Consider the following 56534-nt stretch of genomic DNA (forward strand, 5'->3'; position numbering starts at 1 on the left):
AACAGACCACGAAAATCTCTTGGCTTTAAAACTCCTGCTCAAGTTTTTTATGCTACAGTTTCAAAAGTAATGGCTGCATAATTAAGAGGTGGAAATTGCATTTATTGGTTGAATGGGCGCATTTATTGGTTGAATGGGCGGAAGATTAACCAAAGTTGTATAACTGTTGTATATTTTTGAAGTTTTTTTTTGAAAGTCCGTATTTTATGGGGTTTATAGATGGTGGACCCTCTGGGATTCGAACCCAGGGAGGTATGACCCTCGCCGGTTTTCAAGACCGGTGCTTTCGACCAACTCAGCCAAAGATCCACGCTGTAAAAAAAATGTTGATTATAAAACTGGAGGTGCCACCCAGATTTGAACTGGGGATAGCAGCTTTGCAGGCTGCGGCCTTACCACTTGGCGATGGCACCAGTTTCAGTTTTTTCATCATGGTGCCCGGGGCCGGACTTGAACCGGCACAGTATTGCTACCGGGGGATTTTAAGTCCCCTGCGTCTACCAATTTCGCCACCCGGGCATCGGGTGTCTCTGCATTTTATAATTCGTAATAAATGGAGCGGGAAACGAGGTTCGAACTCGCGACCCCAACCTTGGCAAGGTTGTGCTCTACCACTGAGCTATTCCCGCATTGTCGCTTACAATTTGTAAGTGAGCCGGAATTATAGCGATTTTATTTTCATTTGTAAAGAGTTTTTAGCTAAAAATAGCAAAAAAATGCTATAATCCCATCAAAATTATTATATTGATATTTACTTTAGCTCTTAAGAGCTTAGCTTTAGTGACCTAAGTGGTCTTAGCGTAGATGAGGGGGATTACTCCTAACATCGTAATTCATAGATGAAGGTCTCCTTCATTTTATGAAATAAAATTAAGGATATTTATGAGAAGTGATATTATTAAAAAAGGTTTTGATAAGGCACCGCATCGTTCACTGCTTCGTGCTACAGGACTTAAAGACGAAGATTTTGACAAACCGTTTATCGGGATCGCAAACTCTTATATAGACATTATTCCAGGACACTTTTTTCTTCATGAGTATGGAGAGATAGTCAAAGAGGCTATCCGTGAGGCTGGTGGCGTTCCTTTTGTATTTAACACGATTGGTGTTGATGACGGGATTGCTATGGGGCATGACGGTATGCTTTATTCTCTCCCTTCACGTGAGATTATTGCGGACTCGATTGAGACCGTGATGAATGCACACAAACTTGATGCGATGATCTGTATTCCTAACTGTGACAAGATTGTACCGGGAATGATTATGGGTGCACTTCGCGTAAATGTTCCTACTATCTTTGTATCAGGTGGTCCAATGCCAGCTGGTCATACAAAAGATGGTACACCAATTGACCTTGCAACGGCATTTGAGGCAGTTGGTCAGTTTAATGATGGGAAAATGAGTGAAGAAGAGCTTAAAGATATCGAATGTAATGCTTGTCCTTCAGGTGGAAGTTGTTCAGGTATGTTTACAGCTAACTCTATGAATACTTTGTGTGAAGCGATGGGAATCGCACTTCCGGGTAACGGAACTGTACTTGCGATGACACCTGAGCGTATTGAGATGGTAAAAAAAGCGGCTAAGAGAATTGTTGAACTTGCGAAGATGGAAAACAACGAGAAGTATAATTTCAAAAATATTTTAAATGAAAAAGCAATTCACAATGCCTTTGTAGTAGATATGGCAATGGGTGGAAGCTCAAACACAGTTTTACATATGCTTGCAATTGCACGTGAGGCTGATGTAGAGTATAAGATAGAAAACATCAATAAAATCGCTGAAAAAGTCGCGCATATCGCAAAAATCTCTCCATCGTTAACAACTGTTCATATGAAAGATATCGATGATGCAGGTGGTGTAAATGCTGTAATGAAAGAGGTAAGCCGTAGAGGTGAAGATATCTTACATCTTGATGCACTTACAATTACCGGTGAGACTCTTGGTGAGCGTATCAAAGATGCATACATCAAAGATACTTCAATTATTCATACAAATGAGAATGCCTACTCTCCTGTTGGTGGTCTCTCAATTTTATTTGGAAACTTAGCCGAAGAGGGAGCCGTTATTAAAGCTGCCGGTATAGTGGATAGTATGCGTCACTTTAAAGGTACGGCCATCTGCTTTAACTCACAACCAGAAGCGATTGCTGGTATCATGGGTAAAAAAGTAAAACCTGGTAATGTTGTCGTTATTCGTTATGAAGGACCTAAAGGTGGTCCGGGTATGCAAGAGATGTTAGCACCTACCGCACTTATTCAGGGTATGGGACTCGGTGAGACAGTTGCACTCATTACTGATGGACGTTTCTCTGGTGCGACAAAAGGGGCTTCTATCGGGCATATTTCGCCTGAAGCTGCAGAGGGTGGACTTATTGCATTAATTGAAGATGGTGATGAGATAGAGCTTGATGTTGATAAGCATATTTTACGTCTGAATGTAGATGATGAGACTATCGCAAAAAGAAGAGCTGCATATAAACCATATAAAAATGAAGTGAAATCAAAATGGTTGAAACGTTATCAACTGCTTGTATCAAATGCATCAAATGGTGCAGTATTAAAAACTGAATTATAGGAAAGATTTTGAGTGCAATAGCAATAAAATATAATGAAAAAATAGTAGATCTACAAACTGCAGAGGAGTTAGGTCTGAGTGGTGAAGAGATAGAGTTAGATAATTCACCTGAAGCTTTAGAGGTACTGCGTCACTCAACAGCACACCTTATGGCTCAAGCGATTAAGTCACTTTATCCTGACGCTGAGTTTTATGTAGGGCCTGTTGTAAAAGAGGGATTTTACTATGACTTTAAAACAGATGCTGAGATTGGTGAAGCAGACCTTAAAAAGATAGAGAAGCAGATGCTCTCGTTTGCAAAGAAAAAGTTTCCTATTGAGCGTTATGTAATCTCTAAAGAAGAAGCGCGTAAAAAGTTTGCAGATGATCATCTGAAGCAAGCTGTTCTTGATATGATTCCTGATGAAGATGTAAGTATCTATAAACAGGGCGAGTTTGAAGACCTTTGTCGTGGACCGCATCTTCCAAATATCGGCCTTATCCGCTACTTTAAGCTAACAAAAATTTCTGGTGCATATCTTGGAGGAGACTCTAAGAACGAGATGCTTACGCGTATATATGGTATAGCTTTTGCAACAAAAGATGCGCTCAAAGCCCATATGGATATGTTACGTGAGGCAGAAAAACGTGATCACCGTAAGCTTGGAAATGAGATGAAACTCTTTACTTTCCGTGAAGAAGTTGGTGCGGGCTTTCCTATCTGGTTACCTGCGGGTGGAAGATTGCGAGCTCGTTTAGAATCACTTCTCTTTAAAGCTCACCGTAAGCGTGGATATGAGCCGGTTCGTGGTCCCGAGATGCTTCGTTCAGACCTCTGGATGACATCAGGGCACTATCAGAATTATGGTGAAAATATGTACTTCACAAAGATTGATGATATCGAGTTTGGTGTAAAGCCGATGAACTGTGTAGGGCATATTAAAGTCTATGAGGATGAGTTGCATTCATACCGTGATTTGCCGATTAAGTACTTTGAGTATGGTGTTGTGCATCGTCATGAGATGACAGGTGCACTACACGGACTTTTCCGTGTACGTGAGTTTACACAAGATGATGCGCATATTTTCTGTCGTGCTGATCAAATTGAAGAACAGATCATTGAAGTTGTGGACTTTGTAGATAAAATCATGTCCACATTTGAGTTTGATTATAAAATGATGATCTCAACGCGTCCTGATAAAGCAGTTGGAAGTGATGAAGTGTGGGAAATCTCTACAAACGCACTCAAATCTGCAATGGAAAAACATGATCTTCCTTATGAGATAGATGAGGGTGGTGGAGCTTTTTACGGTCCAAAGATTGATATCAAAATTACAGATGCAATCGGTCGTGAGTGGCAGTGTGGAACAATTCAGTTAGACTTTAATCTTCCCAAACGTTTTAAGCTTGAGTATAATGGTGAGGGCAATGATAAGATTCAGCCGGTAATGATTCACCGCGCAATTTTGGGCTCTTTTGAACGTTTTATCGGAATTTTGACAGAGCATTATGCGGGAGAATTCCCAATGTTTATCGCCCCTACACAGGTGGCAATCGTTCCTGTTGCAGAGAGTCATAAAGAATATGCTAAGCTTTTATCAGATAAACTTATCGATATTAATGCCGATAGTGAAATCTATGCGAGGAACGATTCTTTAAACAAAAGAATCAGGACTGCAGAAAAAACTCGTGTTCCTATGATAGTAGTCATTGGGGATGAAGAGATAGAAAATAAGACAGTCGCAATTCGTGACAGACGTACTAGAGAGCAGTACAACATGAGTGAGGAAGATTTCCTTCAACTTATACAAACTAAAATAAATGAGGTAAATTTTTGAGTAAAAACAAAGACCGCGTCATCATGAATGATGACATCCGTGTTCCTGAGGTAAGATGTAATGTTGATGGTGGAGAGAGCTTAGGCATCATCTCTACTGATGAGGCTATGACAAAAGCAAATGAGTTAGGGCTTGATTTAGTCCTCATTGCACCAAATGCAAAACCACCTGTTGCTAAGATCATGGATTATGGTAAGTTTAAATACCAAGAAGAGAAAAAACTCAAAGAGCAGAGAAAAAATCAAGTTAAAATTGATGTAAAAGAGATTAAACTCTCTGTGAAAATTGCAGAGAATGATATCGCTTACAAAGTAAAACATGCACGTGAATTCCTAGAAAAAGGAAAACATGTAAAATTCAGAGTATTTTTACGTGGTCGTGAGATGGCTCATCCTGAAGCTGCCCGTGAGGTTTTAGAACGTGTTTGGCCGATGGTTGAAGATATTGCGACGATGGAGAAGCCTCCAAAATTTGAAGGGCGCTACTACAATATGTATGTGGTTCCCAAAAAGTAATACTTGATAAATATCATTTTTTAATATTTCTCAATAATGTATAATGTCCTTTTCAAGAGAGAAAGGGCATTATGAAAAAATCTTTTGTACTACTTCTATTATTAGGAATTTTTCTACAGCTATTTGCTACTGATTCTAAAAAACTTACAACACAAGAGTTTCCACAAACTGAACTTAAAAAGCAAAAAATGCAAATTGCTTCTATGGTTGCCAAAGAGCTTTCAAAAAATCTTCCACAAAAAATTGATACATATACAAGTTTAATTTCCATTACAAATGAAGATGCAACACTTGTTTATACTTTTGAGATTAACAGTGGTGCCAAGAGTGATGCAGCAATCATAAAAGAAGATCACTCACGCATGCAAAGAGCAGTGACAAAAGGTGTATGCCGATCCTCAAGCAGGTTTTTAGAAGCCGGTATCAACACACGTTATATCTACAGAAGTGCAAAAAGTAAAAAAAGGCTCTTCGTCTTTAACATTACGCAGGCCCAATGTGAGAAATCCCAATTATGACAGGTGTAGAGTGTCTTTAAAAGAGATAATTCAGTCACAGGATTTTTTTAATTCTTTAAATGAGACGGAAATTGATCTGCTTTGTGAGATGACAACACTGCACTGTTATGGTGAGAATTTTATTCTCCATTATGAGAACAACCATACGAAAGAGTTACTTTTTTTAGTTTCAGGACAAGCGCGTGCCTATAAGATAGATAAACATGATAATGAGATATTTTTATACTATATATATGAAAATTCGATGATATCAGAGATATCTGACCTGAAAGCTACAACATTATATGCTTACTCAAATGTAGAACTTGTTGAAGAGTCACAGATATTAAAAATCAACTATAAAAGATTTAAAGAGAAGTTTTTGGATGAAAATATACTCTGTCAAGCGCTCACGCAAGAAATCGTAAAACGCTCTTCCCAATTGCAGTCGCTGATCAATCGAGAGTTCATTTTTGATGCAGTCTCAAAAGTAAGTATGATGCTCTATGATGATTTGGAGATGTTTAACAAACTTAAACGTCATGACATATCTTTAATGCTGCATATTCAGCCTGCGACACTTTCACGAGTACTCAGCAGACTCAAACGTAATGGTATTATTGATATAATACACGGTAGGGTTGCCATAAAAGATGAAGGGGCACTCTGTGAAATTTACAAGGATAAGATAGATGACTAAGATAAAACTACTCGGTGCTTTGATTTTTGTTTTATCACTTGTACTTGCTTACTATTCCAAATATGTTTCTGCACAAAATGAAGTAAATTTACGACTTTTAAAAACGATAAATGAACAAAAGGCTTTTACGCAGGAGATTTCTAAAAATATATTTTATATTTACAATAATAGAGATGCTTCAACTGCGCAGCTTGATGAGTCTATAAAACGATTTGTTGAGAATATGAATCATAGAGAAGAGATTTTAGATGAGGTTTTATCTGAAGAGATACAAAACCAAACAGATAAAATAATCAAAGAATGGAATCATTTTTATCTTCTCGTACAACAGTTTCGAGACGCTAGTAAAGTACAACATAATGCATATACAAACATTCTTTTAGAGAAGCTTGTCAAAGATATATATGCGGCGAATTTAACGCTTGTCGTGGAATTTAATAAATTGATCGAAATGCATAAAAAATATTTTGACAACTTTATGTATATCAGTAAGTTTGTTCAGATTTTCCTGTTTTTACTACTTATTATCGTACTTATCTATTTCTTTACACAATTAAAAGATGTTATAGGATTTATCCAAAAATTTTTAAATACCTCTAAGAATATTGTACGAAAATCAACGGTCAAAGAGGTTAAGCCCATAGATACGAAGAGCAGTGTTGCAGATATCTCAAAAGCCACTGATAATTTCAACTATCTTGTTCAAAAGATTGATGATTCCATAGAGTATTCAAGTGCTTCTATTGAAAACGCTTCTAACTCTTTAGAGACAATAGAGAAAAATATTGAAGATCTGCTTGATCTTGTCAGTACAATGGATACTCAAAACTCCTATGACAAAGAGATGATTACAAAAGAGGATATTCTTATTGAAGCACTTGAAGAGTTAACGACTTCATTGCAAAAGCTACAAAAACTTAAACAAAGCCTTCAAAACTTTAAAAAATAAAATTAGTTTTATATTTTGACCTGAGTCAAATTTTTAGACCTTTTATTGTATTACTATTTTCTTATCATTTGGGGAAAACTCTAAAATGAAAAAGAAGGAGAATAAAATGTCTAGTCATTTAAGTAAGCTGGCTTCGCTTATTGTTGGGACATCTCTAGCAGCAACAGTTGCATCTGCTGCTATTGGGGGAGAACTGCAAAAAGTGATGAAAGCAAGAGGACTTACAGAGAACGATGTAATTCGTGCTGCAAAAACTTATACGCCATCAGGTGGGAGAGATGAGTTTATTGTATTTAGTTCTGGTGGGCAAAGTGGACAGATAATTGTTTACGGTGTTCCAACTATGAGAATTTTAAAGTATATCGCTGTATTTACGCCAGAACCATGGCAAGGATATGGATATGATGAAGATTCTAAAAAGATTTTACGTCAGGGTAACATTCGTGGACGTGAAATAAACTGGGGAGATACACACCACCCTGGTCTATCTGAGAAAGATGGAAAATATGACGGGAAATGGTTAGCGATCAATGATAAAGCCAATCCTCGTATTGCTATTATCGATTTGCATGACTTTGAAACAAAACAGATTGTTGTCAATCCGGTTTTTAAATCAGAACATGGTGGTTCATTCTTTACTCCTAACTCTGAGTATATCATTGAAGCATGTCAATATGCTGCGCCGTTTGACAACAATTACCATCCAATCGAAGAGTATAAAGAGACCTACCGTGGGGGTGTAACTCTTTGGAAATTTGATAGTAAAAAAGGACGTATTAAGCCAAAAGATTCTTTTGTACTTGAACTTCCTCCATATATGCAGGATTTAAGTGATGCAGGTAAAGGTGTCTCTTATGGTTGGGGCTTTACAAACTCATTTAACTCGGAAATGTATACAGGTGGTATCGAAGTTGGTATGCCTCCATTTGAAGCGGGTATGTCAAGAAATGATACTGATTTCTTACATGTGTATAACTGGAAAAAATTAGCGCAGCTTGCTAAAAATAAAAAGAACTATAAAATGATCAATGGAATTAAAGTAATTCCAATGGATGTGGCAGTAAAAAATAACTGTCTTTTCTTGATTCCAGAGCCAAAGTCACCGCACGGTGTTGATGTTTCACCAGATGGTGAGTATATTACAGTTTGTGGTAAGCTAGATACACATGCTTCAGTTTATAAATGGAGCAAAATCAAAAAGCTTATTAAAAGCAAAGAGTATGCTGGTAAAGATCCATATGGAATTCCAATTCTTGATATGAAAAAATCACTTCATGGTCAAGTAGAGTTGGGACTTGGGCCACTACATAACCAGTACTCAAATGTTGATGGTGAGATTTATACTTCACTTTACGTTGATTCACAAATCGTAAAATGGAACTATAAAACACTCAAAGTTTTAGATAAAGAGAATGTTCACTATAACGTTGGACACCTTTGTGGAATGGAAGGAAAATCTGCTGACCCACAAGGTAAATATATTATCTCTTTAAATAAACTTGCAATTGACAGATTTGATCCTGTTGGACCACTGCATCCACAAAATCACCAGTTGATTGATGTAAGTGGTAAAAAAATGGATTTACTTGTTGATATGCCATTACCATTAGGTGAACCACACCAGGCAGTAGCTATTCGTGCAAGCAAACTCCATCCTGCAGTTCGCTATAAAATGGGTACAAATACAAAAACTGGTAAGCCACATGTTGGTAAAACATTAGCAGGTCAAGAGAGAATTGTTAGAAAAGGTAACAAAGTAACTGTTTATGCAACACTTGTAAGATCTCATATTAATCCTGAGAGAATTACAGTAAATAAAGGTGATATTGTAACTATTTATTTAACGAATCTTGAACGTGCACAAGATGAGACACATGGTTTTACAGTTGATAACTTTGATGTTCACGCATCACTTGAACCAGGGGAGACTGCTGAGTTAAAATTTAAAGCAGATATAGAAGGTGTATTCCCTTATTACTGTACAGAGTTCTGTTCTGCACTTCACTTAGAGATGATGGGTTACCTTATGGTTAAAGACCCTAATAAAAAATATGTAAGTGCACAAAAATTGAAAATGAAAAAAATGTCAAAAGCTGAGTTAAAAGCTGAGTATGACAAAACAGTTGCGGTAAATGATGCGACAGATGCGGTTATTCAGTCTGTTGTGAAATTTTTAAAAGAGAATCATTATGAAAAATACCCAACAGTAAAAGCACTGGTAGAAGATGCACTTGATCAATATGGGAAAATTCCAGGTCAGAAGAAAAAATCTGATGCAGCTGTAAAAGCTGGTGATTATGAAAAAGCTGTTCTGTTTGAAAATATGATCTGGCAATATATGGTTAAAACTGCGGATGTTGGTATTCGTGCTAAAGACCTTCTTGTAAGAAAAGTTGCAACACCTCAATCTCCTGCAGCAGCAGCTGGTGAGAGAGCATTTGGTGAAGGTGGATGTGGTGGATGTCACGTAATCGGTAAAGTGTCATCAGGTCCTGACTTAACAGGTGTTCTTATGAGACATGAAAATGCAGAAAAATGGGTAAAAGATTTTATTATGAACCCAGCATCTAAATATAAAGATCCATATGTTAAAAGCATGATTGATTACTTTAATCTAAAAATGCCTAATCAACATATGAGTGAAGAAGAGACGAAAAATATCATCGAATACCTCAAATGGGTCGATGAAAATGCTAACTTATTCTAAAAAGAGTAAGGTTCTACTTTTACAGAGGGAGGGGCTCCTCCCTCCTTCCCCATTATATATTGACATATATCATTAATTTTCATACAGACTTTCGATACAATAAGTTTAGTCTATAATTAACTTTACAATTAATTATAAAAATAGATTTTTATTAGAATTCATATAAGGAAACACTATGCACCCTAGTTTAATCAAAGCTAAAATTTTTGCTACTTTAGCTCTGCTCATTTTAACATTTTCGTTTACACTGCCTATGATCGCATTTCATGGAACGTTAAATAAAATAGATGCAGGGAAAGCTGATGAAATCTCATCATTTAGCAAAACAATTTGGAATCTTTATAATCAAGGAAGATATAAGAGTGTCACTACACTAAAAGAGGCTCATAATAATTTAGAAAAGATGATAGAGAGTGCCTCTGAGATTGGTGTAGCATCACTGCCGATTTGGGCTGTATCACTTGAAGCACCAAACTATCCAAAAGAGGCTTTTCCACAGGGAATTCCTGTTTATTTTCATTTTGACGGTTACAGCGGAGAAGTTCATGAGATGAATACAATCAACCACTATGTTGGAATGGACCCAATGTGGGTTGGTGGTCATTTTGAGCGTGCTATTGGTATCTATGCACTTCTGTTTCTCTCTTTAGGAATTATTCTATTCATTGCATATGATAAAAAATATTTGAACTATATTATGCTTATTCCTGCTGCACTACCACTTATCTTTATAGCCGATTACTCCTATTGGCTCTATTGGTTTGGACATAATTTGCATGATTGGGGAGCCTTTAAAATAAAACCTTTTATGCCTACTGTTTTTGGAGATGGGAAAATCGCACAGTTTACAACGCACTCCTATCCAACAATTGGTTTTTATATGCTTGTAGCGGTCAGTTTGCTCAGTATTCTTGCATTTTTCGCAAAACAAAAAGCATTTAAAGAGATAGAAGCAGAGAAATAAGATGAAATTTTTAGCACTTGCATTTTTACTTCTTAGTGTTACAACATTAAGTGCAAAGAATGTACTGCAAGATGCTATTTACAGAGCACCGGAAGGCTCTATTTTAAAACTGCCTGCCGGAGTCTATAAAGGTTCTGTAGTTATAGATAAACCACTCTCTATTATTGGTGAGGGTGAGGGAGTCATCATTGATGGTGAGGATAAGGGCACGGTTATAAAAGTGACAAGTTCTTATGTGACGTTAAAGAACTTAAAGATCATAAACAGTGGTAACAGACATGAGAAAGTTGATGCGGCAATCTCTGTCAGTGATGCTTCACAATGTGAGATAAGTCATTGTACTATCGATGATTGTCTTTTTGGTATTGATATGCAGATGGTGCATAACTCTTTAATTGCTGATAATTATATCAGCTCAAAAGATGTAGCCCTTGGTCTACGTGGAGATGGCCTTCGTTTATGGTACTCCAATGATAATATTATCAGAGCTAACTCGTTAGTGAAATCACGTGATATGGTTGTTTGGTATTCACATGGCAACGAGATAGTGGATAATTATGGCAAAAACAACAGATACTCTTTGCATTTTATGTATGCAGGAAAAAACCTGATAAAAAATAACAAGTATGAGCTAAACTCCGTCGGTATCTTCTTTATGTACTCACAAGACTCCATTGCAATTGGCAATGTCGTTAAAAGTTCTCAGGGTGCAACGGGAATGGGCATAGGTCTAAAAGATGTCTCAAACTTTACGATCAAAGACAACACGGTTTTATACTGTGCACAGGGGATCTATATCGACAGAAGTCCCTTTGAGCCGGGTACTCACAACTGGATAGAGAACAATAAGATTTTATATAATTCAGAAGCGATGCATTTTCACTCACTGAGTGAAAATAATATTATAAAGAACAATATCATTGCAGGAAATATTGAAGATATTGTCAATGACAGTAGAGGTTCAAAAACAAATGAGAACGAGATAGCTTTCAATTACTGGGATAATTATGAGGGCTTCGATAGAAACAATGACGGTATCGGTGATACACCACATAAGGTCTATCAGTACGCAGACCAGTTATGGATGTATGATTCGGATGTAAAGTTTTTTTATGGTTCACCGGTGATTTCTCTGCTTAATTTTTTAGCAAAACTGGCACCGTTTACAAAACCGCTCTTTTTGATGGAAGATGATAAACCACGTGTGAGTAAAATATTTTAGAGAAGGGAAAATAGTATGGCAAAAAAAGTACAAACTGATAGAAGAGAGTTTATCAAGTACTCTACTTTGGGAATACTGGGACTTGTATTAGGAGGTGGTGTTGTATTTAGCCCCTATGCACTTCATGCTGAAAATAGATTGCGACCGCCTGGAGCAGTACCTGAAAAAGAGTTTTTAGCACTCTGTATCAAGTGTGGACAATGCCTTCAGGTGTGCCCTTATCACTCCATTGAACTTGCAGATATTGCACAGGGCCATGGCGTTGGAACACCTTATATTGATGCAACAAAGCGAGGATGCTATGCATGTAATGCCGTACCATGTGTTTTAGCATGTCCTAGTGGAGCTTTGGATCATAGCTGTGAAAAAGCAGAAGATATTCAGATGGGTATAGCTGTTTTAGAGTTCCCTGATAAATGTTTAGCAATGAGCAATATGCCTGTTCCGGATAACTATCTTGAGCCGATGAAGGAGTTTACAGAGTCTGTCAATAATGTAACAGAGTTGGAGCTGCAACTGCTTGATAGAATGAGTGGATATGAGGGAAAAGCGTGTACGCTTTGTGCTGATATCTGTCCTGTTCCAAATCCTCTGAGTGCTATCTCTATGGTTAGAGATAGTGGTGGTGGAAACAAACCAGAGATTTATGATGGTTGTATTGGTTGTGGAGCATGTGAAGAGATATGTCCGACACAGACACCGTCAATTGTTGTAAAACCACGAGTAACATATGAAGAGTATTATAATAAAGCATAGGAAATGAAAATGAAGAGTTTATATTTAGCATCGTCTTTTATATTGATTGTAGGTTTTAGTGCGTGTAGTGATAACTCGCAGGAGAAGTCACAAAAGCAAAAGGCAACACAAACTGCGTCAGTTACACCAAAGATAGAGATTGTGCAAAATAGTGATGCACATGCGATAAAAGTAGAACAAAAGAGCAGAGATAAAACAAAAGGAAGCTCATACTATTATGACTACGGTGAGAAGAGCGAGTATGACCAAAATGCACAGCCGGCAAATAAAGATGCTTCTGTCAGAGTACGTCCAAGAACAGCCATCGATGCAAATATGAATGTACGTTCTCCCTATGAAGAGGTACAAGTTTCTATGCTTGTGAAAAAACTAAGCAAAAATTTTATAGTGCGATGTTCTCCTTGTCATAATGATTATGCAAACGGGATTATCGGACCATCTCTTTTAGAGAGAGATGCTGACTTTATCTATGGGAGGATTCAGGATTTTAAGACCGGTAAAAAGTCAAATCCTTTGATGAATGACCTTATCAATATGATGAGTGACGAAGAGATAAAAAGTATGGCAAATGAGATATACAACTTTAACAAAGAAATTAAACAGATGAGGAACAAATAATGAAAAATATAATTGTAGGAATTTTGACACTGATTATTTTTGGTCTGATGGCATGGACAGCCATGCATGGCGGTGCATATAATGGTGGAGAGCATGGTAAAGTTATTGCAGACCTTGGTAATAGAACAGCTGCGCAAACAGTTACAGCAGTTGAAGAAAAAAGTGATAGAGAAAAAGAGGCTGAGGAGCTGAGTGCCCTACGTGAGAAGGCCGGAAATATCGGAGGCTTTAAAGTAAGTGATGCATATAAAAGTAAATGTGCTTCATGTCATGGTGTTGATGGTAGCGGAATGCAGTATGGGAAAAAACTTATGGGACCGAAACTCTTTGGACAAAGTGCGGACATGCTTTATAAAAAGCTGGATGATTTTAAATCAGGTCGTAAAGAAAATATGGTTATGAAGGGATTGTTACTGCATATGTCCAAAGATGATTTGAGAAAGTTTGCTGATGAGATAGGAGAGTTTCCGGCTCGTGCAGAGGCACTGAAAAACGAACAATAAAAGAGATTATAGGATAAAACGATGGATAAGTATAACAATAGAGAAACGATAAAAAGAACTACATTCTGGTCAACTTTTTTCAACAAAACAAGAGATGGGAAAACAGTTTTCAGTTATCGTATGAAGCGGTGGATACTTGTTATTGCAATCCATCTGCTTTTCTTTTTATCGTTTGCTATTGATATACAGACATTGGAAGGAACCCTTAACGGCTCACGTTTTCTAGGTTTCCACCTGATTGACCCTTTTACGACCTTAGAGATGTTGATGGCTGAGCATTATCTCCATATAAACATCATTATCGGAGTCAGTACGATAGTTATATTTTATCTGCTTATTGGTGGAAGAACTTACTGTGCATGGGTATGTCCATATGGCATTCTCTCCGAGATTGGAGAGAAGTGGCACAATACACTTGTCAATAAAAAAATAATAAAGGACAGAAAGTTCGACCATCGTATCCGTTATGCATTTTGGACAATTTTCCTTGTGTTGTCTGCAACAAGCGGTTATCTTGTTTTTGAGACATTTAATGTTGTAGGTATTATGAGCCGTGCGATTACCTATGGCTGGAGTTTGGCACTTATCTGGGTCCTTGTAGTACTGGCTTTTGAGGTCTTTTTCTCACGTCGTGCTTGGTGTACTTATATCTGTCCTATTGGAACGACTTATGGTATGATAGGAAAAATCTCAGCTCTGCGAGTTGAATGGAATGATAATTGTGACCACTGTATGGTCTGCCATGATGTCTGTTTTGAGAATCAGGTGTTAGAGATTACAAAAGCAAAATATGATAAACAAAGAGAAGAAAAAGGGATAACAAGAGAGTATATCACAGGTGCAGATTGTACACTTTGTGGTCGCTGTATCGATGTTTGTCATGAAGATGCTCTCAATTTTGACTTTAGACTCAAAAGTTTGGTGTAGATATGATAAAAGTAAATAATATAACAAAGAAATTTGGTTCACATATCTCACTTGAGAATATCAATTGTGAGTTCAATAAAAATGAATCAATCGCTTTAATGGGTGCAAATGGAGCTGGAAAAACTACGCTTATCCGCTCTATCATGGGCTACTATCATCCAGATGCAGGAGAGGTGCTTATCAATGGAAAGAGTCCTATAAAACAGCGTGTTGAGGTACTTAAACATATCAGTTTTGTCCCTCAGCTTCCACCTCCAATCAAACTCAGTATCGAAGAGTTGATGCAGTATATCTCCGTGAGTGCAAATGTCGATAAGGAGCTCATTAAACACTACGCCAATGAGATGAAACTTGATATCAATGCAAACCTAAACAAGTCCTTCTTTAAACTCAGTGGGGGGATGAAGCAAAAGCTGCTTATTGCCATCTCTTTGGCAAAAGAGAGTGATATCATCATTTATGATGAGCCTACGGCAAACCTTGATCCAAAAGCACGAGATGATTTTTACAGACTTTTGAAGCAGAATGAAAAAGAGAAGGTACTACTCTTTGTAACACACAGGCTTGAAGAGGTAAAAGATTTGGTAAACCGTCAAATCTATATGGATTTGGGAAAAATAGTTTCGGATGAGAGATTTTAGATGAAAAATTTATATTTAATAGCCTATCTTGATTTAAAAGAGTCGATTCGGGCAAAATGGTTTCTGGTTTACTCCTTGGTTTTTGGCGGACTGATTGCTCTGTTTTTTATAGCAGGAGTAACTGAGTCACAAGTGATGGGTTTTAGTGGTTTGAGCCGACTGCTTTTGATGTATATTCAGATTACGATAGTAATTTTGCCTATATTTATCCTGATAACAACGGTACGTTCAATATCAGGAGACAGAGACAGCCACATTTTAGAGTATATGCTCTCTTTTCCAATTTCACTCAAGCAGTACTATTGGGGGAAAATCATAGGTCGTTTTATCACAGTCTATCTGCCGGTGATTTTTGCGATGATAATCGCTGTCATTTATGGAGCTTTTAAGGGTGCTGATATTCCATGGAATATTTTCTTCTTATATACAGGACTTCTTTTTGCGATGAGTGCAACATTTTTAGGAATTGCTTTTTTTATCTCTTCATTTGTCAAATCATCTGAAGTAGCACTGGGGATTGCTTTTTTTATCTGGATATTTTTGCTTGCTTTTATTGATATTGCACTCATTTCATTGATGATGCAGCAGCGTGTTGATGAAGGGCTTATCATCTTTATCAGTTTGATTAACCCTATGGAGATTTTCCGTGTTGCTGCTATTTCACTTTTTGATCCGGAACTAACAGTTATGGGACCTGTGGCATTTTATATTTTGGATTCGGTATCGCAAAGTACCTTTGTGCTGCTCTCTATAGGGTATCCACTTCTACTTGGTTTGCTTTTTGCCTTTTTTGGGTACAAAATTTTTGAGAAAAAAGATTTGGTTTAGGAGATGAATATGAAAAAAATAACTACTTTGCTGTTACTTGTTGTCAGTCTGCTTTTTTCTTCTGAAATGAACTATGATAAAAACACAACGGGGCTTGTACGGCATATGAAGGTCTACAAGTATCCAAAATGGGCTGCAAAGATAGAGCTTGCAAGTGGAGAAGATATATATTTTATATCACCTAAGTCCATGTTTGAGTTCTATTTTAGACCGGGGAAATGGCCTGAGTTTAACATCAAGAGTGAGAGTGACTTTAAAAACATCTATGTAACGGACTATGCTACTGCAAAAACAGTCAAGGCAAAGGGTGCTTTTTATGTCTATGGAAGTAATGTTACATCACCTGCAGGTGATGATTTAGTACCGTTTGATTCTTATAAGCGGGCTGAAGAGTTTTCAAAGCTACATAACGGAAAGCGAATTTTTGGCTTTAGAGAAATAAGCCGAGGGCTTATTAACTGGCTAAATGACAGCCTATAGGAGAATGAGATGATAAAACCGACACCGATAGATGAAGAGATAGTGTTAGACCCAAAGCGTTACATCGTAAGTGAAACGGATGAAAAAGGCAAGATTACCTATGCCAATGACTATTTTCAGGAAGTTTCCGGCTACAGTGAGGAAGAACTCATTGGCAAGCCTCACTCCATTGTACGTCATCCTGATATGCCAAAGGTTGTTTTCAAGCTTCTGTGGGAGACGATAGGGGCTGGAAAAAACATCAATGCTGTTGTTAAAAATCTGGCAAAAGATGGAAGGTACTACTGGATATTTACAGAGTTTGAGATCCGTAAAGATACTGATACAGGGAAAATTATAGGCTATCATGCTTCACGGAAGAAAATCTCACGCCATGTTATTGAAATCATTGCAGATCTCTATGCAAAACTTCTTGAGATTGAGAAAAAAGAGGGTGTAGAAGCGAGTGAGAAGTACCTTGTTGCGTTTTTAAAAGAGAAGGGTGATGATATGGAGTTTGCAGATATCATGGAAGAGATTCATAAATTTTACTAAAACTTCAAAAGTGATAAAAGATGAGAATACTTCTGCTGCTTTTTCCCCTTCTCTCATCTTTAAGTGCCAATCCATTGCAAGAGGCAATAGAGAAGGCCAACCCACACGCAACCATTAAACTTCAAAGTGGACATTATAAAGGCAACATTACTATCAACAAGCCTTTAACTATTCTAGGAATGGGTGAGGATGTTATAATCGAAGGGGACGGTAAAGGTAGTGTTATTACCATTACAAGCGCTTTTGTCCATCTGAAAAATCTTACAATTAAAAGTAGTGGAGAGCGTATGCATATGCTTGATGCTGCCATCTCAATGCATAAGGTACATAAATGCAGTATAGTTGCTTGCAGACTTGAGGATGTGCTTTATGGTATTGATATGGATATGGTCAGTGATTCTCGTTTTGAAGATAACTATATTACATCAAAGAGTTATGATATACCGCTTCGTGGTGATGGACTGAAGATGTATTACAGCAGTAAAAATCTCATTAGAAACAATACTATCGAGAAAGTCAGAGATATAACGCTTAACTATTCACACAATAATAGCTTCATAGAAAATAAGTTTACTGCAAATCGTTTTGCAACACATCTCTCCATGAGTAACGGGAATATTTTTAAAGGCAACAGCTATAGATATAACTCTGTAGGTATTATGCTTATGGGGGCAAAGGATACAAAAGTCATTGGCAATAGTATAACGAGCTCAAATGGTGCGGCAGGTATTGCTGTGATGATAGGTGCAGTTGCCAACTTTTTATTTCAGGATAATGTAGTGCGTTATAATGCCAAAGCACTCTATATAGATGGCAAAGAGAAAGAAAGAGGCATGAAAAGATTTATTATCAATAATGAGATAGCTTACAATGGTGAAGCTTTTCATTTTCATGCTACGATAAAAGATAACAAGATAACAAGAAACAGAGTTTTTGGAAATATTGATGATGTTGTCAAAGATATCAGTGGGAGTTTTGCAGATTCAAACATCGTAGAGTATAACTACTGGGATAGATATGCTGGGTTTGACAGAGACAAAGACGGTGTTGGAGATACACCCTATAAAGTCTATCAATATGCAGATGCACTCTGGCATTACAACAAAAAAGTGAAGTTTTTTTATGCAAGTCCAATTATGACACTGCTAAATTTTCTCTCACAACTAGCGCCTTTTATAGAGCCAAATTTGATTTTAGTAGATAAAAAACCTATCTACCAATCTCTTTGACTCTTCTAACAACTTCTTTGTAGTCAATAATTTCCTGGCCCTCTTTAATAGCATCTTTTGATTTGTGTGCTGAGAACCCATAGGCCATAGGAGTAATGTTCTCTGTATCATAGAAGGCTTTGCGTGCATCTATCCACTCTCCAGTGTCAAGATCTGTAATCCAGATGACTGCCTGACCTGCCCACTCAATATGTTCTTCATCAAACCAGAGTACCATACAGCCGATATCATCAAACATATAGACTTTGTTTGTTTGCGGATTAATGACCTGTGTAGTATTGTGTCTATCGCTGACAACCATGGCACAGCGTGCACACATATCTCTGTCATAGTGAACTTGACGGGCATGGGTATCTGCTTCTTGTTCACATCCTGTAAAGGTAAAAATGGTAAATGAGAGGCTTAATAATAAGATAAACAGTTTCATAATTAAATCTTTTTTTATGTATTTTATCTTATTATATATTTTTAGGTGATGATTTAAATCAAGAAAAAGATGTGAAAAAAGGAGAGATTATATTAAAATCTTTCCTTTTAAATCATCCTCATTCAGTTTTTCACTTACATATTTGATAACGACAACTTTTTCTGTCTCATTGATAAACCACTCTGCGATATGTTCACTCTCTAAAGTATTAAGCTTGTCAAAATCAACTTCATTTTCAGGGATAATAAGATGAGAATGGCGAATAGGGTTTTTCATCTTTACAGCTGTAAAGATAAGCCAAGCAAGAGCAATGCCCCCGATAGTAAGACCAAGTGTCTCACGTGAGCTAATATCAAGGTAAAGCCCTGCAAATGTACCACCGATAAATGTAAAGAAGTATGCAGCAGAGTTCGCGATACCAAGTGCTGCCCCTTTCTGGTGTACTTTTGCAAATTTAGAGATCATTGATTGAACGAGTGGCTCCATCATATTAAAAGCGACAAAGAAAAAGATAACCGCTGTAATGAAAACTCCACTGGAGCTTGTAAGTCCCATCATTACAAAAGATGCAGTAAAGAGAACAATTGAGACCATAAATATCTGTTTAGGGATATTACGTTTTTCTCCAAACACTGCAGCTGGCCCCATTGCAATAAGTCCAGCTATCATTGCCGGTACATAGACCATCCACAGCTCACTCTTTTCCCAGTTAAATCCATACTCAGGCTGTGTTAAAAATACAGGGATGATAACAAATGCAGCTGTCATAAGCCCTTTTTGCATTGCATTGATGATAATCATACCTAAAAGATTTGGGTCTTTTATGATATCTTTTGTACTAGTTTTACCATGATAGATATGTTTGATTTTCGGTGGAGTTGGTACTTTGACAAATAAAATAACAATCGCAATAAGTGCCAAAACTGCAGTGATGACAAAGATAGAACTGATACCGTAGTGTGCTGCGATAACAGGACCAAGAGCCATAGCAAGAGCAAAACTCATCGCGATAAATCCACCCATGATCGCCATTGCATGACCACGAGTTTTCTCTTCAACAAGGTCCGCTATCATTGCAGTAACAACAGATCCAATCGCTCCAGCCCCCTGTAAGAAACGACCAAGCATCAATGTATAGATATCCGTTGAATATGCACAGATAAGAGAACCGACTAAAAAGACTAAAAGACCAAAGAGAATTGTTGGTTTTCTTCCTACCTTATCACTCATACTTCCGAAAGGAACTTGAAAAATAGCCTGCGTGAGGGCATAACCACCAACAATCACACCGACCAAGAAAGGTGTTGCACCCTTTAGGTCAAGCGCATAAACAGAAAGAACAGGTAAAACTAAAAAGAGCCCTAAAAATCTCAAAAAGAGAATCGAGGATAGGGGAAGAACTTTTTTAAACATAGCAAAAGCCTTTTTGAAGTGAATTAGTATATAATTTTGAAATTATAGAGCAACTATTATTTATAATTGATTTGCAAAATACAAAAGTAGTAATTTAAAAGATAATTTAAGGAAGTGGCGTGAAAAAGTTAGTTTTAGCAACATCGAACAAGGGAAAAGTAAGAGAGATTAAAGAGCTTTGCCAACATTATGAAGTAGTTCCCTATACAGAGATTATTGATGCTTTTGAGATTATTGAAGATGCAGATACCTTTAAAGAAAATGCTTTAATCAAAGCTAGAGCTGTCTATAAGGCACTTGGTGATGAAGATGCAGTTGTTTTGGCAGATGACAGTGGCATAAGCGTTGATATACTTGATGGTACTCCGGGAATCTACAGTGCCCGTTATGCAGGTGTTGATGCAAATGACAAGGATAATCTTTACAAGCTCATTGATGCTATAAAAGCAAAAGGCGTAGAGATCTCACCGGCACACTATACAGCGGCAATAGCCATTGTGACAAAAGATAAAGAGCGAACTGTTCATGGATGGATGTATGGAACAGCTTTAACGGAGGCAAGAGGAGAAGGTGGTTTTGGATATGATCCGATGTTTATCCCAAGTGGGTTTGACAAAACACTTGGAGAGTTGGATGATGCAATAAAGAGAAAATTATCGCATCGTTCAAAAGCCTTGAGTTTAGCTTCTAAAGTATTGAAAGTATTATAAAAACTTACGACTCAATTCATAAAAAGAGCGTTCAAGTTTTTCTAAAACTAAATGTAAGTGGGCGTTATATCTGCGTAAATTCTGCATGACATCTCCTTTAACATTTATGGTATGCTAAAAATAAAGCATATCGTGTTCCAAATGTTAAAAATTATTCTAGTTAAATAATGTTAAAAGAAGGATGCCAAAAAGAATTCTATAGATTCCAAAAGTGACAAAGGTGAACTTTTCGAGGAATTTTAAAAAGAGTTTGATAGTCAAATAAGCAACCACAAAAGCAACTACAAACCCGAGTACGAGTGTTACTAAGTTTGCATCAGAAAACTCATGATAGTGTTTGAGCAGGTCATAGCCTGTAACGGCACACATTACAGGAAAAGCAAGTAAAAAAGAGAACTCTGCACTTGCTTTACGTGAAAGATCTACAAGTAGCGCACCAATGATGCTCGAACCCGCTCGAGAGGTTCCCGGAACGAGTGCAAAAATCTGTGCTATACCAATGAGGAGAGCTTGTTTGTAAGAGACTTGCTCTACATCATCAAGAAGAGTACGCTCTTTAGGGATATAGAGCTTTTCAACAAGTAAAAAGATGATACCTCCTACAATGAACATAATGGCTACAACATTGATACTAAAGAGCTCTTTTATCTGATGCGAGAAGATAAAGCCAACAGCACCGATAGGAATGAATGCAAGGATAAGTTTCTTCCACAGCTCTATCTTTTGGAGAGTAAATTTTTCTCTGTAATTGAGTACGACGGCTAAAATGGCTGCAAATTGGATGATGACTTCATAAGCTTTGGTAACACTTGTCTGATCAATGCCTAAAAATTTTGAAGCAACGATAAGGTGTCCGGTGGAAGAGATTGGCAAAAACTCTGTAAAACCTTCAATAATTCCCAAAACAGTTGAATCAAATAGTGTCATTTTGTGCCTTAAAACTAAAATTTAAACATATTTCGATATAATACGAGGTTTTTTTAAAATTAAACATTAAACCAAGTAGGAAAAACTCAATGTTACTATTTACTCCTGGTCCAACTCCAGTACCACAAAACGTTAGAAATGCAATGGCTGATGAGACTATGCATCACCGTACACCTGAATTTGAAGCGATTTTTGAAAAGACGCGTGAGCATCTTTTTGAACTTTTTACTACGGATGAAGTGGTTATGATAGCTTCAAGTGGAACTGGTGCTATGGAAGCAGCGGTTATCAACCTCTGCCATAACACACTTCTCAATGTCAATTCTGGAAAATTCGGTGAGCGTTTTGGAAAGATTGCAAAAGCGCATGGACTGGGTTCAGTTGAGATTAAAAACGAATGGGATACTCCTGTAAGTGTTGAAGCAGTAGTAGAGGCTGTAAAAGCAAACGCTGATATTGATGCTATTGCCGTACAGATCTCTGAGAGTGCGGGTGGTCTTCGTCATCCAGTTGAGGAGTTAGCAAAAGCGATAAAAGAGATCAATCCTGAGATTATGATTATCGCTGATGGTATCACTGCTGTTGGTGTTGAGAGAATTGATGTGACACATATTGACTGTCTTATTGCCGGTAGTCAAAAGGCATTGATGTTGCCACCGGGACTTGCAATTTTAGGTCTTTCAAATGTTGCGATTGAAAAAATAGGTGAGGGGCGTGGTTATTATCTTAATTTAGCGAGCGAGATTAAAAAACAGCGTCAAAATACTACCGCCTATACAGCAGCTACAACGCTTATTATTGGTCTTTTAGAAGTTTTAGAGACAATTAAAAATGAGGGTGGCTTTGGTGTGCTTTACTGTAATACTGCCAGACGTGCAAAAGCAACAAGAGCGGCACTCGAAGCAATTGGTCTGCACTCTTATCCAAAAGCACCTGCAAAGAGTATGACGACAATCGATGATAAAGATGCATCTAAAATCCGCTCAGCTTTAAAAGAGGAGTATGGTGTGAATGTTGCAGGTGGACAAGACCATCTCAAAGGAAAAATCTTCCGTATTAACCAGATGGGACTCATTGCTCCGTATGAGTCTATCTGGGTTGTGAATGCAATAGAGTTGATACTCCACCGTATGGGACGTTTGGAGTATACAGGTCTTGCATCAAAAGTATACAATGAGACCTACTTTAAAACTGCACTAGAAAAAAAAGAGATATAAATGATACTAGAACACGAAATTCCAAACGGTTCAAAGCTCTACTTTGGTAAGAGTGCAAAACTCAAACGCCATATTGAGCAGGTTGCCAGTGAGATTTTGGATGCAAATGGATATGAAGAGATTGTAACACCGATTTTTTCATATCATCAACACAAATCCATCGCTGATGAGCGTGAACTTATCCGCATCAATGATGAGAAAAACAATGCACTTTCACTCAGAGCGGACTCTACAATAGATGTTGTACGCATTATTGAGAAGCGTTTGGGACATAATACTAAAGAGAAGAAGTGGTTCTATATTCAGCCGGTCTTTACCTATCCGACAACGGAACAATATCAAGTCGGTGTTGAGTTTATGGGAGAGAAAAATCTCTCTTCTGTCATGAACCTCACGGTAGAGATTTTTGAAAAACTAGAAGTAAAATCTTTAATTCAAATCTCAAATATGAAGATACCACAGCTTTTAGTGGAGATGTTTGATGCGTTAGAGATTGATGATTTTAGACATATTAATATAGATAAGTTTATCAACCTTAAAGAGGAGTGGCTTACAAAGCTTGTTTATCTGCAGTATATTGAGCAGGTAGATGAGGTAATGGCAATCGCACCAAAAGCGATAGCAGATGAGCTTCTAAAGATGAAAGAGCTGTGTGAGCAGATGCAGTGTGATAATGCAGTCCTTGCACCGATGTACTATGCAAAAATGCTCTATTATGATGAGCTCTATTTTCGTTCAATCGTAGAGAATGAAGTCTATGCACGTGGTGGAAGATATAAAAATGGTGAGCTGACATCGGTCGGGTTTGCAATATATACAGATGCTTTATGTGAAGCATTAGAGAAAGAGGAAAAGTAAGAGATGAGTAGAAATCAAGCAGATGTAATCGTTGGAATCCAATGGGGAGACGAAGGTAAAGGAAAGATTGTAGATAAACTGGCACTTGAATACGATATGGTATGTAGAAGCCAGGGAGGACACAATGCAGGACACACTATCTGGGTAGATGGTGTTAAATATGCACTGCATCTTATCCCTTCTGGTGTACTTAACCCTAAAGCTATCAATGTAGTAGGAAACGGTGTGGTACTCTCTCCGTCATCTATCATTAAAGAGATGGAGCAGTTTGAAAATCTTGAAGGGCGTCTTTATATCTCTGACAAGGCCCATCTAAATCTTTCTTACCATGCTGCGATTGATCAGGCAAAAGAGCGCCTTAAAGGTGACAAAGCAATCGGTACAACGGGAAAAGGTATCGGGCCTGCATATTCTGATAAGATAAACCGTATTGGGCATCGTGTAGGAGAACTTTTAAATCCTGAAAAACTTTGTCAGACAATTTTGGACTATTTTGAGCAAAACAAGCCTATTTTTGATGTTATGGATCTGCATGCTCCAACAAAAGAGGAACTTTTAGCAGAGCTTAATGGATATAAAGAGAAACTTGCTCCATTCATCACAGATACGACACAGATGGTATGGCGTGCACTTGATGCTGAAGGGAAGCGTGTTTTGCTTGAGGGTGCACAGGGAACAATGCTTGATATTGATCATGGAACGTACCCGTATGTAACTTCAAGTTCAACTGTAAGTGCCGGAGCATGTACAGGTCTTGGACTCAATCCTAAAGACATTGGGAAAGTGACAGGGATTGTAAAAGCGTACTGTACACGTGTTGGTAACGGACCATTTCCATCAGAAGATTTAGGTGAAGATGGCAAGCGTCTTGGTGAACAGGGACATGAGTTTGGAACAACAACAGGTCGTGCACGAAGATGTGGTTGGTTTGATGCAATTGCAACGCGTTATGCAAGCCGTCTAAATGGTTGTGATGAGTTGGCGTTGATGAAGCTTGATGTTCTTGACGGTTTTGATGAGGTAAAAGTTTGTGTTGCCTATGAGTACAATGGTAAGACGATTGATTATCTTCCTGTAGATTTGGAAAATGTAAAACCGATTTACAAGACTTTCAAAGGTTGGGATAACTCTGTAGGAGTCCGAAAATTTGAAGATTTACCGCAGAGTGCACAAGAATATGTTAAACTTATCGAAGAGATTAGTCAGACGAAGGTTGGTATTATCTCAACATCACCAGAGAGAGATGATACGATAATCCTCTAAATCAAGGAAATAAAAGCATGAAGACTCGTTTTAGCGCTTTGGTCAGTTTAAAGAAAAATGCAATGCAAAAGAGTGAGCGAGTCGTGCAAAATGCAAATAAAAACCTTTTTAATGCCAAAGAGGCTCTGCGTGAGTCTTTGGCAGAACTGCAAAATATTCCTGCACCACAGCAGGGTATCATATCCGATTTTTTGGCAAACAGAACACTTTTAGACTCACAAAGAGCAGTTATTTCTCATAATGAATCCTGGGTAGAGTATGCACAAAAAGAGCTTTTAGAGGCAAAAGAGCAGCTCAAGCGTGATATGATAGAGTATGAAAAGTTTAACTACTTAGAGCTTCAAGAGATAGAGAAAATGCTGCAAGCCAAAAAGCTACAAGAGACAAAAGATTTGGATGAAGTGGCACTGATGACATACTCCAAAAAAACAAATATTATAAGGCAAGCTTCATGATACGATGGTTACTGCTGCTTCTTTTTACACAAAATTTTCTTTTTGCCCTGCAAACAAGTGATAAACTTTTTGAATGTACCGAGATTTTTAAAGAGAGAAAGAGTGAACTTTTAGTAGAGTTAGAGCGTATAGATGAGCAAAAACAGTCTCTTCAGGCTCTAAAAACAGCAACTGAAGAGCTACTCAAACAAAAAGAACAGAAGCTCTCCTTACAAGAAGAGCAAGTTAATAAAAAATTAGCAGAAATAACGCAAAAAGAAGCCTCTGTTAAAAAAATGCTCGCACGGAATAAAAAGATTTTAGAAGAGGTAAAGTCGACGAAAATGAGTAAAATTGCGCAAACATTTGCAAAAATGAAACCGGCATCTGCTGCAAATATACTCTCAGATATGGAGACAAATGAAGCAGCAGCTATTTTACAGTCGCTCAAACCAAAGATAGTCGGTAAGATTTTAACGAAAATGAATGCAAAAAAAGCTTCGGAACTAACGCTCTTACTTTCTAAATAATTTCACTCTAATAAGATTTTTACCTTATTTATTGTAAAATGTCTGAATTTAAATAAATAAGTAGGGTCGCCATCATGAAAATATCATTAAAAACTATTCCCCATATATCCAATAAAATATCTATCGACTTAGCAAAAAGTGGTGCCGTTACTCTAACACGTGGACTTGAACCTGTTGCACATGAAGCAGAAAAAATACTCCAAGAGAGTGTAAAAAAAGAGATGGCTTTAGAAGAGAAAGTAAATGAGTACCTCGAAGAGAATGAGGAAGAGATAGAGTTTATGCTTGCTGATGAGCGTCAGCTTTTCTTTATGATAAAGAAAAAATTGGCACCTGAATTTGATGTTATTTTGGATTATGAAGAGCGTTTTTCAGATATTGCACATAAGGTTTTAGATGAGCTTTATGAAGAGGATCTTATCCATTTCGATGTGAATGAAAACCGTGTGAAAAATATCATTTTTAATGCTATCACATCATTTTTGGCAGATACTTCTGAGATTGAAGATGCGGTAATGGAGAAAATTCGTTCATACAAAAGAAAGTTTATTCCCGGTACTGATGAGTTCGAAATTTTATATGAAAAACTCTACCGTGAAGAGTTGAGCAAAAGAGGAATGGAGTAAGTATGGAGTCACTAAAAAAAGCTTGGATATATTTGGAAAATGGTACTTTTTTGGAAGCATCAAGTTTTGGTGCCAATAAGACAGAAGTCGGTGAGATAGTTTTTAATACTTCGATGACAGGATATCAGGAGATTATGAGTGACCCATCTTATGCGGGGCAGTTTGTAACTTTTACAATGCCAGAGATAGGGAATGTCGGTGTTAATGATGAAGATATGGAATCTCTTGCAGCACATGCAAAAGGAATGATTGTTCGCCGTTATCAAAAGCGTTATTCTAACTTTAGAGCAGAGGATTCGCTTACAAATTTTTTGAAAAAATATGATGTGATGGGAATTTGTGATATCGATACACGTTATCTCACAAAGATGCTACGTAGTGAAGGTGCTATGATGATGATAGCATCTACTGAAATAAGTGACAAAGAGGAACTTAAAAAGATTCTTGAGAACTCTCCTCGTATCGAAGATATTAACTACATCGAAAAGGTAAGTACAAAAGAGGCGTATAAGCACACTTCTAGTACATACAACTACAGAGCTTTTGAGTATGACAAAGCACCAAGTCCGGAAGCAAAGATTGTCGTTATCGATTTTGGTGTGAAGCGTAACATTTTAAACGAGCTTGTGAATGCAAAAATCGATGTAGAAGTTGTTCCAAATGATTTTATTGCAGAGGATTTGATTGAAAAATACAACAATAAACTCATTGATGGCGTCTTTTTATCAAATGGACCGGGTGATCCACTTGTTCTCAAGCGTGAGCAAGAGCAGATTAAAAAGCTTATTGATGCAAAAGTGCCGATGTTTGGTATCTGTCTTGGACATCAGCTCCTTTCAATCTCTCACGGATATGATACATTTAAACTTAAATTTGGTCATCATGGTGGAAACCATCCTGTTAAAAATGAAAAAACAGGACTTGTAGAGATCACTGCACAAAACCATAACTATAATGTCCCAGATAATATTACAGAGATTGCTGAAGTAACACATGTCAATCTTTTTGACAATACAATCGAGGGCTTAAAGTACAAAGATGAGCCAATTTTCTCTGTTCAGCATCACCCGGAAGCCTCTCCTGGACCAAAAGAGAGTGCATATATCTTCTCTGAATTTCTTTCTCTTATCAAGAGATAATTAAGCAACAGCATAAGTGTTGCTTAATTTGACGATAAAACTGCAGTATCTTAAATGTACATAAAATTCCAAAACTAAACAAAAAGATAAATTTTCTAGCAATTTCTCTTTAAATTAAGATTCTTTAAACATATAGCTTGCTAATATACAAGTGTTGATTAGTTTGATAGGTGTATTTATGCACTTATGAGGCTTATTGCTTTGAATCTTAAGGAGGCTATATATGGAGAATCGTCCATTAGAGTACGACTATACGGTTGCAAAGATGTTTATGCTTACTACTATTATTTTAGGAATAGTAGGTATGCTCATCGGTGTAATTTTAGCTTTTGAACTTGCTTTCCCTAGTGTTAATACAATTCTAGGTTCAGGTTTAGCTGAATACACAAACTTCAGTCGTCTTCGTCCACTGCACACAGATGCGGTAATTTTTGGTTTTACATTAAGTGGTATTTTTGCTACTTGGTATTATGTTGGTCAGCGTGTACTAAAAGTGTCAATGGCAGAATCAGGCTTGTTGATGTTTATTGGTAAGTTGCACTTTTGGTTATACATTGTAGGTGTTGCAGCAGTTGTTGTATCACTTTTTGCAGGTGTAACTACTTCAAAAGAGTATGCTGAATTTGAATGGCCTATCGATATCGCTATCGTTGTTGTATGGGTACTGTTCGGTATGAGTATTTTTGGTCTTATCGGTATTCGCCGTGAGAAGTCATTATATATCTCAGTTTGGTATTACATTGCTACATTCCTCGGTATAGCTATGCTTTACCTTTTCAATAATATGGAAGTTCCAACTATGCTTGCAACATCACCTGCTGGTGAGACTGCTATTGGTAACTGGTGGCACTCTGTATCTATGTATGCTGGTACAAATGATGCCCTTGTACAATGGTGGTATGGACACAATGCAGTTGCATTCGGTTTTACTGTTCCTATCGTTGCTATGATTTATTATTTCCTACCAAAAGAATCAGGTCAGGCAATTTATTCTTATAAATTATCACTTCTTTCTTTCTGGGGATTAATGTTCGTTTACTTATGGGCTGGTGGTCACCACCTTCTTTATTCAACTGTTCCTGACTGGATGCAGACTATGGGTTCTATCTTCTCAGTAATCCTTATCTTGCCTTCATGGGGTTCAGCGATCAATATGCTTCTTACAATGAAGGGTGAGTGGCAACAAGTTGCAGCATCTCCATTAATTAAGTTTATGGTTCTTGGTTCTACATTCTACATGTTCTCTACATTAGAAGGTCCTATCCAAGCTATCAAATCTGTTAATGCGATCGCTCACTTCACTGACTGGATTGTTGGTCACGTTCACGATGGTGTTCTTGGTTGGGTTGGATTCATGATTATGGCTGCACTTTACCATATGGCTCCACGTGTATTCAAACGTGAAATCTATTCTAAGAGCTTAATGGCTGCACAATTCTGGATTCAGACTTTAGGTGTTGTTTTATACTTCACTTCTATGTGGATTGCAGGTATTACACAAGGTATGATGTGGCGTGCTCATGATGAGTTCGGTAACTTAGCTTACTCATTCATCGATACAGTAACAGTACTTCATCCTTACTATGCTATTCGTGGTGTAGGTGGTCTATTATACTTAGTAGGTTTCTTACTTTTCGCTTACAATATCTACAAAACTTGGACATCGGACAAAGAAGTAGATGCAGAGCGTTTAAATCAATCGCCTATGGGCGCATAAGAGAGGGAGGATAATAATATGTTTCATTGGTTAGAAAAACACCCGTTCTTTTTTGCGGTAGGTGTATTTGTTACAATTGCTTTTGCAGGTTTGATTGAAATTCTTCCAAACTTTGCTCAAGCTTCTCGTCCTGTAATCGGAACGGCTCCATACTCTACATTAGAGTTAGCTGGTCGTAACGTTTATATCAAGAACAGCTGTAATGCATGTCACTCACAGCTAATTCGTCCGTTTAAATCAGAGACTGACCGTTATGGTCACTACTCTTTAAGTGGAGAGTATGCATATGACAGACCATTCCTTTGGGGATCTAAAAGAACTGGTCCGGATTTAATGCGTGTTGGTAACTACAGAACTACTGACTGGCATGAGAATCACATGAAAAATCCTGCTGCTGTTGTACCAGGTTCGATCATGCCTGCATATAACTGGATGTTTACAAACAAAGCTGATATAGATACTGCTTATGCTGAGCAATTAACAGTTGCACAGTTCTTCTCAGTACCATATAACAAACCAGTTCCTATGAAAGATGGGTCAACTAAAGTTGTTAAAATGGGTAAATCAGTTGCAGAAGCTCATGCTTTAGCTTTAGAAGAAGCTAAAAAAGTTGCTGCAGATATGAAAGACCAAGATGTTAAAGATGCAGTTGCACGTGGGGAAATTCCAGAAATCGTTGCACTTATTGCATACTTAAACAGTCTGAAGTAAGAGGTAAAAAGTGAATATTGCTGAACTAAGTGCGTATGGTTACTTTGCATTAACAGTATTTCTTGTTGTAGTGCTATATGGATATATATACCATTTATATACAAAGAAAAGAGATGCAGAGGGTCATGACTATGAAGAGTATAGCAATATGGCACTCAATGACGATATAGGTTCTACTCCGGTTAAACCTCTATCGCGTGATAAAGAAAATTAGGAGAGATATATGAATAAGCTTTATCTTTGGGGAATTATCATTACAGCTGCTATGCTTGGTGCGACATATTTATCTGTTGGCATGAGTAAAGGTGGTTTAAATGGTGATATCGTCAATATGCTTGCGGTTGCAGGGGCTGTTGCTCTTGTAATTATTACAGTTTTTGTTGTAATCAAGTATGTTCGTCAAATGCAAACTGACCAGGCTACTGGTGAGCTTGCTGATGAGTCTTGGGACAACATAGGTGAATATAAAAATCCAGTACCGTTTGGTTGGGCAGTTATGTTCTTAGGTACTATGATTTGGGGTATGTGGTACTTTACAATTGGATATCCAGTAAATGCATTTTCTCAAATCGGCCAATACAATGAAGAAGTTGCAGAAAAGAATGCAAAATTCGAAAAAGAGTATGCTAACATTCATGGAGACAGACTTGTTGAGATGGGTGAATCTGTATTCTTAGCTGAATGTAAAGTATGTCACGGTATTGCTGCTGATGGTATTGATGGAAAAGCGGCTAACTTAAATGTTAGACTTGAAGCTAAGACAGTTAAAGGTGTTATTGAAAATGGTTCAAATAACAAACTTTTAGGTACTGAAATGCCAATGCCGGATCGTAACGGTCTTTTCAATGCTGAAACAGGTGCACTTATCACAGATACTGAGATTGATGCAGTTGCTGAGTATGTTGCAAATGGAATGAAAGGTAATGAAGCGGGTGCGAAAGTATTTGCTAACACTTGTGCTTCTTGTCACGGACCAGATGGAAAAGGTATGGAGTATGTAGCTCCAAATATTGCTGAGTTTACACCGGCACTTATTACTAATGTATTAACACATGGTAAAAAAGGTGTTATCGGTAAAATGCCAGCATTTGATAGACTTAACGCTAAACAAAAAGAAGCAGCTGCTGCTTATATCATTAGCTTAAGTAAAGGAGAGTAGCATGAATGAAAATAGAAGTGTTTTCGCTCTTGATGGTATAACTGGAATGTTAATTGCGACTGTATTGTTACTTAGTATTCTTGCATTTTTGACTGTGCAAGCACTAGGTGTTCAAAATGCAAATGCAGAAAACTTTTACAAGATTGAGAATGAAAAATCAATTAAAATGATTAGCACGGATAATGCTAAGCATATTGTAGATGTGAAATAAGGAGTATAAGATGGATAAAATTATTGGATGGGGCCTAGTTCTTATGGCTGCATATACTCTTTGGGCGGTAGTAACACCGAATCATCTATTTGTAGGTTAGAATTCTTTGAGATTTTTAACTAGAGGGCTTTATGCCCTCATCTTCATCATATTTTTTCAAACACAATTATTAGCTGAGTATTTATATAAAGATGAAATTGTTCATCGTAAAGCATTTGCTGCACAGATAGAAAAACTCGGAAGCGAACTCTATCAAAAAACAGGTATTTCACTACGTCTTCTTATGTTAAGAGAGTTACCGCAGGGCAAAAGTATGCTTGAGTATGAAAGAGAACTATTGGCACAGTTTCAAGAACCAACGGTGCTTTTAACTTTTTCAGAGATGGATAAAGAGGTGGATATCGAAACAAACGATACATCTTTATATAAATATTTTAACAGAAAACAGGTACTAAGCCCTGTTGCATCACCGGTCCAGGCTTTTATAATGGCGATGGTTTATGCGAAAAGTTTTGAGACATTTAATGAAATGCGAAAAGATTATGGAGGTACCATTTTACCTCTCTTGGCACAAAAAGCAAAAAAAGAACAGGTTGTAGGAAAATATGCAGGTTCCATGTATAACGGTTATCTTGATATTGCACATCAAATTGCAACTGCAAAAGGGGTTGTTTTAGAAAATGATCCAGGTGATGCCAATCAAGAAGCACTCTTCTGGGTGAAGCTGTTTTTCTACGGTTTTGTTTTATATGCTATAGTAATGTTAATTAAAAGAAAAATATATAAAATGAGGCATAAGAATGAGCAAGAAACAGAGTAGTGGCAGAATTTGGCCCTATGTTATTGGTATATCTATAACGCTTGTATTTGGTTTTTGTGTTGCTACTGTTATGGTAACAAGCAAAGCTAATATTCAAAGCAGTGATGCATATATGACGAATTATCAAGATGCGGATGCAAAAGCAAATGATTTAATCAAGGCAAGGATGCATTTTGATAAAAAATATAAAGTTAGCTACATAACGGAGTCTATCGGTGGTGAATCACCGGAGATAAAGTACAGTGTAGTGGATATAGAGGGCAAGCCTGTCAATAATGCAGAACTTATCATTGCTATCTCTCGTCCGGAGACAAGTGAGTTTGATCAAAAGCTTGACAATCCAAAAGTTGAGAATGGTATCTATACATTTAGTGGTGCAAAGTTCCCAAAAGTCGGTGTTTGGAATATCATAGCAAAAATTAAAGTAGGTGATGACTATCGATTTTTAAATATGAAAGCAGATACACGTATCAAAGAGGCTTTTGAATTTGAATAATGGATGATTCACTGATAGTTCTTCCCTCTGCTCGAGCAATTAGGCAGAGACAGTTAACAGTAGAAGAAGAGACGCTTTTTCTGCCAAACTACATCACTATGAGTGAATTCATTACAAAGCTCTGCCTTGTACAAGGACAGAGCTTTATAGATGATGATACTCGAATCCTTCTTTTACTAGAAGCTTCCAACTTTGAAAACTTTTCCAATCTTCAAATAGAGAGAAATTTCTTTACCTTTACAAAAAACTCCTCTTATATATTTAAATTTTTTGAAGAGCTCAGTGCTGAATTATATGACATCAATGTATTGAAAGATGCTGATGTATATGCTGAGTATGAAGAGCATATAACTATTTTAGAAGAACTGTATCGGCGTTACGGACAACTTTGTAAAGAGAAAAAACTACTTGATAGAATTTACCTTCCAAAACTCTATGAACTTAACTATAACTATCTTAAAGAACACGCAAAAGTAGAGATTGTTCTAGAGGGGTATTTGACAAGTTTTGAACTGCAGCTGCTGCGTGAAGCCACAGAGTACTCTGATATACTACTGCATTTTCACGCAACACGCTTTAATACAAAAATGCAGAATAAACTACGTGAGTTAGGCTTTGATATAGAAACAGGTTATAGATATACTTTGTCACTTAACTTAAAAGAGAGTGTTTCTAAAGAAGCTGTAGGTAAAGAGAGTAAAATAAGCTGCGTGAGCTTTAGTGAGCCGATTTTACAGATTGCTTTTATCAAGCAGAAGATTTATGAGTTTGTAGAAAAAGGGTATGATCCTGAGAAGATAGCCGTTATTTTGCCAAATGAACAGCGTGCAAAAAGTATCAGAAGTTTTGATGAGAAATCAAATCTCAACTTTGCAATGGGAAGAAGCTTCAAAGAGAGCCAAATCTATAAAAAACTCCATGCTGCAAGCATGCTTTTGGATGATGTGACCTATGAGAATATCTATCGTTTGGAGCGTGAGGGAGATGCTCTGTATATGCTTTTGCAGCAGCATTACAAAAAGAGCATGCAGCATGTGGATTTTATGGATATTATGGAAGCAGTGCAGTCTCTCATCACCAACAAGGAAGAGCAGAAGATATTTCAAGAAGAGCTTTATACTTTTCGTAAAATTCTTCCATATTTACGTGAGATGAATTTTCGCTCGGCACTCAATCTTTTTATGCAGAGAATGGCAAATCGTACACTGGATGATGTTTATGGTGGGAAGATTACCGTTATGGGAGTGTTAGAGACTCGGAGTGTTGTTTTTGATGCTGTTATTATCATCGATTTTGATGAAAGTAATGTTCCAAAACGAAGCTCCAAAGATATGTTTTTAAATACAAAGCTGCGTGAGATGGCAGGACTGCCTACGATGCAAGAGAGGGAGAATCTGCAAAAACATTACTATGAGATGTTGATGCTGCATTCAAAAGAGGTAGCTATATCGTATGTAGCCTCTAGTGAGAATCGACCTTCACGTTTTTTAAAAGAGCTTGGTATAAAAGTAAGCCAGACCATAGAAGAGTCAGAGTATGCAAAGATACTTTTTAAAAAAAGTAAAAAAAGAGTTCCGTTGCAAAAGGAGATAGTAGAGCCTTATAGTTTTAAAGATATTGAACTCTCAGCATCACGTTTGAAGACATTTTTAACGTGCAAACGAAAATATTACTACCATTATATAAAACACTTCAAAGAGCATGAGATCCCACGAGATATGCCACAAGAGTATGCAATAGGAAATGATATTCATAAAGCTCTACAGAACCTCTACCGTAAAAAAAATCACTATTACGATATCAAATCCCTACAACATGATTTAGAAAAAGAGCTAGAGGCTGTCAAAGGTCCAAGTGAGTTGGAAGCCTATCTTATTTCTCTTAAGAAGAGAGAACTTCAAAGCTTTTGTGAGAATGAGATAGCGCGTTTTCATGAAGGATGGCAAGTTGTGGCCTGTGAAAAAAGTCTAAAAGCTCCCTATCACGGTATGATGTTGCAGGGAAAAATAGATCGTGTAGATAAAAAAGAGAGTAGCATCAGTGTACTTGATTATAAGACAGGATCTTATACGCTATATAATAAAAACAGTGTAGCTGAAGCAACTGATTTTCAGTTAGAGTTTTATTATATTTTAGCAGGTGGACTTGGCAATGTTTCGGAGTGTGGATTTTATGATTTAAAAGAGGGGCGTATTGTACAAGAACCTTTTTTAGAAGAGAAACTGGCACTGTTACAGTCACATATTGCTGATTTGCTTTCAATAGAAGAGGTCGATTTTGCTCTGACGCAAGATACAAAAGCGTGTCAATTCTGTCCTTATGTTATGCTGTGTGGGAGAGATTGATGGCATTTGTTAATAATCTGGCATATGAAGCGAGTGCAGGAAGCGGAAAGACATTTATGCTCGTTGTACGCTATCTCTCCCTACTTTTTAGAGGTGCAGATGCATCAAAGATTTTAGCCCTAACTTTTACAAACAAAGCAGCTTCTGAGATGAGTGAGAGGATAGTGGAAACACTGGAGTCTTTAGAGACAAGAGATGAGCTTGATGAGATCGTAAAAGTTACAGGACTCTCACGTGAGGCAATTTTAGAGCAGAGAAAAAAAGTTTTAGCGACCTTTCTGAATGCCCATACAAAGATAATGACCATTGACAGTTTTTTTACGCAAATTCTGCGCAAATTTTCTCTCTATGTCTCATTGATGCCGGATTTCACTACACATGCCACGCAGCATGAGATAAAACTGCTTTCACGATTTTTAAAAGAGGTGAGTGTCGCAGGAAAAAAAGAGATGCTCATCTCACTTGCTTTGGAATCTAAAAAGAGAGTGAGTGATATCTTTACACTTTTGGATGAGTTTTATGAAAAAGAAGAAGAGTTGGAGCATCTTCTCTTTACGAAACAGCCATTCAGTGTGTATGAGACAGAAGCGATGCAAGCACTCAAAAGTCTGCAAGTCATTGTCAATAATTGTCAAGGTGCATCGGCAACACTGAAAAAGGCAGTGGATGTAGAGAGCTTTGAGGAACTGAGGTCAAAGACCTGGATCAGTAAAGAGAGTCTTGAGTACTGGGTTTTTAAAAAGTGTTACACTCCTGAGATGGATATCGCATTACGCAGTATACAAGAGGCTATGCGTGAGTATAACAGAGCTAAAGAGCAAAACTTCTTTGCTGCTTTGCGTGAGCTGACAGCAATTTACAAAAAAGCAAAAAAGGCACTCTATGTAGAAGAGAGTGAGCTTGGATTTTCCGATGTTACAAAGCTGGTCTATACGATTTTACATCGTTTGGATGAGAGTGAATTTCTCTATTTTCGACTTGATAGTACGATTGAACATATGCTACTTGATGAGTTTCAAGATACAAGTATACTGCAGTATAAAATTTTAAAACCACTTATCCGTGAGATAACTGCAGGAAGTGGCATCTTTGAAGAGGGGAGCTTCTTTTTTGTAGGGGATGTTAAACAGTCTATCTACCGTTTTCGTGGTGGTGTTTCCGCGCTTTTTGGTGAAGTGGCACGAGAAAATGGCACGGAAGTTGAAAAACTACTGACAAACTATCGCTCACAAAAAGAGGTCATTGAATTTGTCAATCATACTTTTAGTGACAAAATCAAAAACTATACGCCTCAGCTTGTCCGTTGTGGTGCCGATGATGGTTATGTAGAGGTTGTGCAAAATGATGAACTGCTAGAAGAGACGCTTATGCAGGTCCAAAAACTGATAGACTTAGGCGCAAATCATGATGATATCGCACTGCTCTGTGCAACAAATGGCGATGGAGAGATGATAAAAAACCTCCTTCAGGAGAAGCAGATAGAGGTTGTAACAGAGACTACAACGAAACTGATAAATCAGCGCAGTATCAAGGCGATTTTGGAGTATCTGAAATATCTCTATTTTAAAGAGAATATTTACAAAGAGAACTTTTTCGCTCTGATTGACCAAGAGAGTAAAAATATTGCCCTCCCTGATCTCAACAGTATCAGACTCTTTGATATTGTCAAAAACTGTATTGAGAAGTATGGACTCTTTAGTGATGATTTTCATACGATTCGTTTTTTAAGTGCTATAGAGAATTATAATGATATAGATGCACTTATCTTTGAATATGAACGTCTTGATGCAAGTGCTGCGGCTTCAGACGTAAGCGGTGTTCGAGTACTTACAGTACATAAGTCCAAGGGTTTGGAGTATAAACATGTTATTGTAATGGATAGGCTCAAGCAGGCACCATCTGCAAGAGAGAGTATTATCTATGAGTATGATGGTATTCGCTTAGAAAATATATATCTGCGTACAGCAGGTCGTGATGCAATTGATAGAGCCTATGCAGATGCCGTGCAAAAAGAGAAAGCACTGGTAACTGAAGATAGTCTCAATGCTCTGTATGTTGCCTTTACTCGAGCCAAAGAACATCTGTTCATTATTAAAAAGAGTGAAAAATCTATGTTTGATATTTTAGGCTTGGAGATTGGAAGTTTTGGAAAGCTTGCAGTCAAACAAGAACATAAAGAGATAAAAAAAGTTCCTGTTAAACTCAAGTATGAAAATCTTTACTATGGAACACAGAGTGAAATCTTAGCAGCTGAAAATGTTCAAGAAGAGGATTTGCATGCTATCAATTTTGGTATAGCACTGCACTACACCTTGGAGATGCTTTGGGAGTTTAGTCATGATGCCCTCAAAGCTGCAAAAGTGATGCTGACAAATAAGTATGGTTTTATCTTGACACAAGAAGAGATAGAAGATATCTGTAATCGAATAGAGCGACTTTTAGAACATAGGGAGTTTCTCTCTTTGTTAGAGAATGCAACATATAAAAAAGAGAAGCCACTCCGTTATAAAAAGAGCTTGCGTTATATTGATCTGCTTATAGCTAAAGAGGATAGAAGCTATATTGTCGTGGATTACAAAAGCTCTTACAAAGCGCATGAAGAGTATAAAAAACAGGTTTACTCTTATGTGCATGCAGTTAAAAGTATCACCGGTGCAAAAGTAGAGGGTTATTTGTGTTATCTCTTAGAAGATACTGTTAGGCTTGTCAAAGTCTCTTTATAATTGAGGTTGAGGCTCTGCTATTTCATAGCCTTGCACAAAATCAACGCCCAAAGCTTTTACATAATCATACACCTCTTTGGAGCATACATATTCTGCAATAACTGGAATCCCTTTTTTGTGGGCAAAGTCAATAATGGTAGTCGTGACTATCTGAGAATTTTCATCTGTTACGATATTTTTGATGTAGGCTCCGTCAATTTTAATGAAATCTATGGGCAGGTTGTTGAGCTGTCCAAAGTTTGAACACTGGGCACCAAAGTCATCTATGGCAAGCCGAAAGCCCTCTGCATGGAGTTCATTTAAAAGTGCTTGAATATTTTTATTGTGGGCAATACTGTCATTTTCGAGAATTTCAAATGTTATTCTGGAGTGTGGCAGATTGTACTTTTTGAGTATTCTTTTTGCAGTTTGTAAAAAATCAGGGTATTGTATATCATACTGGCTAATATTTACCGTAAAAAAGTAAGTGCTTTGGACAGCCTTTTTGCAGGCCTCTTCCAAGACAAACTGAAATATTTTAAATATCTGTCCGCTGTAGAGTGCCGCATCCAAAAAATGAAAAGGGGAGTAGATCTCATTTTCATATTCCAGTCTGACAAGGGCTTCGTATTTAATGATTTTACCGGTTTTTACTTCTAAAATAGGTTGAAAATAGGTATGCATTTTATGGTTGAGCAGGGCATCGCGTACCCTTGTACTCCATAGTGAATTGGCATGAATCGTCCGGAGTATGTTCAAATCATCTGTATATTTTTGAATACTGTTCTTGCCGTAACGGCGTGCCTCTTTGAGGGCAAACTCCGCTTTTTGGATGATGTTTCCGCGTTCGTACAGTGCAATGCCTATACTTGCTGTCAGACGTGTTTTTATACCGTTGACGTTAAAAACATATTTTGCAATATCGTCTTTGATGCGTAAAATATTCTCTTCGGTTGTCTCATTTTCGAGTTTGACACACAAGAGTGCGAAATTGTCGGAGTGCAGATGAAAAATCTGGGCATATCTGTCATATTTTTTCTCCAAAAATTTTGCAAAAGCACGCAGTACTTCATTGCCAAAGTCAAACCCGCTATGCTCATTGATGAGACTGAAGTCGTCTATATTGATGAGTATAAGAGATTTTTCTCCCATTGTGTCCAGATATTCTGAGAGTTTGATTCTGTTTGGAAGATGGGTTACATTATTGGTCGTCATCTTTTTATAGATTTCATCTCTGCTGGATTTTATCTCTTTGTACTGTTCATACTGTTTAAGGGCAGTTCTGATAATCAGATAGAATTTGTCACTCAGTATCTCGGCTCTCTCTTTGTAACCGTTAATATCATAAAGATCAAAAATCTTATTTGCAGGAACAGGAGAATTCCCGCTGTCTATCATAATAATTCTTATGTTGCTGTTGTGCAGAACATTTCTTATATGTTCAACAAGCCTCAGTCCGGCATCAGGCGTTTCCATAGATATGTCTATAAAAGCAAGGGAGGTATCGGAGTTGTCTTTTAAGAGCTCTTTGGCTTCTTGGGCATTGTGTGCATGGAGAATTTTGACAGGTTTATTTTGAATTGAAATATTTTGCAGTTCTTTTTTAATCACATTATGCACAGAAACATCATCATCAACGATTAAAATTTCCCAATATTTTGCAGACATCATTACATTTCCTATAACTATATCTAAGAGGATAGCACTTGTTATATTAATTTATTTTTAAAAATGGGGGGGGGTAGAAATTTTATTATTTATGGGTAATTGTAGGCACAAATGCTTTTGTACTTAATCGGACAGTTTGCCCTGTTTGCAAGTTTGTTGCCTCCTCAGAACTGACGACAACTTCAACAAGCTGCTGACCAATGGCAACAACAGCGATAAAGATAACATCTACTTTTTTTATCTCTAAGAGTTCACCTTGAAATGTGAATTTCTGACTCCCTTGTCTTTTTAAGAGTACATCAGTTGGTTTTCCGTCATTGATTATTTTGCCATTATCTAAAACCAGAACACGTGAGGCCAGACGGTAGATCTCGCTTGGGTCATGACTTACCATAATGGTTGTTGTCTGAAACTCTTTATGCAGAGTAAGTAGTTCATTTTGGAGTTTTATTCGCATTGCACTGTCTAATGCAGAGAGTGGTTCATCAAGCAGAAGAATTTTTGGTCGTTTCATTAAAGCTCTACAGATACTTACTCGCTGCTTTTGCCCACCACTGAGTGCATGAGGATAGCGTTTTTTCATCTCTTTTAGTTCTGTAATTTCAAGAAGATGATTGGCAAGTTTTGTATCTTTTGCCACATAGAGAAGATTTTGCTCTATCGTCATATTGCCAAAGAGGGCGTACTCCTGAAAAACAAAGCCTATCTCTCTTTCTTGCGGGGGAAGTGATTTGTCTGTGTGAAGCCATACCTTGTCTGCCACAGATATCTCACCTTGTGCATCTTCAAGCCCTGCAAGTATACGAAGCAGGGTTGTTTTTCCACTACCACTTTTTCCACTGAGTGCTACAAATTCTCCCTCTTCTATACTGGTATTCAGTGCAAGCTGCATCGCTCCGTTTGCACCGTGAAGCTCTTTTGTAATGTTGAGCTTTATCATAGTCCAAACCTTTTGCTCTGGCGTGCATTAAAGATATAAACGCTTAGTAGGACAACAAAGGAGATTCCAAGCATAATGGCACTGTAGATATGTGCTGCACTATAGTCCATAATCTCGACCATCTCATAGATAGCCACTGATGCTACTTTAGTCTCACCTGGAATACTGCCACCTACCATTAACACAACACCAAACTCACCAACTGTATGAGCAAAAGTGATGATAATGGCAGTGATAAGGGCTGGTTTCATATTTGGCAGAGCGACACGAAAAAGGGTTGTGAGTCTGCTTTTTCCTGCAATATAGCTTGCTTCTAACATATTTTTATTGAGCGATTCAAAACCGTTTTGCAATGGTTGGACCATAAAGGGCAGGGAGTAAAAACAGCTTGCAATAACAAGTCCCGTAAAGGAAAAGACCAGTTTCACACCAAGAGTCTCCTCAAAAAAAGCACCTATGGGAGAGTTATAAGAGAGTGCCCAGAGAATATAAAAACCGAGAACTGATGGAGGTAGTACGATAGGCAGAGCTGTGAGTGCTTCTATGAAAGGTTTTGCACGTGAGTGGGTTTGTGAGAGATACCACGCAAGGGGCAGGGCGATACAAAAAAGAATGAGTGCAGTAAACGATGCCAGTTTAAATGAGAGAATAAAAGGCTCAAAGCTCATGAAAGAGGCTCCAGTATGGAAATATCACTCGATTTTATCAATGCTGTTAGCTTATCTCCAACTTTTAAATTCATACGTTTTGCAGAATCAGCCGTGATGATGGACTCTAAAAGTCTGTCTTCAAAAGAGAGCTGCAGAGAACAGAGAAGCTCTCCCATCTCCATAGCATCGATGCTTACCTGAAGTTGATTTGAGTAGCTCAACTCTCCTTTACAATCTTTTGCAAGCGCGATGTTTGTTGCTTTCGTTGTCACAATAAGCTCTTTTGCATATTCAATCTTTGTGTCAAGTTCCAAGCTCATCATCTTGAGTGTATGCTCTTTTGAGCTAAATGTGACAATAGTGAGTTGACCATTACTTTCAATCTTCTCTATCTTTACCCGAATTTTATTCATAGGATATTGTACCCATATTTTTTAAAGATGCTTTTTGCTTCCTTACTTAAGATAAAGTCATAAAATTTTTTTGCTGCATTGTTGTTTGATCCATGTTTTATGATAACAATACCTTGAGAGATGGGAGTATAGAGATTTGCATCTACTTCTATCCAGTTTTTATCTTTTTTAAATTGTTTCATTTTTGGAGAATAGAGTGCTGACTTTGCGATGAAGCCAAGGTCTGCTGCTGTCATGGTATAGGTAACGGTTTGCGCAATGGACTCGCCGAAGATGAGTTTTGGTTTTATTTTTTGGTAGAGTTTTGCATTTTTGAGTGCTTGTATAGCTGCTTTTCCATAGGGAGCAGTTTTTGGGTTGGCAATGGCGATGCGTTTTATCTTTGTATCTGCAACTATTTTGATGCCCTGCGTGAGCTCTCTTGGTTTTTGGCTCAGTATCGCCAAAGCTCCCTGTGCATAGATACGGGGCTTTGTAATTGCAATGTTTTCTTTGTAGAGAGCTTCGGGATAGCGCATATTTGCTGACATAAAAATATCATAGGGAGCACCATTTTTTATCTGTGCGCTCAGTTTGCCACTACCACCGATAATGATACGAAGTTTTGTATCAGGATACTTTTTATAAAAAGCAGTTTGAAGTTCATCCATCGCATAAGAGACATTGGCTGCAAGTGCAATGGTCACTGTTTGTGCATACAAAAGTGAGCCAAAAAAAAGTGCAATTATAAAAAGTTTTTCCACATCGTATCCTAAAAGAGGTAGTTGAGTTCTAGTCGAACATCTGCATAGTTGGAGACTGTAGAAGCATCTTTAATAAAGTCTCTATATCCTAAGCGTACACGATACTGCATTTCCTGTAGTGATGGAATGTTCTGTATAAGACCAAGATAGTAAAACATACTATCTTCTAAAATCGCTTTGTTCTCATCACTATCTACATAAAGAACAGAAGCCTGAAGAAATGGTTTTGTATAGATACCTTTTGCATTTGCCCCTTTGACAACTTCAATGCGGTATGATTTTGTATTTGCTCTCCAGTTATAGATTCCCATTGAACGAGTATACCCTGCTGTTGGAAAACCTCTCCAAGGCGTTACAAGGTCGGCTTTATCTAAAATATTTGTATATCCAAGATTGATTTTATAATCATCTATCTTTGTTACAAGACGTGCTGCTATCATCTGTGCATTTAAAGAGTTTGGATCTTTATATGCTCCTGGATTTGTACTATTGACAGTTCCAAGTAGAGATGCTCCGCCTACATCTCCTGCTCCATTATCGAACTGCTGGATGTAACGAACGCCCGGACTAATACTAAAGCCATTCAAAGTTATTTTATAATTTAATTCACCCATCGCTTGTGAAAGGAGTGATGGTACAACATAAGAAGAGAAGTTGATTTTGAGATTTTTAACCGATTTATTTGTAATATCTAAAACAATCAGTGGTGCATCTGTTGATTTGCCGGCTGCTATGAGATTTGTATAGCTAAGACCTTTATGCATTGCAGAGTCATCATTGGCTGTCCATGTTGAGTAGCTAGCTGCATTGGAGTCATCATACATTAAAACAGCGTGTGAACTTTCATGGTCACGGAGCTTTTGTTTTGCTAAGTAAGCAAATTTTGCTGTTGTTTTTGTCACTTCTTTTGAGTTGATAACAAAGCCGTCAAAGGTGTTTGGAATCATCTTGGTATCATTACTTTTTGTGTAAAAAGTCTCAACAAGTTGACGACCAAGCGTGAAGTTTGTCTTTGAATATTTGTAGTTAAGATTGGCCTGTCCAAATGTATAGAGAGTTTTTGAACCTGTTTGAACATATTTATAACGGCTAAAAGTATCTTTGCCTGCTTTGATATATTTGACATTATCATGAATATCATCACTGTTGAAAAAGGCTTGTGAGCCATAAAGCCCAAGTGTGAAATCAAAGCCCTGTAGAGAAGCTGATCTGTAGATAAAACTTGCTCCGATAGCACCTACTAGAGTACTCTCATGCCCAGAATCATCATGGTCATAGCCAAAGTAGAAGTTATTTGTTCGAAGACGTCCGAAAAACTCTCCATCACTGAGCATTCCTTTTAAAGTATCAACTTCTTTTTGTTTGACATTATAGATAAGTTGACCATTGGTTTTAAGTGCTTGTTTTGGCAGAGAACTTTGGGCAAAGAGAAGTGATGAACCTAATGTAAGGCAAGAGAGCAGAAGAAGATGTTTTTTATGCATCAATATTTATTCCTTTAGAAAAATTATTGTTTTTACGTAGTATAGTACGAAGTATCTGAAAATTGTGTTATTTGTGATATAATTTTTTTCTACAAAAGATTCCCATATGAGATTGATGAGATTGCGCTCAAAAACCTTATAAATGACTTAAATTCAGCTTCTTATAAGTTTATACAGATATACTTTCGCCACTTAAACAAATCTCCTTCACAAATGATTTTTGTTATAAAAATTCCTACGAAAGGTTCATGAATGAAATTTACTAAAATTGCAACTCCTGAACAAATCGATCAAAAATGGGTTTTGATTGATGCTGAAGGTAAAACTTTTGGTCGTATGATCACTGAAGTAGCTACTATACTTCGTGGTAAGAACAAAGCATGTTTTACTCCAAATATTGACTGTGGTGACTATGTAGTTATCATTAACGCTTCTAAAGCAAAATTCAACGGTCTTGGAAAAATCGCTAACAAAGAGTACTTCTCTCACTCTGGTTATTTCGGTTCTACTAAGAGTGTTAAGATGACTGAGCTTTTAGAGAAAAATCCTGAGAAACTATACAAATTAGCAACTCGTGGTATGCTTCCTAAAACTAAGCTTGGTGCTAAAATGCTTAAAAAATTAAAAGTTTACGCTGGTAGTGAGCATCCTCACACAGCGCAACTAGCTAAGTAAGGAGTAATTACATGGCAGAAAAAATCTACGCAACTGGTCGTCGTAAAGCGTCTGTAGCAAAAGTATGGTTAACTCCAGGAACTGGTAAAATCACGATTAATGGTCTTTCATTAGACGCATGGTTAGGTGGACTTGAAGCGAAAAAACTTCGTGTAAAACAACCACTTGTTTTAACAAAACAAAATGAGAGCGTTGATATCGTTGCTACTACTTTAGGTGGTGGTTTCGGTGGTCAAGCTGATGCACTTCGTCATGGTATTTCTCGTGCGCTTGTAGCTTTTAACCCAGAGTTAAAAACTATCTTAAAACCTGAAGGTATGATGACTCGTGATTCACGTGTTGTTGAGCGTAAGAAACCAGGTAAACGTAAAGCACGTCGTTCTCGTCAGTTCTCAAAACGTTAGTATTCTTGTGGAATTTTATGTTCTACTAAGGTTTCTTTAGAAAACGTTAATCGTTTCACAACTTTTTTATCAAGAGATTTTCTCTTGGTAAAACCTCTCTTTTTTATAAACTCACGCAACTTACAACTTTTTATACTATAATTTCAAGCATTATGAGATTATTACTATTTTTATCCCTATTTTTTACACATATTTTTGCATCGACACTGCAGCTTGCAACTTCTGCCAATCCATCAAGGCTCAACCCTATCTTGGCAACGGACTCCTCCTCTTCGGAAATTACTGGCTTTTTATTTAATGGACTTGTAAAGTATGATAAAGACAACAGAGAGATAATTGGAGATTTGGCAAAAAAGTTTTACTTTAAAGATGATACAACACTTGTCTTTGAGTTGCGTGAGGGAGTGAAGTGGCATGATGGCAAGCCTTTTTCTGCAAAAGATGTTCTTTTTACCTACCAAACACTCATCTCAGATAAAATAGCTTCCCCATACTCTTCAGGATTTCGTTTTGTAAAAGATGTAAAAGTTTTGGATGATTATACTGTTGAAGTTGATTATAAACAGCCTTATTTTAAAGCGCTAGAGACTTGGATGATGGGCATCCTTCCAGAGCATATCTTAAAAGATGAACAAAATCTGATGAACTCTTCGTTTAATACCCATCCAATCGGTACAGGACCTTACAGGCTCACGCAGTTGGAATTTTCTCAAAACATTGAACTCTCAGCATTTGATGACTATTTTGAAGGACGTCCCAAGATTGATAAAATTGCTTTTCATGTTATAGCAGACCCGATGACACGCCTTTTAATGCTAAAAAACGGGGAACTTGACATGGGAAGTATAGAGCCGCTTGTCATGGAGAGGCAACTCAAACGTGATTTTTTTGAAAAGTTTAATATCTATGAGCAGATTTCACTCTCCTACACATACTTAGGATTTAACCTACGTAAAGAAAAGTTTGCTGACCCTCGTGTGCGTGAGGCACTCTCTTTGGCGATTAACAGAGAAGAGTTGGTTGATATTTTGTTTTTCAAACATGCAAAAGTATGTACCGGTCCCTTTCTTCCGGGAAGCAGTGCGTTCAATCCGGATATAAAAGCGCCAAAACAAAATATAAAGCGCGCACGTGAGCTGCTACGTGAGGCTGGATATGATGAAGAGCACCCTTTTACATTCGAGATAGCAACATCAAACTCAAGTTCGATTCGTCCCTATGCAGCAGAGATATTGCAGTACCAACTGCAAAAAGCAGGTGTAGTTGTAAAACTTCGTGTGATGGAGTGGCAGGCCTTTTTAAATATGATGGTTTTCCCGCATAAGTTTGATACTGTACTTTTAGGTTGGGGACTCTCTCCAACACCGGACCCATATCTTTTTTGGCATAGTGATAGTGATAAAAAAGGAGGCTTTAATCTGGTAGGGTATCATAACAAAAAGATAGATAGACTCATAGAGGAGTCCCAGTCCCTAATTGATAAAGAGAAGTTGGCAAAAATTTGGCGTGAGATGTTTACTATTATCACTCAGGATAATCCTTACCTTTTTCTCTATATTCCAAACTCCATTACCGCAGTAAATAAAGATATCAAAAATATTGAACCGGCCCTTGGCGGTATCTGGCATAACTATATTTCATGGGAGAAAAATTGATTATACTATTTGATTTAGATGGAACACTTATAGACTCAACGGAGGCTATTTTAGAGAGTTTTCATAATGCATTTGATTTTTATGGGTACCCGCATCCAAGTGATGATGCTATTAAAGCCTTGATAGGACATCCACTAGATATTATGTTTGGGCACCTTGGAGTAGAGGAAGATAAAGTGTGGGATTTTGTAACAGTTTATAAAGAACATTACAGAGACATATCAACACAAAAAACAGTGCTTTTACCTCACGCAAAAGAGGCAGTAGAACTTGCAGGCTCTTTTGCAGAACTAGGTATCGTTACGACAAAAACCGGAAAATATTCACGTATTCTAATGGAGTATTTTGGTCTGATGGATAGCTTTAAAGTGCTTATCGGGCGTGAACATGTAGAACATCCAAAACCTCACGCAGAACCTATACTTAAGGCATTGGAAGCTGTTGACATAGAAGAAAAGTCTCATGTCTGGATAATTGGAGATACTGAACTAGACATTATAGCAGCAGATGCGGCTGGTATAAACAGCATTGGAGTGCTGAGTGGATATGGTACGGAAGAGACACTGAAAAAATTCACAAATGTTATTTTTAGTGATGCATATGAAGCTGTGATGTGGTTAAAAAGTGGAAATTTATCACACAATTAACTGACATTATAATCTACACTATATCATCAAGCTATATTTAAGTGCCGGTTGCCTAAAATACAGATAAATTGAATTGATAGAGAATACTTAAATATTTCTTGACAAAATAGAAGGAGAATTTATGCTAGAAATTAGATGGCATAGTCGTGCTGGTCAAGGGGCTGTAACAGGTGCTAAAGGTTTAGCAGACGTTATTTCTACAACTGGAAAGCACGTTCAAGCGTTTGCATTCTATGGTTCAGCAAAGCGTGGAGCTGCTATGACAGCATACAACCGTGTTGATGATAAAATGATAATGAATCATGAAAAGTATATGGAGCCTGACTATGTCTTTGTAATTGACCCTGCGTTAGTATATACATCAGATGTGACTATTAACCACAAAGATACTACAAAGTATATTATCACAACGCATATGACTACAGATGAACTTATTGCTTCTCAACCGAAACTTGAAGGCAAAGAAGTATATACTGTGGACTGTATCCAGATTGCGCAAGATACTATTGGTCGTCCTATTCCAAATACACCGATGCTTGGTGCATTTATGAAAGTATCTGGAATGTATGATATAGAGTTCTTTAAAGAGAGTATGCAGAGAATTCTTGCGAAATTACCACAAAAAATCATTGATGCAAATATGATCGCTATTCAGCGTGCATATGATGAAGTGAAATAAGGAGCTGATGATGGCAAACACAGGTTGGGATGAATTTGAAATTGGAGCAATGCTTCGTACTTTTGATGGAGCGATAGAAGATATCGCCGGAACACTTCAAGAAGACCGTAATTACTCACCAAACAGCTCTTTTACTGCAAGTGTAGCTGACTGGAGAATTGAAAAGCCGGTTTTTAATAAAGACTATTGTATTGATTGTCAATTTTGTTGGGTATATTGTCCAGATATTTCTATCATTTCAAGAGATAAAAAGATGATTGGTGTAGATATGGATCACTGTAAAGGGTGTGGTATTTGTGTTGAGGTTTGTCCAACAAATCCTAAATCACTTTTAATGTTCCCTGAAAAAGCAGACGAAGAGACAGAAATAGCAAATTGGCCTGCTAAAGAAGATAAGGAGAAATAGATGGCATTTGATAAAATGGAATTAAGAGATATCGAAGTATGGGATGGAAACTTCGCTGCAGCTCAAGCGATGAGACAGTGTCAAATCGATGTTGTTGCTGCATACCCAATTACTCCATCAACTCCTATTGTTGAAGGTTATGCAAAATTTTTAGCAGATGGTTATGTTGAAGGTGAATTCGTAATGGTTGAGTCTGAGCATGCTGCAATGTCAGGATGTATCGGTGCTGCTGCTGCTGGTGGACGTGTTGCAACTGCAACATCTTCACAAGGTTTCGCACTTATGGTTGAAACACTGTATCAGGCATCTGGTATGCGTTTACCGATTGTTCTTAACGTTGTAAACCGTGCACTTGCTGCACCATTAAACGTTAATGGTGACCACTCTGATATGTATCTTGGACGTGACTCTGGTTGGATTCAGTTTGATGCATACTGTCCACAAGATGCGTATGACTTAAACTTCATCGCATTCCGTGTTGCAGAAGACCATGATGTAAGATTGCCAGCAATGGTTCACCAAGATGGTTTCATGACTTCACATACTGCACAGGGTGTACATACTATGGATGATGATACAGCATATAGCTTTGTTGGTGATTTCAAACCTATGAATGATATGCTTGATTTTGAGCATCCGGTAACGCATGGTGTACAAACAGAAGAGGATTGGCACTTTGAGCATAAAGCTCGTCAACACAATGACCTTATGACAAAAGTTTTTCCAAAAATCGAAGCTGCTTTTGATGATTTTGAGAAACTTACAGGTCGTCGTTACAACCTTGTAGAGAAGTATGACCTAGATGATGCAGATGTTGCTGTAGTTTGTATGGGTACTTCAGTTGAGACTGCTCGTGAAGTTGCAAAAGAGATGAGAGAAAAAGGAATCAAAGCAGGTGTTTTGGGACTCCGTGTTATTCGTCCATTCCCATTCTTCCAAATTCAAGAAGCACTCAAAGATGTAAAAGCTATCGCTGCACTTGACAGATCTTCACCAAACGGTGCTCCGGGAATGCTCTTTAATGAGTTGGCTGGATGTCTGTTTAACACAGATACAAAAGCTATGCTAAGTGGTTATGTATATGGTCTTGGTGGTCGTGATTTAACGAAGAAACATTTAACAGATCTTTACACTGAACTACAGGCAAATGTAGATGCAGGAAAAATCACTACTCCATTACAGCAATTTATCGGTGTTCGTGGACCGAAATTAGCATTTTTATAGGAAGATATTATGAGCGAAATGAAAAAAATTAAAAACTTAAAAGAGTTTTCAACATCGGCTGACCGTTTTGAGGGTGCAAACCTTCTTTGTCCTGGTTGTGCTCACTCTATCATTGTTCGTGAAGTTTTAAATGCTACTAATGATGATTTAGTACTTTCAGCATCTACTGGATGTCTTGAAGTTTGTACGGCAGTTTATCCATATACTTCATGGGATGCTTCTTGGATCCACATCGGCTTTGAGAATGGTTCTACTGCGGTTGCAGGTGCTGAGGCAATGTACAATGCACTCAAGCGTAAAGGTCGTCTAAAGCAGCCTGACCGTAACCCTAAGTTTGTATCATTTGCAGGTGATGGTGCTTCTTACGATATTGGTTTCCAGTGGATCTCTGGTTGTATGGAACGTGGTCATAATATCATGCACGTTGTTCTTGACAATGAAGTATATGCAAATACTGGTGGTCAGCGTTCATCTTCAACACCTATCGGTTCATCTTCCACAACAGCACCAGCTGGTCGTGTAAGTTACGGTGAGAAGAAAAACAAGAAAGATATGGTAGCTATTATGGCAAGCCATGGTATCCCATATTCTGCACAAGTTGCACCAAACAAATGGAAAGATATGGTAAAGAAAATCCAACACGGTATGGCAGTAGATGGTCCTGTATTTATCAATGCAGTATCTCCTTGTACAACTGAGTGGAAATTCGATCCTAAAGATACTATGATGCTTACAGACTTAGCAACAGATTCATTAGTGTTCCCACTCTATGAAATCATTGATGGTCATGAGTTAAATATCACTTACAGACCTAAAAATGTTGTGCCTGTTGAAGAGTATCTTGCAGCACAAGGGCGTTTCAAGCACCTCTTTAAAGATGAGTACAAGTATCTCATTAAAGAGTGGCAAGAGCGTGTAGATGCGAACTGGGCGTACTTAAACCGTCGCGAAGAAGCTCGCGTATAGTCGCGAACTTTTAGCTTCACAGCATCTTGCACTTTTCTCAGTTACGGCAGGCTATAAGCCTAGCCTTAAACTGAGGAAAGCACAATCTACTATAAATCTAAAACTTCTTTATCCCTTATATTTCAATAGTAAATTTTCTTATTTCAATTAATCATTAAACTTTTTTGCTAAAATACTTCTAATTAAATTGAAGGACTTACACAATGCCATTATTAGACTCTTTTACAGTTGACCATACAATCATGCCGGCACCTGCAGTGCGTAAAGCAAAAACAATGAAAACACCACGCGGAGATAAAATCACTGTTTATGATCTGCGTTTTTACAAACCGAACAAAGACAAAATGGATGGACGTGGCATCCACACCTTAGAGCACCTTTTCGCAGGTTTTATGCGTGATCATCTCAACTCTAAAAATGTAGAGATAATTGACCTCTCTCCAATGGGTTGTCGTACAGGTTTTTATATGTCAGTTATCGGTACACCCGATGAAAAAAGAGTGGCTAAAGCTTGGAAAAAAGCGATGAAAGATGTGCTTAAAGTAAAAAGCAAAAAAGATATTCCTGAGTTAAATATCTATCAGTGTGGTACCTACAAAATGCATTCATTGAAAAATGCAAAGAAAATTGCTTCTGATGTACTTTCTCATAAGATTGGTGTAATGGATAATGAGAAACTGAAACTCTCAAAGAAAAAACTAAAAGAGATAAGCACATCATGCTCGTAGTTGTTCCAATGGACAGTACGGATGTACAAGAAGCAAAGATTACACCGGTACTAGAAGCAAAAACATGGGCCGAGTTACGCATAGAAGAGGGTGAGCTTGTTGAAGTACTGCATGCAGATGCGTTTGATGCCTTTGAAGCATGGCCAGAGGCTGTTGTAGTGTGCAGTGACGGGGAGCCTGTTATGGATTTTATCAATATGTCCATGATGGTGCTTGTTGCACATGCACAAAAGACAATTGATGAGATTGTTGAAGCTTTTCTTTTCCGTGAGTTACACGATCTAGCTTATTAGCGATGCAGTTAGAGCAATTCTTAGAGCTTTTCAATCCGCTTCCGGGGAATCATTACATCCAAGTAACAACAAAACCGGATGCTACAACAAAGGCTCTTTTAAATATGATAAAAGAGGTAGATGGTGAGTTTCGACTTGCCATCTACGCTGAAGATGAGTTTGAACTTGATAACTCTTTAGCTGATGCAAAAGTACAGTTTGTGCAAAAATTCAATGTTCCTTTTCGAACGCTTCCACGTGACAATGATATTGTCATTTTTAAAGATATCCTCACGCAGCATAGCAATCCAAAACTCCTTTTAAAAATTGCCTATACAACTCTTGCAAATACAGCAGATATTGTCATTATGGAAGCAAAAGGAAAAATGGATATAGAAGCGACAAAACAGCTCTTAGAAGATTTTGAATTTCGTGCACCTAACTATATAGATGTATTAGATGAATATGACCTGGTTATGGCAAAAAAGATGCATATGTGGGGCAATGGTTTATAAGCTCTAATTAGATAAAATACAATACAAAAAAGTTTTAAGGCAAAAAAGGTTTAAACAAGTATGAATGAGAGCAAAAATTTTTTACGTACAATAGTTGAAGAGGATCTAAAATCGGGTAAATATAAAGAGATAGTTACAAGATTTCCTCCTGAGCCAAATGGTTTTCCTCATATTGGACATGCGAAGTCTATCTTTATTAACTTTGGTATTGCACGTGATTATAATGGTCGCTGTCACTTACGCATGGATGATACAAATCCAACAAAAGAAGATACAAAATATGTAGAGGCACTTGAAGATGCTGTGAAGTGGCTTGGATATGAATGGGACGGGAGTATTCGTTTTACATCTGATTATTTTCCTAAGCTCTATGATTATGCGATTGAGCTTATTAAAATGGGTAAAGCTTATGTTGACTCACTTACAGAAGATGAGATCCGTGAGTATCGCGGAAGCGTAACAGAGCCTGGAAAACGCAGTAAGTATGCCAATCGTAGTGTAGAAGAGAACCTAGACCTGTTTGCGCGAATGAAAAAAGGCGAATTTGCCGAGGGTGAGCATGTTTTAAGAGCCAAAATTGATATGGCAGCACCAAATATGAAGATGAGAGACCCTCTTCTTTACCGCATCAGACATGCACATCACTTTAGAACAGGGGATGAGTGGTCAATTTATCCTATGTATGATTTTGCACACTGTCTTTCTGACTATATCGAAGGTGTAACTCACTCTATCTGTACTTTAGAGTTTGAAAATAACCGTGATATTTATGACTGGGTATTAGATACACTCTCTCTTAAACCGCCACGACCTTATCAGCATGAGTTTGCACGTTTGAACATAAACTATACGGTTATGAGTAAAAGAAAGCTTCTAGAGCTCGTTGAGGGTGGCTACGTGAGTGGCTGGGATGATCCTCGTCTGCCAACAATTGCCGGCTACAGAAGAAAAGGCTACACGCCAGAGTCAATTTTAACTTTTTGTGATCAGATAGGGATTGCTAAAGCAAATTCAGTAGTAGATGTTTCACAGTTAGAGTTTTGTATCAGAGATGATCTGAACAAAAAAGTGCCACGTGTTTTATGTGTACTCAATCCGCTCAAAGTTACAATAGAAAATTATGAAGGAAGTGAAGAGATTGATGCTCCATACTATCCGCATGATGTACCAAAAGAGGGAAGTAGAAAACTGCCTTTCTCACGTGAGATTTACATTGAACGTGAGGATTTTGAAGAAAATCCTCCAAAAGGTTACTATCGCCTTACACCAGAGCAACCAGTACGACTTAGACATGGCTATATCATTGCATGTAAGGAAGTTGTCAAAGACGCTGATGGTAATATCACAGAGATAAGAGCAGAGTACTATCCTGACTCTAAGAGTGGACGTGATACAAGTGGTATTAAAGTAAAAAGTGCAATTCAGTGGGTAAGTGCAGCAGATGCTAAAGCCATAGAAGTAAGACTTTATGACAGACTCTTTGCTACTGAATTTCCAGAGGGTGTAGAAGATATAAATCCAAATTCTCTAAAAGTTGTCAAAAATGCTCTGATCGAGCCTGCTGTTATTACCCAAAAGCCAGATGTGAGATTTCAGTTTGAGCGTGAGGGCTATTTTTATGCTGATCCAGTTGATTACAGTGATGAAAAACCGGTTTTTAATAAGATTGTAGGACTGAAAGACTCTTGGGGTAAAAAGAAGAAAAAAATAACAACAGATAATAGAGCAAAACCACAAGAGAAAAAAGTTCAAATTGACGGTGAAGTCGCTCCAATGACTCCAGAGCAGCAAGCTCTTTTTGACAAGTACACAGCAGATTTAAAACTCAATAGTGAAGTGGCAAATACACTTGCACGTGATGCGTATCTTTCAAAGTTTTATGAAGAGGCATTATCTTCACTAAAGAGTCCTGTAAATCTGGCAAATATGGTTGCAAATGAAGTTGCACGTGAGATAAAAGAGCAACAGTCAATTGAGCTGAAATTTACTCCCAAGCAGATAGCCGAGCTTGTAAAGATGCTTGATGAAGAGACAATTTCAAGTAAAATTGCAAAACAGGTCTTTGAGGAGATGGCAAAATCTGGAGAAAATCCAGCTAAAATAGTTGAAGAGAAAGGACTGGTGCAGATAAGTGACCCTGCTCAAATCGCACCTATTATAGATGAAGTCATTGCAAAAAATCCGGATAATGTTGCAAAATTCAAAGCAGGAAACAAAAAACTCTTAGGCTTTTTTGTCGGTCAGGTACTCAAAGCTACAGGGGGTAAAGCAAACCCTAAAATAGTCAATGAACTAGTTGCAAAAAAGTTACAATAGAAGTAGAGACTTGTGATGAATAGTTTTGATGATGCACAGCACTCTATAGCGCTGAGTGAAGATGGCAGTTATACTGCCTACTCAAAAGAGTATGATGAGCATTATCACTCTACAAAAGATGGGGCACTCTCCGAGTCACTCTACAAACATATCATTCCTGCATATAAGCTCACGCAGGGAAAAGATGAACTCCATATTTTAGATATTTGCTATGGCTTAGGGTTTAATACCTTAGCCACTGTTTTATATTATAAAGAACATGCTCCAGAGAAAAAACTCTTTATCTACTCTCCCGAACTTGACAGCTCTTTGGTACAATCACTTACAAATTTCAATTACCCGCAAGAGTTTGCATCTTTACGTGAAATAATAGAAGCAATATCTAGAGATGGGGTCTATAGAGATGAGACTTTAACTATAGAAGTTTTTTTAGGAGATGCGAGAGAGTATATAAAACAATTTCAAAAGAAGTTTGATATTGTCTATCAGGATGCTTTTTCTCCAAGTGCGAATCCTATGCTTTGGACAAAAGAGTATTTTGCAGATATTAAAAATGCCATGAAAAGTGATGGGGTAGTAACGACCTATTCGACTGCACTCAAAACTCGACTCGCTCTTTATGAAAATGGATTTTTAGTATATTTGAACAAAGGTGAGCACTTTCGTAATGCTACACTTGCTTCACTCAAAGAACTTGTAGATTATGAACTCGTTAATATGCAACATAAAATCAGCTGTAACCCTGGTGTAGAACCTTTAAGTGATACTAGTGTGTAGCTATCACATCTAAAAACTCTTCACCAAACTGCTCATATTTTTTCATCCCGATACCATTGACTTCTAGCATCTCTTCTTTGTTTGTCGGCATATCATTGGCTAGATGTTTGAGTGTTTTATCGCTAAAGATGATATACGCTGGTACACCCATTTCACTTGCAAGTTCTGTTCGCTTTTCTCGCAGCTTTTCAAATAGTTCTCTGTCAAAATCAAACGCTTCAACTTGGCGTACTGCTTTTGCCTTTTTATCTACTTGCAGACGTGAAGATTTGATATCTACAAGCTTTTGAGACTTTAATATGCTAATGGCATCTTGCGTGAGCTTGAGTGTTGAAAAATCTCCAACCGTTAAAATTTTGAGTTCCAAAAGCCGCTCCACAATGACAAACCACTCTTTCTTGCTTAGGTGTCCTCCAATGTCATAAACAGAGAGTTTGTCTGCACCATTAGCTAAAATTTTCTGTTCACTTGAACCTCGCAGGATATCGATGATGTAGTTTTTTCCAAAGTTTTGTTCTGTCTTATAGATGGCGGAGAGCAACATTTGCGCCTCTTTGGTAATATCTTGGCGTTTGTCATCAGACTCTAAGCAGTTGTCACAGCGACTTTCACAAGGCTCTAGTGTCTCATGAAAATATTCGGCTAACTGTTTATGAAAACAGATCTCACTTGTGGCATACTTGTAGATGGTATCGATCTTTAGACCAAGGTGCTCTTTGTAAGCTGCATCATCAATATCATGCAAAAAATGTTTATGTTGTATCATGTCCCCTGCATTAAAGAGCAGCAGTGCTTCACTGTCCTCTCCATCACGTCCACCACGTCCAATCTCTTGGTAATAATTCTCCAAAGACTTTGGCAGACTCATATGCACTACAAAACGGATATCACTCTTGTCTATTCCCATCCCAAAAGCAATTGTTGCAACCATAATGTCCACTTTATCATTGACAAAGATTTTAAAGTTTTGCTCTCGTATATGTTGCGGCAAACCTGCATGATATGCAAGTGACTTATAACCTGCATAATTTAAAAAACTGCTGAGCTCTTCAGCTTTTTTGCGTGAGCTTACATAGATAATGCCACTCTCATCTTTATGACGAAGTAGAAAGTTTTTCAGCTGAGCTTGACCATTACCTATACGTCTCTCAGCAGAGATAAAGATGTTTTTACGAAAGACACTTCCTTTTAAAAGCAGAGGATTTT

58 protein-coding genes and 4 tRNA genes are annotated in these 56534 nt (G+C 37.6%); 48 read left to right on the forward strand and 14 right to left on the reverse strand.

All coding sequences use genetic code 11. From position 1 onward, the window contains the following. Positions 1–220 precede the first annotated feature (220 nt). The 4 genes from MNY27_RS06810 to MNY27_RS06825 all read right to left on the reverse strand — a co-directional run bounded on the left by MNY27_RS06810 (position 221) and on the right by MNY27_RS06825 (position 629). Positions 221–309 (reverse strand) — tRNA-Ser (locus MNY27_RS06810). A gap of 30 nt (positions 310–339) precedes the next feature. After that, positions 340–413, reverse strand: a tRNA-Cys gene (locus MNY27_RS06815). A 19-nt stretch (positions 414–432) separates the two neighbouring features. After that, positions 433–519: transfer RNA gene (locus MNY27_RS06820), tRNA-Leu, on the reverse strand. Between the two features lie 35 nt (positions 520–554). After that, positions 555–629 (reverse strand) — tRNA-Gly (locus MNY27_RS06825). Positions 630–882: 253 nt separating this feature from the next. Here MNY27_RS06825 and ilvD point away from each other — a divergent pair. The 18 genes from ilvD (at position 883) to nosD (ending at position 18461) form a co-directional block, all read left to right on the forward strand. Then, positions 883–2574, forward strand: a complete 1692-nt coding sequence (ilvD, locus tag MNY27_RS06830; RefSeq protein ID WP_152184602.1) for a dihydroxy-acid dehydratase — start codon at positions 883–885, stop codon at positions 2572–2574. 8 nt (positions 2575–2582) lie between these two features. Next, entirely contained in the window at positions 2583–4391 is a 1809-nt protein-coding gene (gene thrS / locus MNY27_RS06835) for a threonine--tRNA ligase (RefSeq protein ID WP_152184601.1), read from the forward strand. Further along, a complete protein-coding gene (infC, locus tag MNY27_RS06840) occupies positions 4388–4906 on the forward strand; it encodes a translation initiation factor IF-3 (RefSeq protein ID WP_346392031.1) in 519 nt (172 codons plus the stop codon). The genes thrS and infC overlap by 4 nt, the downstream gene beginning before the upstream one ends. A gap of 71 nt (positions 4907–4977) precedes the next feature. Then, positions 4978–5424 (forward strand): hypothetical protein, encoded by a 447-nt coding sequence (locus MNY27_RS06845; protein WP_152184600.1) that lies wholly within the window; start codon positions 4978–4980, stop codon positions 5422–5424. 10 nt (positions 5425–5434) lie between these two features. After that, complete coding sequence (locus tag MNY27_RS06850; RefSeq protein WP_152184599.1) at positions 5435–6103, forward strand: Crp/Fnr family transcriptional regulator; 669 nt, start codon at positions 5435–5437, stop codon at positions 6101–6103. After that, complete coding sequence (locus MNY27_RS06855; RefSeq protein ID WP_152184598.1) at positions 6096–7052, forward strand: hypothetical protein; 957 nt, start codon at positions 6096–6098, stop codon at positions 7050–7052. The genes MNY27_RS06850 and MNY27_RS06855 overlap by 8 nt, the downstream gene beginning before the upstream one ends. 106 nt (positions 7053–7158) lie before the next feature. Further along, positions 7159–9759 (forward strand): Sec-dependent nitrous-oxide reductase, encoded by a 2601-nt coding sequence (gene nosZ / locus MNY27_RS06860; RefSeq protein WP_152184597.1) that lies wholly within the window; start codon positions 7159–7161, stop codon positions 9757–9759. A 175-nt stretch (positions 9760–9934) separates the two neighbouring features. Then, on the forward strand, positions 9935–10723 hold the full coding sequence (locus MNY27_RS06865; RefSeq protein WP_346392032.1) for a cytochrome C: 789 nt from the start codon (positions 9935–9937) through the stop codon (positions 10721–10723). Position 10724: 1 nt separating this feature from the next. Beyond that, complete coding sequence (locus MNY27_RS06870; protein WP_346392033.1) at positions 10725–11945, forward strand: nitrous oxide reductase family maturation protein NosD; 1221 nt, start codon at positions 10725–10727, stop codon at positions 11943–11945. Between the two features lie 15 nt (positions 11946–11960). After that, entirely contained in the window at positions 11961–12701 is a 741-nt protein-coding gene (locus tag MNY27_RS06875; protein WP_346392034.1) for a 4Fe-4S dicluster domain-containing protein, read from the forward strand. Between the two features lie 9 nt (positions 12702–12710). Further along, a complete protein-coding gene (locus MNY27_RS06880) occupies positions 12711–13319 on the forward strand; it encodes a hypothetical protein (protein ID WP_246153852.1) in 609 nt (202 codons plus the stop codon). Continuing rightward, positions 13319–13822: a c-type cytochrome gene (locus MNY27_RS06885; RefSeq protein WP_152184592.1), complete on the forward strand. Its 504-nt coding sequence runs from the start codon at positions 13319–13321 to the stop codon at positions 13820–13822. The genes MNY27_RS06880 and MNY27_RS06885 overlap by 1 nt, the downstream gene beginning before the upstream one ends. Positions 13823–13843: 21 nt before the next feature. Then, positions 13844–14749: a NapH/MauN family ferredoxin-type protein gene (locus tag MNY27_RS06890; protein ID WP_152184591.1), complete on the forward strand. Its 906-nt coding sequence runs from the start codon at positions 13844–13846 to the stop codon at positions 14747–14749. A gap of 2 nt (positions 14750–14751) precedes the next feature. Next, complete coding sequence (locus MNY27_RS06895; RefSeq protein ID WP_152184590.1) at positions 14752–15390, forward strand: ABC transporter ATP-binding protein; 639 nt, start codon at positions 14752–14754, stop codon at positions 15388–15390. Beyond that, positions 15391–16218, forward strand: coding sequence for an ABC transporter permease subunit (locus tag MNY27_RS06900; RefSeq protein ID WP_152184589.1), 828 nt, complete (start codon positions 15391–15393; stop codon positions 16216–16218). A 9-nt stretch (positions 16219–16227) separates the two neighbouring features. Continuing rightward, complete coding sequence (locus tag MNY27_RS06905) at positions 16228–16698, forward strand: nitrous oxide reductase accessory protein NosL (protein WP_152184588.1); 471 nt, start codon at positions 16228–16230, stop codon at positions 16696–16698. Positions 16699–16707: 9 nt separating this feature from the next. Beyond that, a complete protein-coding gene (locus MNY27_RS06910) occupies positions 16708–17232 on the forward strand; it encodes a PAS domain-containing protein (protein WP_152184587.1) in 525 nt (174 codons plus the stop codon). A gap of 20 nt (positions 17233–17252) precedes the next feature. Beyond that, positions 17253–18461, forward strand: coding sequence for a nitrous oxide reductase family maturation protein NosD (gene nosD / locus MNY27_RS06915; protein WP_152184586.1), 1209 nt, complete (start codon positions 17253–17255; stop codon positions 18459–18461). Here the strand turns inward: nosD and MNY27_RS06920 are convergent. Then, on the reverse strand, positions 18442–18888 hold the full coding sequence (locus MNY27_RS06920) for a hypothetical protein (RefSeq protein ID WP_152184585.1): 447 nt from the start codon (positions 18886–18888) through the stop codon (positions 18442–18444). The two genes, nosD and MNY27_RS06920, sit on opposite strands and share 20 nt — an antisense overlap. Positions 18889–18975: 87 nt before the next feature. Further along, entirely contained in the window at positions 18976–20301 is a 1326-nt protein-coding gene (locus MNY27_RS06925; RefSeq protein ID WP_346392035.1) for an MFS transporter, read from the reverse strand. Between the two features lie 119 nt (positions 20302–20420). On the opposite strand from MNY27_RS06925, the gene rdgB reads away from it, so the two are divergent. Continuing rightward, positions 20421–21011, forward strand: coding sequence for an RdgB/HAM1 family non-canonical purine NTP pyrophosphatase (gene rdgB / locus MNY27_RS06930; RefSeq protein ID WP_152184580.1), 591 nt, complete (start codon positions 20421–20423; stop codon positions 21009–21011). A 156-nt stretch (positions 21012–21167) separates the two neighbouring features. Here the strand turns inward: rdgB and MNY27_RS06935 are convergent, their stop codons facing one another. Further along, complete coding sequence (locus MNY27_RS06935; protein ID WP_152184579.1) at positions 21168–21938, reverse strand: undecaprenyl-diphosphate phosphatase; 771 nt, start codon at positions 21936–21938, stop codon at positions 21168–21170. An 89-nt stretch (positions 21939–22027) separates the two neighbouring features. Here MNY27_RS06935 and MNY27_RS06940 point away from each other — a divergent pair, with 89 nt between their 5' ends. The 16 genes from MNY27_RS06940 (at position 22028) to MNY27_RS07015 (ending at position 38187) form a co-directional block, all read left to right on the forward strand. Next, positions 22028–23155, forward strand: coding sequence for an aminotransferase class V-fold PLP-dependent enzyme (locus tag MNY27_RS06940; RefSeq protein ID WP_152184578.1), 1128 nt, complete (start codon positions 22028–22030; stop codon positions 23153–23155). Continuing rightward, on the forward strand, positions 23156–24013 hold the full coding sequence (locus MNY27_RS06945; protein ID WP_152184577.1) for an ATP phosphoribosyltransferase regulatory subunit: 858 nt from the start codon (positions 23156–23158) through the stop codon (positions 24011–24013). It abuts the gene before it with no gap. Between the two features lie 3 nt (positions 24014–24016). After that, positions 24017–25276, forward strand: coding sequence for an adenylosuccinate synthase (locus MNY27_RS06950; RefSeq protein ID WP_152184576.1), 1260 nt, complete (start codon positions 24017–24019; stop codon positions 25274–25276). A 17-nt stretch (positions 25277–25293) separates the two neighbouring features. Then, positions 25294–25731: a flagellar export protein FliJ gene (locus tag MNY27_RS06955; RefSeq protein ID WP_152184575.1), complete on the forward strand. Its 438-nt coding sequence runs from the start codon at positions 25294–25296 to the stop codon at positions 25729–25731. After that, complete coding sequence (locus tag MNY27_RS06960) at positions 25728–26240, forward strand: PDP protein (protein WP_246153851.1); 513 nt, start codon at positions 25728–25730, stop codon at positions 26238–26240. Before MNY27_RS06955 ends, MNY27_RS06960 begins: the two co-directional genes overlap by 4 nt. A 74-nt stretch (positions 26241–26314) precedes the next feature. Continuing rightward, a complete protein-coding gene (locus MNY27_RS06965) occupies positions 26315–26866 on the forward strand; it encodes a DUF507 family protein (RefSeq protein ID WP_152184574.1) in 552 nt (183 codons plus the stop codon). Between the two features lie 2 nt (positions 26867–26868). After that, entirely contained in the window at positions 26869–28005 is a 1137-nt protein-coding gene (gene carA / locus MNY27_RS06970) for a glutamine-hydrolyzing carbamoyl-phosphate synthase small subunit (RefSeq protein ID WP_152184573.1), read from the forward strand. 223 nt (positions 28006–28228) lie between these two features. Further along, on the forward strand, positions 28229–29722 hold the full coding sequence (gene ccoN, locus MNY27_RS06975) for a cytochrome-c oxidase, cbb3-type subunit I (RefSeq protein ID WP_152184572.1): 1494 nt from the start codon (positions 28229–28231) through the stop codon (positions 29720–29722). Between the two features lie 18 nt (positions 29723–29740). Beyond that, positions 29741–30433 carry a cytochrome-c oxidase, cbb3-type subunit II gene (ccoO, locus tag MNY27_RS06980; protein WP_152184571.1) on the forward strand — a complete coding sequence of 231 codons (693 nt, stop codon included), beginning with the start codon at positions 29741–29743 and terminating at the stop codon, positions 30431–30433. 10 nt (positions 30434–30443) lie between these two features. Beyond that, positions 30444–30647 carry a cytochrome c oxidase, cbb3-type, CcoQ subunit gene (locus MNY27_RS06985; RefSeq protein WP_152184570.1) on the forward strand — a complete coding sequence of 68 codons (204 nt, stop codon included), beginning with the start codon at positions 30444–30446 and terminating at the stop codon, positions 30645–30647. Positions 30648–30656: 9 nt separating this feature from the next. Then, entirely contained in the window at positions 30657–31592 is a 936-nt protein-coding gene (locus MNY27_RS06990; protein ID WP_152184569.1) for a c-type cytochrome, read from the forward strand. A 1-nt stretch (position 31593) separates the two neighbouring features. Further along, positions 31594–31803 carry a DUF4006 family protein gene (locus tag MNY27_RS06995; RefSeq protein WP_152184568.1) on the forward strand — a complete coding sequence of 70 codons (210 nt, stop codon included), beginning with the start codon at positions 31594–31596 and terminating at the stop codon, positions 31801–31803. Positions 31804–31909: 106 nt separating this feature from the next. Then, positions 31910–32623, forward strand: coding sequence for a 3-dehydroquinate dehydratase (locus tag MNY27_RS07000; RefSeq protein ID WP_152184567.1), 714 nt, complete (start codon positions 31910–31912; stop codon positions 32621–32623). Further along, positions 32604–33119: a FixH family protein gene (locus tag MNY27_RS07005; protein WP_152184566.1), complete on the forward strand. Its 516-nt coding sequence runs from the start codon at positions 32604–32606 to the stop codon at positions 33117–33119. Before MNY27_RS07000 ends, MNY27_RS07005 begins: the two co-directional genes overlap by 20 nt. Next, the gene (locus MNY27_RS07010) at positions 33119–35464 is read left to right on the forward strand and encodes a PD-(D/E)XK nuclease family protein (RefSeq protein ID WP_152184565.1); all 2346 of its coding nucleotides are present in this window, start codon (positions 33119–33121) and stop codon (positions 35462–35464) included. Before MNY27_RS07005 ends, MNY27_RS07010 begins: the two co-directional genes overlap by 1 nt. After that, positions 35464–38187, forward strand: a complete 2724-nt coding sequence (locus tag MNY27_RS07015) for a RecB-like helicase (RefSeq protein WP_152184564.1) — start codon at positions 35464–35466, stop codon at positions 38185–38187. The genes MNY27_RS07010 and MNY27_RS07015 overlap by 1 nt, the downstream gene beginning before the upstream one ends. Here the strand turns inward: MNY27_RS07015 and MNY27_RS07020 are convergent. The 6 genes from MNY27_RS07020 to MNY27_RS07045 all read right to left on the reverse strand — a co-directional run bounded on the left by MNY27_RS07020 (position 38182) and on the right by MNY27_RS07045 (position 44064). Next, positions 38182–39837, reverse strand: coding sequence for a GGDEF and EAL domain-containing protein (locus tag MNY27_RS07020; RefSeq protein WP_152184563.1), 1656 nt, complete (start codon positions 39835–39837; stop codon positions 38182–38184). The two genes, MNY27_RS07015 and MNY27_RS07020, sit on opposite strands and share 6 nt — an antisense overlap. Before the next feature lie 82 nt (positions 39838–39919). Continuing rightward, positions 39920–40774, reverse strand: a complete 855-nt coding sequence (locus MNY27_RS07025) for an ATP-binding cassette domain-containing protein (RefSeq protein ID WP_152184562.1) — start codon at positions 40772–40774, stop codon at positions 39920–39922. Then, on the reverse strand, positions 40771–41442 hold the full coding sequence (modB, locus tag MNY27_RS07030; protein ID WP_152184561.1) for a molybdate ABC transporter permease subunit: 672 nt from the start codon (positions 41440–41442) through the stop codon (positions 40771–40773). Before modB ends, MNY27_RS07025 begins: the two co-directional genes overlap by 4 nt. Continuing rightward, the gene (locus MNY27_RS07035; RefSeq protein WP_152184560.1) at positions 41439–41837 is read right to left on the reverse strand and encodes a TOBE domain-containing protein; all 399 of its coding nucleotides are present in this window, start codon (positions 41835–41837) and stop codon (positions 41439–41441) included. Before MNY27_RS07035 ends, modB begins: the two co-directional genes overlap by 4 nt. Next, the gene (modA, locus tag MNY27_RS07040; RefSeq protein WP_152184559.1) at positions 41834–42580 is read right to left on the reverse strand and encodes a molybdate ABC transporter substrate-binding protein; all 747 of its coding nucleotides are present in this window, start codon (positions 42578–42580) and stop codon (positions 41834–41836) included. Before modA ends, MNY27_RS07035 begins: the two co-directional genes overlap by 4 nt. Before the next feature lie 8 nt (positions 42581–42588). Continuing rightward, positions 42589–44064, reverse strand: coding sequence for an OprD family outer membrane porin (locus MNY27_RS07045; RefSeq protein ID WP_152184582.1), 1476 nt, complete (start codon positions 44062–44064; stop codon positions 42589–42591). 252 nt (positions 44065–44316) lie between these two features. Between MNY27_RS07045 and rplM the strand changes: the two genes are divergently transcribed. The 13 genes from rplM (at position 44317) to MNY27_RS07110 (ending at position 55328) form a co-directional block, all read left to right on the forward strand. Further along, entirely contained in the window at positions 44317–44739 is a 423-nt protein-coding gene (rplM, locus tag MNY27_RS07050; RefSeq protein WP_152183263.1) for a 50S ribosomal protein L13, read from the forward strand. An 11-nt stretch (positions 44740–44750) separates the two neighbouring features. Further along, positions 44751–45143 carry a 30S ribosomal protein S9 gene (gene rpsI, locus MNY27_RS07055; protein ID WP_152183264.1) on the forward strand — a complete coding sequence of 131 codons (393 nt, stop codon included), beginning with the start codon at positions 44751–44753 and terminating at the stop codon, positions 45141–45143. Positions 45144–45295: 152 nt separating this feature from the next. Further along, positions 45296–46798, forward strand: coding sequence for a peptide-binding protein (locus tag MNY27_RS07060; RefSeq protein WP_152183265.1), 1503 nt, complete (start codon positions 45296–45298; stop codon positions 46796–46798). Further along, positions 46795–47445: an HAD family hydrolase gene (locus tag MNY27_RS07065; RefSeq protein WP_152183266.1), complete on the forward strand. Its 651-nt coding sequence runs from the start codon at positions 46795–46797 to the stop codon at positions 47443–47445. Before MNY27_RS07060 ends, MNY27_RS07065 begins: the two co-directional genes overlap by 4 nt. Before the next feature lie 121 nt (positions 47446–47566). After that, positions 47567–48124, forward strand: coding sequence for a pyruvate flavodoxin oxidoreductase subunit gamma (locus tag MNY27_RS07070; RefSeq protein ID WP_152183267.1), 558 nt, complete (start codon positions 47567–47569; stop codon positions 48122–48124). A gap of 10 nt (positions 48125–48134) precedes the next feature. Continuing rightward, entirely contained in the window at positions 48135–48530 is a 396-nt protein-coding gene (locus tag MNY27_RS07075) for a 4Fe-4S dicluster-binding protein (RefSeq protein ID WP_152183268.1), read from the forward strand. Further along, the gene (locus MNY27_RS07080; protein WP_152183269.1) at positions 48531–49754 is read left to right on the forward strand and encodes a 2-oxoacid:ferredoxin oxidoreductase subunit alpha; all 1224 of its coding nucleotides are present in this window, start codon (positions 48531–48533) and stop codon (positions 49752–49754) included. Between the two features lie 9 nt (positions 49755–49763). Beyond that, on the forward strand, positions 49764–50720 hold the full coding sequence (locus MNY27_RS07085) for a thiamine pyrophosphate-dependent enzyme (RefSeq protein ID WP_152183270.1): 957 nt from the start codon (positions 49764–49766) through the stop codon (positions 50718–50720). A 203-nt stretch (positions 50721–50923) separates the two neighbouring features. Beyond that, positions 50924–51448 carry an S-ribosylhomocysteine lyase gene (gene luxS / locus MNY27_RS07090; protein ID WP_346392036.1) on the forward strand — a complete coding sequence of 175 codons (525 nt, stop codon included), beginning with the start codon at positions 50924–50926 and terminating at the stop codon, positions 51446–51448. Continuing rightward, the gene (locus MNY27_RS07095; RefSeq protein WP_152183272.1) at positions 51439–51741 is read left to right on the forward strand and encodes a hypothetical protein; all 303 of its coding nucleotides are present in this window, start codon (positions 51439–51441) and stop codon (positions 51739–51741) included. The genes luxS and MNY27_RS07095 overlap by 10 nt, the downstream gene beginning before the upstream one ends. Before the next feature lie 2 nt (positions 51742–51743). Then, positions 51744–52235 carry a hypothetical protein gene (locus MNY27_RS07100; protein WP_188109423.1) on the forward strand — a complete coding sequence of 164 codons (492 nt, stop codon included), beginning with the start codon at positions 51744–51746 and terminating at the stop codon, positions 52233–52235. A gap of 60 nt (positions 52236–52295) precedes the next feature. Next, complete coding sequence (locus MNY27_RS07105) at positions 52296–54551, forward strand: glutamine--tRNA ligase/YqeY domain fusion protein (protein WP_346392037.1); 2256 nt, start codon at positions 52296–52298, stop codon at positions 54549–54551. 15 nt (positions 54552–54566) lie between these two features. Beyond that, the gene (locus tag MNY27_RS07110) at positions 54567–55328 is read left to right on the forward strand and encodes an MnmC family methyltransferase (RefSeq protein ID WP_346392038.1); all 762 of its coding nucleotides are present in this window, start codon (positions 54567–54569) and stop codon (positions 55326–55328) included. Here MNY27_RS07110 and MNY27_RS07115 read toward each other — a convergent pair. Beyond that, positions 55318–56534, reverse strand: a 1217-nt coding sequence (locus tag MNY27_RS07115; protein WP_346392039.1) for a RecQ family ATP-dependent DNA helicase, incomplete at its 5' end; no start/stop codon positions are given. The two genes, MNY27_RS07110 and MNY27_RS07115, sit on opposite strands and share 11 nt — an antisense overlap.

This window comes from Sulfurimonas sp. NWX79, from assembly GCF_039667035.1.
GTDB lineage: Bacteria > Campylobacterota > Campylobacteria > Campylobacterales > Sulfurimonadaceae > Sulfurimonas > Sulfurimonas indica.

Coding starts and splice junctions, on each gene's coding strand:
- ilvD (WP_152184602.1), top strand. CDS start 883: ATGAGAAGTGATATTATTAAAAAAGGTTTTGATAAGGCACCGCATCGT.
- rpsI (WP_152183264.1), top strand. CDS start 44,751: ATGGCAGAAAAAATCTACGCAACTGGTCGTCGTAAAGCGTCTGTAGCA.
- MNY27_RS07100 (WP_188109423.1), top strand. CDS start 51,744: ATGCAGTTAGAGCAATTCTTAGAGCTTTTCAATCCGCTTCCGGGGAAT.
- MNY27_RS07020 (WP_152184563.1), bottom strand. CDS start 39,837: ATGATGTCTGCAAAATATTGGGAAATTTTAATCGTTGATGATGATGTT.
- MNY27_RS07085 (WP_152183270.1), top strand. CDS start 49,764: ATGAGCGAAATGAAAAAAATTAAAAACTTAAAAGAGTTTTCAACATCG.
- MNY27_RS06855 (WP_152184598.1), top strand. CDS start 6,096: ATGACTAAGATAAAACTACTCGGTGCTTTGATTTTTGTTTTATCACTT.
- nosZ (WP_152184597.1), top strand. CDS start 7,159: ATGTCTAGTCATTTAAGTAAGCTGGCTTCGCTTATTGTTGGGACATCT.
- modB (WP_152184561.1), bottom strand. CDS start 41,442: ATGAGCTTTGAGCCTTTTATTCTCTCATTTAAACTGGCATCGTTTACT.
- MNY27_RS06885 (WP_152184592.1), top strand. CDS start 13,319: ATGAAAAATATAATTGTAGGAATTTTGACACTGATTATTTTTGGTCTG.
- MNY27_RS07075 (WP_152183268.1), top strand. CDS start 48,135: ATGGCAAACACAGGTTGGGATGAATTTGAAATTGGAGCAATGCTTCGT.
- MNY27_RS06955 (WP_152184575.1), top strand. CDS start 25,294: ATGAAGACTCGTTTTAGCGCTTTGGTCAGTTTAAAGAAAAATGCAATG.
- MNY27_RS06950 (WP_152184576.1), top strand. CDS start 24,017: ATGAGTAGAAATCAAGCAGATGTAATCGTTGGAATCCAATGGGGAGAC.
- MNY27_RS06945 (WP_152184577.1), top strand. CDS start 23,156: ATGATACTAGAACACGAAATTCCAAACGGTTCAAAGCTCTACTTTGGT.
- MNY27_RS06845 (WP_152184600.1), top strand. CDS start 4,978: ATGAAAAAATCTTTTGTACTACTTCTATTATTAGGAATTTTTCTACAG.
- MNY27_RS06920 (WP_152184585.1), bottom strand. CDS start 18,888: ATGAAACTGTTTATCTTATTATTAAGCCTCTCATTTACCATTTTTACC.
- MNY27_RS07105 (WP_346392037.1), top strand. CDS start 52,296: ATGAATGAGAGCAAAAATTTTTTACGTACAATAGTTGAAGAGGATCTA.
- MNY27_RS07015 (WP_152184564.1), top strand. CDS start 35,464: ATGGCATTTGTTAATAATCTGGCATATGAAGCGAGTGCAGGAAGCGGA.
- nosD (WP_152184586.1), top strand. CDS start 17,253: ATGAGAATACTTCTGCTGCTTTTTCCCCTTCTCTCATCTTTAAGTGCC.
- MNY27_RS07095 (WP_152183272.1), top strand. CDS start 51,439: ATGCTCGTAGTTGTTCCAATGGACAGTACGGATGTACAAGAAGCAAAG.
- MNY27_RS06910 (WP_152184587.1), top strand. CDS start 16,708: ATGATAAAACCGACACCGATAGATGAAGAGATAGTGTTAGACCCAAAG.
- MNY27_RS06965 (WP_152184574.1), top strand. CDS start 26,315: ATGAAAATATCATTAAAAACTATTCCCCATATATCCAATAAAATATCT.
- MNY27_RS06905 (WP_152184588.1), top strand. CDS start 16,228: ATGAAAAAAATAACTACTTTGCTGTTACTTGTTGTCAGTCTGCTTTTT.
- MNY27_RS06895 (WP_152184590.1), top strand. CDS start 14,752: ATGATAAAAGTAAATAATATAACAAAGAAATTTGGTTCACATATCTCA.
- carA (WP_152184573.1), top strand. CDS start 26,869: ATGGAGTCACTAAAAAAAGCTTGGATATATTTGGAAAATGGTACTTTT.
- MNY27_RS06990 (WP_152184569.1), top strand. CDS start 30,657: ATGAATAAGCTTTATCTTTGGGGAATTATCATTACAGCTGCTATGCTT.
- MNY27_RS06940 (WP_152184578.1), top strand. CDS start 22,028: ATGTTACTATTTACTCCTGGTCCAACTCCAGTACCACAAAACGTTAGA.
- MNY27_RS06925 (WP_346392035.1), bottom strand. CDS start 20,301: ATGTTTAAAAAAGTTCTTCCCCTATCCTCGATTCTCTTTTTGAGATTT.
- MNY27_RS06900 (WP_152184589.1), top strand. CDS start 15,391: ATGAAAAATTTATATTTAATAGCCTATCTTGATTTAAAAGAGTCGATT.
- ccoO (WP_152184571.1), top strand. CDS start 29,741: ATGTTTCATTGGTTAGAAAAACACCCGTTCTTTTTTGCGGTAGGTGTA.
- MNY27_RS06875 (WP_346392034.1), top strand. CDS start 11,961: ATGGCAAAAAAAGTACAAACTGATAGAAGAGAGTTTATCAAGTACTCT.
- rplM (WP_152183263.1), top strand. CDS start 44,317: ATGAAATTTACTAAAATTGCAACTCCTGAACAAATCGATCAAAAATGG.
- MNY27_RS06890 (WP_152184591.1), top strand. CDS start 13,844: ATGGATAAGTATAACAATAGAGAAACGATAAAAAGAACTACATTCTGG.
- MNY27_RS07010 (WP_152184565.1), top strand. CDS start 33,119: ATGGATGATTCACTGATAGTTCTTCCCTCTGCTCGAGCAATTAGGCAG.
- MNY27_RS07070 (WP_152183267.1), top strand. CDS start 47,567: ATGCTAGAAATTAGATGGCATAGTCGTGCTGGTCAAGGGGCTGTAACA.
- MNY27_RS07060 (WP_152183265.1), top strand. CDS start 45,296: ATGAGATTATTACTATTTTTATCCCTATTTTTTACACATATTTTTGCA.
- MNY27_RS07035 (WP_152184560.1), bottom strand. CDS start 41,837: ATGAATAAAATTCGGGTAAAGATAGAGAAGATTGAAAGTAATGGTCAA.
- ccoN (WP_152184572.1), top strand. CDS start 28,229: ATGGAGAATCGTCCATTAGAGTACGACTATACGGTTGCAAAGATGTTT.
- MNY27_RS06960 (WP_246153851.1), top strand. CDS start 25,728: ATGATACGATGGTTACTGCTGCTTCTTTTTACACAAAATTTTCTTTTT.
- MNY27_RS06870 (WP_346392033.1), top strand. CDS start 10,725: ATGAAATTTTTAGCACTTGCATTTTTACTTCTTAGTGTTACAACATTA.
- MNY27_RS06880 (WP_246153852.1), top strand. CDS start 12,711: ATGAAGAGTTTATATTTAGCATCGTCTTTTATATTGATTGTAGGTTTT.
- luxS (WP_346392036.1), top strand. CDS start 50,924: ATGCCATTATTAGACTCTTTTACAGTTGACCATACAATCATGCCGGCA.
- MNY27_RS07110 (WP_346392038.1), top strand. CDS start 54,567: ATGAATAGTTTTGATGATGCACAGCACTCTATAGCGCTGAGTGAAGAT.
- MNY27_RS07080 (WP_152183269.1), top strand. CDS start 48,531: ATGGCATTTGATAAAATGGAATTAAGAGATATCGAAGTATGGGATGGA.
- MNY27_RS07045 (WP_152184582.1), bottom strand. CDS start 44,064: ATGCATAAAAAACATCTTCTTCTGCTCTCTTGCCTTACATTAGGTTCA.
- MNY27_RS07025 (WP_152184562.1), bottom strand. CDS start 40,774: ATGATAAAGCTCAACATTACAAAAGAGCTTCACGGTGCAAACGGAGCG.
- MNY27_RS06995 (WP_152184568.1), top strand. CDS start 31,594: ATGAATGAAAATAGAAGTGTTTTCGCTCTTGATGGTATAACTGGAATG.
- MNY27_RS06865 (WP_346392032.1), top strand. CDS start 9,935: ATGCACCCTAGTTTAATCAAAGCTAAAATTTTTGCTACTTTAGCTCTG.
- MNY27_RS06935 (WP_152184579.1), bottom strand. CDS start 21,938: ATGACACTATTTGATTCAACTGTTTTGGGAATTATTGAAGGTTTTACA.
- MNY27_RS07005 (WP_152184566.1), top strand. CDS start 32,604: ATGAGCAAGAAACAGAGTAGTGGCAGAATTTGGCCCTATGTTATTGGT.